A 46,358-nucleotide genomic window follows, 5' to 3' on the forward strand; every position below is an offset into this window, starting at 1 on the left:
CGGTCAGCCTCGCGGTCCTCGCGCTGCTCCCCGTGCTGGGGCTCGTCGCGCTGCGGCCCGAGCTGCGGCACGCGTCGGCGCGTACCCCCGCCTGACCCGAGATGACGCTCGCGGACAGCCGAGATGACGCTTGCGGCGCGTCGAGGTGACGCTCGCGGCGGGCCGAAGGTCCGGATTCGTGACGCGATCGTGACGACCCGTCCGGGGTCAGGTGGTCCGGGCGCGGGGTAGGACGGGGGTCCACCTACGAAGGAGAACGCGTTGTCCCGACGCACATCCCGGAGCGGACCTCGGGTCCGGCTCCGCACGGCAGCCCTCGGGGGCCTGGCCGTGACCCTGCTGGTCGGCACCGCCCAGCTCACCGCGACGCCGGCCGACGCCGCTCTCCCTGCAGCGCCCGCCCCGGCCGCGGACCCGTCCGGCCTCTGGACCGCGGTGGCCGCCGGCGCCGCCGACCGCGCCACCGCCCGGATGGCCGCCGCCGCGGACGCCGAGCCACGCGTCGAGCCCCGCCGCTCCCGCGCCTACACCGTCGACGCCGCCGCGCTCGACGCCGCCCTCGACCGTGCGCCCGACGAGGACTCCCGCGCCGCGACCACCGGGGCGGCCCGGATCTCGGTGCCGGCGCCGAACGGTGAGCTCGTCGACTTCGCGGTCGTCGAGTCGCCGGTCATGGAGGCCGGCCTGGCCGCCGCGCACCCCGAGCTGCGCACCTTCGCCGGTCGCGGCGTCGACGACCCCACCGCGAGCATCCGCCTCGACGTGACACCGATGGGCTTCCACGCCTCCGTGCTCGGCCCCGGCGGCGAGACCGCCGCGTGGTACGTCGACCCGGCCGTCAACGGTGACGACAGCCTCTACCTGTCCTACCGGGGCACCGACCTGCCCGCCGACCAGCGGGGCCTGGTCGAGCCGCCCGAGGCCGCCGAGCTGCACGACGAGGCGGCGGCGTCGGCAGGGGCCCGTACGGCCGCCGCCGCGCGCGCCGGCGAGGCGCCCGGCGAGGCCGTGCAGCGCCGGACGTACCGCCTGGCGCTGGTGACCGACCCGTCGTACTCGACCTACTTCGGGCCCGAGAACGTGCTGGCCGAGAAGGTCACGCTGATGAACCGGGTCAACCAGATCTACAACGACGACCTCGCCGTGCGGCTGCTCCTGGTCGACGGCACCGAGGACCTGGCCTTCGACACCCTCGCCGAGGCCACCGAGCCGGGCGGGCCGTGCGGCGTCAACGCCTGCTACACCAAGGCCGAGATCACCCAGGGCTGCGGCGTCGAGCTGCTGTTCGCCAACCGGGTCGCGCTCGGGCAGATCCTCGGCGCGAGCGCCTACGACCTCGGGCACGTCGCGCTGGGCATCAACGGCGGCGGCATCGCCGGGCTCGGCGTCGTCGGGGGCAAGCGCAAGGCGCTGGGCTGCACCGGGCTGCCGCAGCCCGAGGGCGACTTCATGGCGATCGACTACGTCGCCCACGAGATGGGCCACCAGATGGGTGGTCCGCACACCTTCAACGGCACCCAGGTCAACTGCTCGGGCGGCAACCGCTCGGGCGGGTCGTCGGTCGAGCCCGGGTCGGGCTCCTCGGTGATGGCCTACGCCGGCATCTGCGGCCAGGACGACCTCCAGCCGCACACCGACCCGTACTTCAGCCAGCGCAGCATCTCCGACATCACCGGCACCGTGCTGGCCGAGCGCAGCCCGGCCGACGAGGTGCAGCAGGTCTCGCTGGCCGGCTTCGGGACCCGCGGGGAGTCGTTCCGCCTCCGCTACGACGGCGGGACCAGCCGCAAGGTCGTGCGCGGCACGAACTACAGCAAGGCGGGCCTGAAGGCCGTGCTCGACGACCTGCTCGCGCCGTCTCAGGTGCGCGTCCAGGGTTATGGCGGTGACAAGAAGCTGGGACGCACCGGCTTCCAGGTCGCCGTCGTCAAGGGCCCGCTCTCGGGCACCGACGTGGACCTGCTCGAGGTGGTCGACCCGTCGAGCACCGTCAGCGGCTCGGCGGCCGAGACCGACCGTGGCGGGCCGCTGGCCAACGGCGGCGACGTCGTCGAGACGCCCGGCAACCGGGCCCCCGCGGTCGAGGTCCCGGCCTCCGCCACCATCCCGACCGGGACGCCGTTCACCCTCACCGGCGGCGGCAGCGACGTCGACGGCGACGCGCTGGTCTACACCTGGGAGCAGGACGACCGCGGCGGCGAGAGCGGCACCGGCCTGGTCGACCAGACCAAGACCGACGGGCCGTTGTTCCGGATGTTCGACAGCTACGCGCCGGTGACGCCGGCGGGCACCCTGCAGTACGAGTCGCCGGGGGAGAACCAGGCCACCGGCGACCCGAGCCGTACCTTCCCCGACCTCGACCAGGTGCTGGCCGGCAACACCAACGCCGCCACCGGGACGTGCCCGAGGCCGCCGGCGGTGCCGACCGAGGGTGGCAGCAACGTGCCGATCGAGCTGCGCGAGTGCTTCGCGGAGTTCCTGCCGACGGCGGACTACACCGGCGACCGGCTGACCGGCAACGCCCAGCCGTCGCTCACCTTCCGGCTCACCGCGCGTGACCTCGACCCGCAGGCCGGCGGGACGGCGTACGGCGACGTGCGGCTGCGGATCGACCCGACCACCGGGCCGTTCCTGGTCACGGGGAAGAACGCGGAGGGGGCCGCCAGCGTCGCGGGGCGTACCGAGAGCCTGACCTGGGACGTCGCCGGCACCAGGTCGCTGGCGCGGCAGGTGCGGATCACGCTGTCGACCGACGGCGGGCAGACCTACCCGACGGTGCTCGCCGGGCGGGTCCGCAACGACGGCGTCCAGACGGTCACCTGGCCGGACACCCCGACCGAGGAGGGACGGATCAGGATCGAGGCGGTGGGCAACTACTTCTTCGACGTCAACGACGCCGACCTGACCATCCTGGCGGCGCCGGGGCGCTGAGCCTGCGGTCGTACGACGAGAGGCCCGCCGCTGACACCCCAGGGTGTCGGCGACGGGCCTCTCGGCTGTCCGGAACCGTCATCTCGCGGCGCCGCAACCGTCATCTCGGCTGTCCGCGAGCGTCATCTCGGCTAGTAGCCGGCCCCCGGGTTGAGCAGGCCGGCCGGGTCGAGGGCGTTCTTGATGATGTGGTTCAGCGCCAGCACGTCGTCGCCGAGGTAGGCGTTGAGCCACTCCTTCTTCAACCGGCCGACGCCGTGCTCGCCGGTGATGGTGCCGCCGAGGGCGATGGCGAGGTCCATCACCTCGCCGTAGGAGGTGCGGGCGCGGGCCTCGGCCTCGGGGTCGGTGGGGTCGAAGACGACCAGCGGGTGGGTGTTGCCGTCGCCGGCGTGGGCGATGACCGCGATCATGGTCTCGTTGCGGCTCGAGATGTCGGCGATGCCGCGGACTAGGTCGCCGAGGGCCGGCAGCGGGACGCCGACGTCCTCGAGCAGCAGGGTGCCCTTCTCCTCGACGGCCGGGATGGCCATCCGGCGGGCGACGACGAACTGCTCGCCCTCCTCCTTGTCGGTGGTGGAGAAGACCTCGCTGGCGCCGTGCTCCTCGCAGATGCCGGTGATCTTCTCGATCTCGGCGGCGGCGTAGTCGACCGGCTCGTCGGACTGGATGATCAGCATCGCCTCGGTGTCACGGTCCAGGCCCATCTTGGTGATGTCCTCGACGGCGTTGATCGAGGCCTTGTCCATGAACTCCAGCATCGAGGGCCGCATGGTCCGGGTGATGGCCAGGACGGTGGCGGTGGCGTCGTCGAGGCTCTTGAAGGTCGCGATCAGGGTCGCCGGCGGGCGCTGCAGCGGCACCAGGCGGAGCACGATCTCGGTGACGACGCCGAGGGTGCCCTCGCTGCCGACGAAGAGCTGGGTGAGCGACAGCCCGGCGCTGTCCTTGAGGCGGGGGCCGCCGACGGTGATCACCTTGCCGTCGGCCAGCACGACGGTCAGCCCGAGCACGTAGTCGCGGGTGACGCCGTACTTCACGCAGCACAGGCCGCCGGCGTTGGTGGCGATGTTGCCGCCGATGGAGCAGATCTCGTACGACGACGGGTCCGGCGGGTACCAGAGGTCGTGCTCGGCGCAGGCCTTCTTCACCTCGGCGTTGAGCAGGCCGGGCTGCACCACGCAGGTGCGGGTGACGGGGTCGACGCGGATGTCGCGCATCCGCTCGGTCGACAGCACCATGCAGCCCTCGAGCGCGGAGGCGCCGCCCGACAGGCCGGTGCCGGCGCCGCGGGGGACCACGGAGAGGCCGTGCTCGGCGGCGAAGGTGATCGCGGTGGCGACGTCCTCGGTGCAGGTCGCACGGACCACCACCAGCGGGGTGCCGGCGTTGGGGTCCTTGGCCCAGTCCATCCGGTAGCCGGCCATCGAGTCGACCTCGGTGATCACCGCCCCGTCGGGCAGGGCGCTGATCAGCGGGGCGAGGTCGGGGCCGTCAGCGGCGGACCTGGTGGTCGGGTCGGCGGTCGTGGTGGACACGGGGCACTCCCAAGGGGTGTCGTCTGAGCGGTTCCACGATGCGGATTCCGTCAGGCGGAGCAAGTGGTCACCGCCACCTTCCGCCGTCCGCACGCCCGTGTCAATCCCGCGCAGGGGTGGGCATCAGGCGCCGTCGCGGCCGGCGACCAGGCGTACGGCGGCCGCCTGGAGCGCGGGGACGGCCCGTTCGACCACGTCGTCGGTGACCCGGGTCAGCGGCCCGGAGACCGAGACGGCCATCCCCACGCCGGCGCCGCCGACCGGGACCGCCACGCAGCGCACGCCGAGCTCCTGCTCCTCCTGGTCCTCGGCGTAACCGCGCCGGCGCACGAGCGTGAGCGCGTCGCGCAGGGCCGGCAGCGTGGTCAGGGTGTGCTCGGTGTGGCCGGGCAGGCCCTCGCGGGCCGCGACGGCGGCGACGGCGGCGTCGTCGAGCTGGGCGAGCAGGGCCTTGCCGACACCGGTGCAGTGCAGGGCGACCCGATGACCGACCTGGGTGAACATCCGCATCGCGTAGCGGCCGGGGACCTGGGCGACGTACTCCGCGCGGGGGCCGGCGAGCACCGCCAGGTTGGCGGTCTCGCCGAGCTCCTCGACCAGGTCGGCCAGCACGCCCTCGGCGACCTCGCCCAGCAGGGCGGTGGCGGTGGTGCCCAGCGGCACCAGGCGGAACCCGAGCGCGTAGCGGCGGTCCGGGCGCTGCCGGACGTAGCCCCGCTCGACCAGGGTGCGCAGCAGCCGGTGCGCCGTGGCGGCGGGGATGCCGGCCGTCTCGGCGAGCTCGGCCAGCGGCAGGTGGCCGCCGTGGGCGCCCGCCGCCTCGAGGGCGGCGACCAGGTCGAGGGAGCGGTGCAGCGACTGCACCCCGCCCCCGGATGTGGTTGACACCTCGGGCACCTCCTGGAAACCTTCCGACTGATGCGATGACTCTTCCACATCGTGGAACGAGCCGCCAGAGATCTCGAGGAGCCCGCAGTGAGCCAGGCACAGGACCAGACCCAGCAGGACGCGTACGACCGCCACGTCGAGGTCGCGGGGATCCGCGTCCACCCGGTGCTCCACGCCTTCGTCCGCGACGAGGCGCTGCCGGGCTCCGGGGTCGAGGAGGACGCGTTCTGGTCCGGCCTCGCCGGTGCGCTGGGCGACCTCGCCCCGCGCCAGCGGGCGCTGCTGGCGAAGCGGGACGAGCTCCAGCAGACGATCGACGCCTGGCACCGCGAGCACCCCGGCGCCGTCACCGAGGAGGGCTACGCCGCGTACGAGGCGTTCCTGCGCGAGATCGGCTACCTGGTCGAGGCGCCGGAGCAGGTCGAGGTGACCACCGAGGGCGTCGACGTCGAGGTCGGCTCGACCGCCGGCCCCCAGCTGGTCGTCCCGCTGCTCAACGCCCGCTTCGCCACCAACGCCGTCAACGCCCGCTGGGGCTCGCTCTACGACGCGCTCTACGGCTCCGACGTGATCGGCACCGAGGACGGCAAGGAGCCCGGCTCGTCCTACAACCCGACCCGCGGCGCCGCGGTCGTCGCCCGGGCCAAGGCGTTCCTCGACGAGAGCTTCGCGCTGGAGGCGGGCAGCCACGCCGACGCCACGGCGTACGCCGTCGACGACCAGGGCCTGGCCGTGACCGTGGACGGCGAGACCCGCCGCCTGGCCGACCCCGACCAGCTCGTCGGGCACCGGGGGAGCAACGACGCGCCCGAGGCCGTCGTGCTGCGCCACCACCACCTGCACGTCGAGGTCCAGGTCGACCGCGACGCCCCGATCGGCTCGGACGACGCCGCCGGCGTCAAGGACCTCCTCGTCGAGGCCGCGGTCACCACGATCATGGACCTCGAGGACTCCGTGGCCGCCGTCGACGCCGACGACAAGACCCTGGGCTACCGCAACTGGCTGCACCTGATGAAGGGCACGCTGGCCGAGGAGGTCACCAAGGGCGGGAAGACCTTCACCCGCGCGATGAACCCCGACCGCGTGCTCACCGGCCGCGACGGCGCCGAGACCACGCTGCCCGGCCGGTCGGTGCTCTTCATCCGCCAGGTCGGCCACCTGATGACCACCGACGCGGTGCTCGACGCCGAGGGGAACCCGGCGCCCGAGGGCATCCTCGACGCGTTCGTCACCGGCCTCGGCAGCACCCACGACGTGCGGGGCGGCGAGACCGGCCCCGACGGCAAGCCGCGCCTGGTCAACTCCCGCGCCGGCGCGATGTACGCCGTCAAGCCGAAGATGCACGGCCCCGACGAGGTGCAGCTGACCTGCGACCTGTTCGACCGCGTCGAGGACACCCTCGGGCTGCCCCGCCACACGGTCAAGGTCGGCATCATGGACGAGGAGCGCCGTACGTCGGCCAACCTCACCGCCTGCCTGCAGGTCGCCCGCGAGCGGGTCGCCTTCATCAACACCGGCTTCCTGGACCGCACCGGCGACGAGATCCACACCGACATGGAGGCCGGGCCGGTCGTCCGCAAGGGCGCGATGAAGTCCGAGTCCTGGATCAAGGCCTACGAGGACGCCAACGTGGACGCCGGCCTCGCCGCGGGCTTTCGCGGCCGCGCCCAGATCGGCAAGGGCATGTGGGCCGCGCCGGACGAGCTCGCCGCGATGCTCGAGCAGAAGGTGGGCCACCCGCAGGCCGGCGCCAACACCGCCTGGGTGCCCTCGCCGACCGCGGCGACGCTGCACGCGCTGCACTACCACCAGGTCGACGTGGCCGCGCGCCAGGAGGAGCTCGCCGCGGGCGGACGTCGTGGGACGCTCCAGCAGCTGCTCACCATCCCGGTCGGCGACCCGGCCGGCTGGAGCGCCGAGGACCTGCAGTCCGAGCTGGACAACAACTGCCAGGGCGTCCTGGGCTACGTCGTGCGCTGGGTCGACGCCGGGGTCGGCTGCTCCAAGGTCCCCGACATCACCGGCACCGCGCTGATGGAGGACCGGGCCACCTGCCGGATCTCCTCCCAGCACGTCGCCAACTGGCTGCGCCACGGCGTGGTCACCACCGAGCAGGTCGAGGAGACGCTGCGCCGGATGGCCGCGGTGGTCGACGAGCAGAACGCCGGGGACGACACGTACGTCGCGATGGCCCCGGCCTTCGACGGCCAGGCGTTCGCCGCCGCCCGCGAGCTCTGCCTCGAGGGCACCGCCCAGCCGTCGGGCTACACCGAGCCGATCCTGCACCGCCGCCGCGCGGCCCGGAAGGCCGAGCTCGCCGGCACCAGCACCTCCTGACCCTCACCCCCGACGCAAAGGACCACCGCATGAGCACCCAGCACCTCGACCTCGAGACCGCCCGCACGATCGTCGCCGGCGCCCGCGCCTCGGGGCGCGAGCAGGGCCTGAAGCCGCTGACCGTGGTCGTCCTCGACCCCGGCGGGCACATCGTCGTCGCCGAGCGCGAGGACGGGGCCTCGATCGGCCGCGTCGACATCGCCCGCGGGAAGGCCCACGGCGCGCTCGCGCTCGGGATGGGCTCGCGCTCGATCATGAACCGCGCCGAGCAGCAGGCCTACTTCGTCGCCGCGGCCGGTGCCGCGATCGGCGGCTCGCTGGTCCCGGTCCCCGGCGGCGTGCTGATCCGCTCCGGCGAGGGCGACCTGCTGGGCGCCGTCGGCATCACCGGCGACACCTCGGACAACGACGAGACCGCCGCCGTCGCGGGCATCGAGGGCGCGAACCTGGTGGCCCAGCCCGACTGAGCCGAGATGACGCTCGCGGACAGCCGAGATGACGGTTGCGGCGCCTCGAGATGACGGTTGCGGACAGGGCGGGCGGCTAGGCCGACCCGCCCCGCCGTACGTCCATCGCCCGGGCGGCGGTCGCGAGGGCCCGCGCGCGCCGCGCCTCGGGTGAGGTCGGCTCCCAGCCGGCGCTGAGCCCGGTCAGCCGGGCCAGGGCCTCGGCCGCCCGCGGCTCCGCGTGCTGGGCCAGGTCGCGCTCGGCCGCCTCCAGCAGCGGCAGCGCCTCCTGCAGGCTCTCCTGCGAGGCGCCGCTACGACGCCGGTGGGGGAGCCGCCGGTGCTCGGCCTCGAGCGCCTCGCGCAGCACGCGCACCGCGGCGTGCACCTCCGGGTAGGAGCGCGGCAGCCGTCGACCCCTGCTGCGCCACCCCGCGACGAACAGGGCGACCAGGGCGCCGCCCACCCCGGCGAGGCCCGCGGAGGCCACCTGCCAGCCGAGGAGCACGAGCAGCCAGACGAGCAGCCCGAGCAGCAGGAACCCGCCGACCGCGAGCACCATCAGCACCGACCCGGTGGCGGTGAACCAGCGCAGCCGCGCACGGACCGGCCCGTCCGGCCGCACGATCGGGTACGCGGGCTCGCTCACCGTCCCAGCATCACACCCTGCGCTGCGCCCCGGGACGCAGCACGCCGCCGCCGGCAGGAGCCGGCGGCGGCGTGGGGACGTACGAGGTGGTGCGGAGCTGCTACTTGCCGCCCTTGCGCACGCGTGAGGCGGTACGCGCGCGCTCGCCGGCGTCGAGGACGACCTTGCGGATGCGGACCATGTCCGGGGTGACCTCGACGCACTCGTCGTCGCGGCAGAACTCCAGGCACTGCTCCAGCGACAGCTTGCGCGCCGGGATCAGCTTCTCGAAGTTGTCGGAGGTGGCGGAGCGGATGTTGGTCTGCTGCTTCTCCTTGGTGATGTTGACGTCCATGTCGTCGGCGCGCGAGTTCTCGCCGACGATCATGCCCTCGTAGACCTCGGTGGCCGGCTCGAGGAACATCACGCCGCGCTCCTGCAGGTTGGTCATCGCGTACGCAGTGGTCGCGCCCTTGCGGTCGGCGACCAGCGAGCCGTTGGTCCGCGAGCGGATCTCACCGGCCCACGGCTCGTAGCCCTCGGAGATGCTGTGGGCGATGCCGGTGCCGCGGGTGTCGGTGAGGAACTCGGTGCGGAAGCCGATCAGGCCGCGCGCCGGGACGACGAACTCCATGCGCACCCAGCCGGTGCCGTGGTTGGTCATCTGCTCCATGCGGCCCTTGCGGGTGGCCAGCAGCTCGGTGATGGTGCCGAGGTACTCGTCGGGCGCGTCGATGGTCAGGCGCTCGAACGGCTCGTGCAGCTTGCCGTCGACCTCCTTGGTGACCACCTGCGGCTTGCCGACCGTGAGCTCGAAGCCCTCGCGGCGCATCTGCTCGACCAGGATCGCCAGCGCCAGCTCGCCGCGGCCCTGGACCTCCCAGGCGTCGGGACGCTCGGTCGGCAGGATCCGGAGCGAGACGTTGCCGATGAGCTCGGCGTCGAGACGGTCCTTGACCAGGCGCGCGGTGACCTTCCCGCCCTTGGTACGACCGACCAGGGGGGAGGTGTTGGTGCCGATGGTCATCGAGATGGCCGGCTCGTCGACGTGGATGAGCGGCAGCGCGACCGGGTTCTCGGGGTCGGCGAGGGTCTCGCCGATGGTGATGTCGGGGATACCGGCGATGGCCACGATGTCGCCGGGGCCGGCGTGCTCGCCCGGCTTGCGCTCGAGGCCCTCGGTGACCAGCAGCTCGGTGACGCGGACGTTCTTGACCTCGCCGTTGCGGCGCATCCAGGCCACGGTCTGGCCCTTCTTCAGCTCGCCCTCGTGGATGCGGAGCAGCGCGAGGCGCCCCAGGAACGGGGAGGCGTCGAGGTTGGTGACGTGGGCCTGCAGCGGCGCGCCCTCGGTGTAGGTCGGGGCGGGGATGGTGTCCAGGATCGTCTTGAACAGCGGCTCGAGGTTGTCGCCCTCGGGCATGGTCGCGTTCTCGGGGGCCACCAGCGAGGCGATGCCGGCGCGGCCCGAGGCGTACACGACGGGGAAGTCCAGGGCGTCCTGGGAGTGGGTGTCGTCGAGCAGGTCCATGAAGAGCTCGTAGGTCTCGTCGACGACCTCGGCGATGCGGGCGTCACCGCGGTCGGTCTTGTTGACGACCAGGATCACGGGCATGTCGGCGTTGAGCGCCTTGCGGAGCACGAAGCGGGTCTGCGGCAGCGGGCCCTCGGAGGCGTCCACCAGCAGCACGATGCCGTCGACCATCGACAGGCCGCGCTCGACCTCGCCACCGAAGTCGGCGTGGCCGGGGGTGTCGATGATGTTGATGACCATCGGCTGGCCACCGCCGGCGGGACCCTCGTAGTGCACCGCGGTGTTCTTCGCGAGGATCGTGATGCCCTTCTCGCGCTCGAGGTCGCCGGAGTCCATGACGCGCTCGGCGACGCTCTCGGCCTGGTGCGCGGTGAAGGCGCCGGCCTGGCGCAGCATGGCGTCGACCAGCGTGGTCTTGCCGTGGTCGACGTGCGCCACGATGGCGACGTTGCGCAGGTCCGAACGAGTGGTGGAGACAGGCATGACGAGGTGGTGTCGCTTCCGCTGGAGGGTCGATGGGCCGGTGGGCCCCTGGGGAGTCTACGGGCGCGGCTGCGCCTGGCCGATTCGTCGCCGGGCGCCCGTGACGTGGTTCACACGGGGTCAGCCGGCGAGCGAGCCGCCGAAGATCTGCCAGGCCAGCGCCGACTTCGCCACCAGGCTGAGCACCAGGTACGCCTTCTCGCCGAACGCGTAGCTGCGCCACGGCCCGATCCCGCGGTACTGCAGCCACTGGTTGACCGCGAACGAGGAGAAGAAGACCAGCAGGGAGGCGAAGATGCCGAGGACGAACCCCGGCACCTCCTCGGCGGCCACGATGTTCCACCCGACCGCCACCCAGGGCGCGAGGCCGGCGACGGTGCCGAACCAGAACGGCATCATGGTGGTGGTCGCGCGCCCGGGCGGGTTCGCGCGCTCCTGCAGCCAGCCGAACAGGATCATCGCCACGTTGGCCCCGATGATCCCGATCACCGCGGTCACCTCGGTGACGCCGGAGTAGAAGCCGATCAGGACGATCATCACGGTCGCGGAGACCGAGTACTCCAGCCAGCGGAACCGGTTGATGCCGCGACGCAGGTCGCGCTCGTACGCCCCGCGGGCCGCCGTCGCGGTCAGGGCGTGGTCGAGCGCGGCCAGGAGCAGGAAGAACGCGATCGCCCACCCGACCCGCACGTCGAGGACGGCCTCCGGTGCCGCCGGGGTCGAGCCCGGCGGCCCGGTCGGCAGCATGGCGGTGACGGTGATCGCGAAGTCGGTGGCCAGGACCAGGACGGCGACGGCCTGGAGGGCGTGGAGGACGGCGAGACCCAGGTTCCAGCCACGCAGCGAGCGCAGCGAGGAGTCGTCGACCCCGCTCGCGGTCGGCTCGTCGGTCGTGGCTGCGCGGTGCTGCGCCATGGGGTCCTCCTGGTTGCGCCCTGGAGGCGTGGGGTGGGGGCGGATCTGTGCCTAGTCTGTCGCCATGGTCAACTACGCCACCGCCGACCGGGTCTCCCGCGACGAGCTGCTCGAGTTCGTCCGTCCCCGGCACCGGATGACCCTGATCACCCGTCGCAAGGACGGCCGGCCGCAGGCCTCGCCGGTGACCGGCGGCGTGGACGCAGACGGGCGGCTGGTCATCTCGACGTACCCCCAGCGCGCGAAGGCCGCGAACCTGCGCCGCGACCCCGTGACCAGCGTCGTCGTGCACTCCGAGGACTGGGACGGGCCGTACGTCCAGGTCCACGGCACCACCGAGGTCCTCGACATGCCGAGCCAGGAGGCCGAGGACGGTCTGGTCGAGTACTTCCGCTGCATCGCCGGCGAGCACAGCGACTGGGACGAGTACCGCGCGGCGATGCGCAAGCAGGGCAAGTCGCTGCTGCGGATCACGCTCGAGGACTGGGGCCCGGTGGCCACCGGCGGATTCCCGCCCGACCAGGACTGACGCAGCCGAGGTCGCGACGCGCCGGAATCGTCATCTCGAGGCGCCGCGAGCGTCATCTCGGCTGTCCGCGAGCGTCATCTCGGCCGGCGGGGCCGTGCAGCCGGCGGCGGGCGCCGAAACGGCTGCTCGGCCAGGCCGCGCGCGGCCCGAGCACGGTGAGCAGCGCCGGCACGACCAGCAGTCGCACCACCACGATCTCCAGCGCGATCCCCAGCCCCACGGCGAAGGCCAGCTGGGAGAAGGGCGCCAGCGGGACCAGGGAGAGCAGCGCGAAGCTGGTGCCGAGGGCGAGGCCGGCGGTCACCACGGCGCTCACCGAGGACGGCAGCGCGTGGCGTACGGCGGCGCGCAGGGTGCGGCCCTCGGCGTCCTCCCAGACGTGGCCGACGGTGAAGATGTTGTAGTCCGAGGCGAAGGCCAGCAGCAGCACCGCCGCGGCGAACGGGACGTAGAACGTCAGGCCCTGCCCGGGTGCGGCGAGGTCGAAGACCAGGCTGGTGATGCCCAGCGTCGCGCCGAGCGAGAGCAGGCTGGTGGCCAGCAGGGCGATCGAGGCGACGACGGCGCGCAGGAACAGCAGGAGCATCAGCAGGTTCGCGACGAGCGCGGTGAGCGCGATCCGGAGCAGGTCGGCCTCGGTCTGCTCGACGAGGTACGCCGCGGTGGCGCTGTCGCCGGCCAGCGCGACGCTGGTCCCGGCCAGCCCGGCCTCGCGCAGCATGCCGGGCAGGGCGGCCTGCACCAGGTTGGTGGTGGCGACGGCGTCGGCGCCGAGCGGGTCGCTGTCGAGGATCACCAGGAAGCGGGCGGCGTCGCCGTCCTCGGAGAGCAGCAGCAGCCGCTCGACCGGCCCCGGCTGGGAGCCCGGGCCGAGGACGCCGGCGACCCCCGGCAGGCCGGCGATGCTGGTGCCGAGCTCGCGGAGGGCGCCGCGCTGCCCGGCGACGCCGTCGCCCTCCACGACCAGCTCGGTGGGCGACAGGATCCCCTCGGCGAACCCCTCCTGCGCCTGCGCGGCGGTGGCCCGGATCTCGGAGTCGGGCGGCAGGGCACCGATGAACGAGACGCCGAGGTCGAGGCGCAGCACCAGGCTCGCGGACAGGGCGAGACCGGCCAGGCACGGCACCAGCACGAGCAGGCCGGCCCGGCGCGAGGCGGTCGTGCGGTCGATGACCGCCGCCGGCCAGTGAGGCGTGCGGACGGTGGTGACCGAGCGCCAGCGCTCGCCGGCTCGGCCCAGACGGCCGCTCAGCGCCCGCCGGCGCTGCTCGCCCGGTCGGTGCGAGGGCCAGAAGACCAGGCCGCCGAGGATCGCCATCAGGGCCGGGACGAGGGTGATCGCGACGACCAGCCCGACGGTGACGGTGAAGGCCAGCGCCGGCCCGAGCGCGCGGAAGAACGGCGACTCGGCGGCCAGCAGCGTGGCCGTCCCGGCGGCGACCGCCAGCCCGGCCACGGCCACGATCGGCCCGGAGCGACGGACCGAGGCCGTGGTCGCGGCGATCGAGGCCGCGCGCACCTCGGCGCGCGCGCCCTGCCCGCGCAGCAGGGCCGGCTGCTGGTCGCGCAGCGAGGAGCAGAAGAAGATGACGTAGTCGGTGACCACGCCCAGCAGCAGCGCGATCACCACGGGTTCGAGCTCGTCGGGGCTGGCCAGGCCGAGCAGGTCCGAGAAGTACGCGGTCAGCCGCAGCGTCACCACGAAGGACACCCCGGCCACCACCAGCGCGATCAGCGGCGCCACCAGCGAGCGGAACGCGAACCCGACGATCAGCACGATCGCCAGCAGGGTGATCGCCTCCACCCCGGGCAGGGCGTCGCGGATGATCGCGCCCTGCTGGGAGCGGGCCGGCGCCGACCCGGTCACCCCCACGACGTCGTCGCGCTCGGTGAAGAACCGCTCGGCGTAGTCCTCCGCCGAGCTGGTGCGCTGGCCCAGGGACGCGTCGGCGCCGTAGAGCAGGTACGTCAGCGACGTGGTGCCCGTCTCGCGGGAGCCCGGGAACAGCCCGAGGGTGTTGGTGACCGGGATCGCGCCGAGGATCGGGTCGACGTCACCGGCCCGGCCGCGGTCGACGGCCAGGGCGCGGACCACGGTGCGCGCCTGGGCGTACGGCGAGAGCCCCGAGGGGTCGCGCTGCACCACGACGGTGCGCGCGACCAGGGGGAAGCCGAACAGCTCGACCGAGCGCAGCTCGGCCTCGACGGCCGGGGTGTCGCCGGAGAGCAGGCCGGACAGGCCCCCGCCTCCGGAGGCCTGGGCCGGGAGGAACGCCAGGCAGGCACCGACCGCGGCCAGCCAGGCCACGACGACCAGCCAGCGTCCGGCGACCAGGCCGCGGGCGAGGACGCCGCTCAGGCCGCCGCCCGCACCGGGGCTCACCGCCGTGCGGGGGCGGGCCGACGGATGCCGAGCCGGGCGAGCTCGGCGTCGGCGAGCAGGCGGTGGGTCTCGCGCGGGGTGCGCTGCGCGGGCCCGCCGTCGGGCCCGCCGTCGGGGGAGGGGTCGAGGGTCGCGACGGTGTCGTACGGCAGGGAGGCGCGGGCCCGGTCGGCGAGGTAGCGGTCGTAGCGCGGGTCGTCGGCGTGGTCGGCCAGGTGCCTGCGGATCCGGGCGACCTCCCGGCCGCGCCGCAGCCGCAGCGGGACGTACAGCCCGGCGATCGGGGTGACCGGGATGCCGACCACGGCGATGCCGAGCACGACGCCGAGCTGGCGGAGCTGACCCTTGACCTCGCCGCCCCGGGCGCTGATCTCGTCGGCGGTCTCGACCACGTCGGCGCCGATCTCGGCCGGGCGGTCCCCGACCAGCGGCACCGCGGAGAGCGACTGCAGGCCCTCGCCGACCGAGACCAGGGAGCGGCCGGAGGAGGCGACGGTGTCACCGACGTCGGCGGCCCGCCACAGCGTCACGCCGGTCCACGCCCCGATCGCCACCCACAGCACCACCCAGAACAGCACGGCGGCGTCGATGAGGCGGAGCGTCCGGTGGTCCGCGGCTACCCGTATGGTCGACGACACGGGCTCTGTCCTACCAGAGCCGACCGACACCCCGTCGCACCTCCGGGCCGGCCTCGGCCCGGGACCCGCTGCAGGAGGCGCCATGACGAGCCCGACACCCCCGCCGCCGACCGGACCGACGACCGGACCGACGACGATCGAGGTCGAGGAGTCCGGGTGGCAGCGGTGGGCGCTGCGGCTGCTGCCGGCGCTGACGTTCGTGGTCGGCCTCGGCCTCGGGGCCCTCGTGGTGCTGGCCGGCCAGCCCGAGCGGGACGCGCCCGAGCCGTCGGCCGAGCCGTCCGCCCCCGCGTCCTCCGCTGCCGGCGAGGGCACGGCCGACACGGTGGTGACCCTGCCGGGGGCCTGTGAGGACGCTGCGGAGACGCTGACCGAGGCCACCCGCCTGATCGACGACGTGGCGGCCGCCGTGCGCGACTTCCGCCCCGACGAGCTGGTCGGGCTGCTGGACCGGCTCGAGGACCTCGACTCGGCGGCCCGCTCGCAGACCGCGGAGTGCAGCCGGGTCGACATCAGCGAGAGCGCCTCGCCGGAGCCCGCTCCGTCCGAGTGAGGCCTGGTGCGGTGTCGGTGGTCTCGGTGACCATGGGGCGATGACCCTGGCCCGGCAGCACCCCCAGCCCACCGTCCGATGCGGCATCGTCCCGCCGTACCTGCTCCAGCAGCTGGGGTACGGCGACACCCTGCTGCTCGACGACCGGATCCGGTCCCGGCGGGCCGACCGCCGACGAGGAGGCGGAGCGGGTGACGGGGACGGCGGAGCCGCCGCGGTGCGCGGCGCCTGGACGGTGCACGACACCGGGGGGAGCACCGACCTGCCCGGCCGCGCGGTGCGCAGCGCCGGCGAGCCCGCGTCGGGCGACGCGGCCGTCGACGAGGCCGCCGCCGGGATCACCGGCGCGCTGGCGCTGTTCCGCGAGGTCTACGACCGCGACTCCTACGACGGCCGCGGGGCGCCGGTGTCGTTGACCGTCCACTGCGGCCGCGACTACGCCAACGCCTTCTGGGACGGCACCCAGCTGGTCTTCGGCGACGGTGACGGCGAGGTGTTCGCGCGGTTCACCAAGGCCGCCGACGTGCTCGCCCACGAGCTCGCGCACGCCGTCACCGAGCGCACCGCCGGACTGGTCTACCAGGGCCAGTCCGGGGCGCTCAACGAGTCGGTCTCCGACGTCTTCGCCGCCTGCTCCGAGCAGCGGCTGCTGGGCCAGCAGGCCGCCGCGGCGGACTGGCTGATCGGTGCGGAGCTGTTCCTGCCGGGCGTGCAGGCCCGGGCGCTGCGCGACATGGCCGCGCCCGGCACGGCCTACGACGACCCGCGGCTGGGCAAGGACCCCCAGCCGGCCCACCTCGACGACTACGTCGACACCACCGACGACAACGGCGGTGTCCACATCAACTCGGGCATCCCCAACCGGGCCTTCCAGCTGGCCGCGGTGGCGGTCGGCGGCTCGTCGTGGGCCGGCGCCGGCCGGATCTGGTACGACGCGCTCACCGGCGGCGACGTGCGCCCCGACTCCGACTTCGCGGGCTTCGCCGCGGCGACCGTGGCCGCCGCCGGGTCGTCGGCGGCCGCGGTCGAGGAGGCCTGGCGCCAGGTCGGGGTGCGCCCGGTCGCCGGCAGCGCGGCGCCCGCGACGGGGGGCGCCGCCCCCGGGGGCCCGCTGCGCACTGTCCGGGTCCGCCGCTCGGGCGGGTTCGTGGGGCGCACGGTCGAGGCCGAGGTCGACCTCGGCGGCGGCGACGAGCGCGCCGCGGCCCTGGCCGGGCTGGTGGACCGCATCGACGCGCGGGCCGCCCGGCCGGCCAGCAGCCCGATGCCCGACCACTTCACCTACGAGTTCGACCTCGACGGGCAGCAGGTGCGAGTGCCCGAGCAGGACCTGACCGACGACCTGCGCGCGGTCGCCGACCTGGTGCTGCGGCCCGACGGCCCGGCGGACGCCTAGGGGCCGGGTGGCTGCGACGATGCGCCGGTGACGACTCCTGCCGCGGCGCCGCCCACCGCGGGGGCCCCGGCCCCGGTGCTGGCGCGCGGGCTGCTGCTGGTCTGCCTGGCCGGCGTCCTGTGGGGGACGATCGGTCCGTCGGTCCCGCTCGCCGTCGAGGCGTCCGGGCTCGGCCCGCTGACGATCGGCGCGCTGCGCGGTCTCGTCGCGGGCGTCCTGCTCTTAGCCGTGGCGTCGGTCGGGCGGCTGCGCCGCTGCTGGGTGCTGGCCCGGCCGCAGTGGCGCAGGGTGGTCGCCGTCGGGGTGCTCACCGCGACCTTCCAGCAGCTGTTCTTCGTCGCCGTGCTGTGGGCGGGGGTCAGCATCACCACCGTCGTCTGCCTCGGCTTCGCCCCGGCGCTGCTGCTCGTGGTGGCCAGCGTGCGCGAGCGTCGGCCCCCGGCCGCGGGGGCGCTGGTCACCGTGGTGATCGCCGTGGTCGGGCTGCTGCTGGTCAGCGTGGCCGGGAGCGAGGGGCCGGCCGGCTCCCGACCGGTCGTCGGGGTGCTGGCCGCGCTCGCCGCCGGCGCGGCGTACGGGTTCTCGGCCGAGGTCGGCGCCCCGCTGTCGCGACGCCTGGACACCCTCACGATGACCACGGCGACGATGGTCGTGGCGGCCGGTGTCCTGCTGCCCCTCGGCCTGGGGCTGCCGCTGCTGCGCGGGGAGCCGGTGCTGACCACGGACCTCGCGTCGTGGGGCTGGATCGTGTACCTCGGCGTGGTGACGATGGCGGTCGCGTACGCGCTGCTGTTCACCGGGCTGCGCACCACCTCGAGCGGCACCGCGGTGGTGGCGAGCCTGCTCGAGCCGGTCACGGCGGTGCTGCTCGCGGTCGCGTTCCTGGGGGAGCGCCTCAGCCCGGCCGGGGTGCTGGGCTCGGTGCTGATCCTGCTGGCCATCGCCACCCTGGGGCGGCGGACGCAGGAGCCGGCGCCTCAGTAGCGGCCGCCGGGTGGGCCCCGGGCCCCGCGGGGCGCGGTCAGGCCAGGGCGCGGTCAGGCCAGGGCGCGGTCAGGCCAGGGCGCGGTCGAGCGCGGCGGCGACGTGCAGCGAGGTGCACGGGAAGAGCGGGAGCTCGGCGTCGGCCTGGCGCACCAGCTGCTCGAGCTCGGTGCAGCCGAGCACGACCCCGCCGGCGCCGGCGTCCCACAGCTCCTCGAGCAGCCCGACGACGGTACGGCGCGAGGAGTCGAGCACGCGGCCGTGGACCAGCTCGCCGTAGATGATCGCGTCGAGCTCCTCGTGGTGGTGCGCCCCGGGCACGTGCACGGTGAGGCCGTGGCTGCGGAGCCGGTCGAGGAAGAACGAGCGCGACATCGCCAGCGACGTGCCGACGAACCCGACCTGGTCGAGGCCCTGGGCGCGGACGGCGTCGGCCACCACGTCGGCGAGGTGCAGGACCGGTACGTCGACCGCCTCGGCGACCTGGTCGGCCACGCGGTGGAAGGTGGTGGTGCACAGCAGCAGGAAGTCGGCGCCGGCCCGCTCGACGCCCTGCGCGGCGGCCGTCAGGACCGCGGCGACGTCGTCCCACCGCTCGGCGCGCTGGAGCGCGTCGACCTCGGCGAAGTCGACCGAGGTCATCACGGTCCGCGCCGAGCTGAGCCCGCCGCGCCGCTCCTGCACCCCGCGGTTGAGCATCTCGTAGTAGACCGAGCTGCTCTCCCAGCGCATCCCGCCGATCAGTCCGATGGTCTGCACGGGCACGGATCATGCCACCCCCGCCGAGATGACGCTCGCGGACAGCCGAGATGACGCTCGCGGCGCGTCGAGGTGACGTTTCCGGCGCGGGGGAGCGGCGCGTACGACGTCTCAGACGCGGTGGACCTTGTGCTGGGCGGCCTGGGCGCGGGGCTTGATGACGAGGCTGTCCACGTTGACGTGGGCGGGACGGGTGACCATCCACCCGATGGCGTCGGCGACGTCCTCGGCGGTCAGCGGGTCGGGCACCCCGGCGTACACCGCGTCGGCCCTGGCCTGGTCGCCGTCGAAGCGGACCGCGCTGAACTCCTCGGTGCGGACCATGCCCGGGGCGATCTCGAGCACGCGGACCGGCTGGTCGAAGAGCTCCAGGCGCAGCGTCTCGGTGACCACCTGGGTGCCGTGCTTGGCCGCGGTGTAACCCGCACCGCCCTCGTAGGCGATCCGGCCGGCGGTCGAGCCGACGTTGAGGATCGTGCCCGCGCCGGAGGCCAGCAGGGCCGGCAGCAGGGCGCGGGTGACCTGCATCAGGCCGATCACGTTGACCTCGTACATCGCGCGCCACTGCCCGGCGTCGGCCTCGGCGACCGGGCTCATCCCGAAGGCGCCGCCGGCGTTGTTGACCAGCACGTCGAGGCGCGGCCCGACCTGCGCGGCGAGCGCGGCGACCTGGGCCTCGTCGGTGACGTCGCAGGTCACGGCGGTGCCGCCGATCTCGCGGGCCAGCTCCTCGACGCGGTCGGCCCGGCGGGCCGCGCACACGACGTGGTAGCCGGCGGCCGCCAGGGTGCGCGCGGTCGCGGCCCCGATGCCGCTGCTGGCTCCGGTGACGACGGCGAGGGGTGTGGTGGTGTCCATGCGTCCATTGTGGAGGGGGTGGGGGAATGTCGTGCGCCGGGTGAGGGTTGGGCCGGAGGTGCCAGGGCGAGCGACCCCGGCCGGAGGAGGTGCAGGCGACGTGACGACCCCGGCAGTGCGCCGCGTGGCCATGATCAGCCTGCACACCTCCCCGCTGGACCAGCCCGGCACCGGTGACGCCGGCGGGATGAACGTCTACGTCACCGAGCTGTCGCGGCGCCTGGCGCGCCAGGGCGTCGAGGTCGACATCTTCACCCGCGCCACGAGCTCGGCGCTGCCCGAGGCGGTGGCCGTCGACCCGGGCGTGGTGGTGCGCCACATCCACGCCGGTCCCTTCGAGGGGCTGACCAAGAACGAGCTGCCCGGCCAGCTGTGCGTCTTCGCCCGCGAGGTGCTGCGCGCCGAGGCCGCCCAGCCGTCCGGCCACTACGACGTCGTGCACTCCCACTACTGGCTGTCGGGCCAGGTCGGCGCCCTGGCCCGCGACCGCTGGGGGGTGCCGCTGGTGCACACGATGCACACGATGGCCAAGGTCAAGAACGAGGCGATGGCCGCCGGCGACACCCCCGAGCCCGCGGCGCGGGTGATCGGCGAGGAGCAGGTGGTCGACGCCGCCGACGTGCTCGTGGCCAACACCGACCTCGAGGCCAAGCAGCTGATCAACCTCTACGACGCCGACCCCGGCCGGGTCGAGGTGGTCTACCCCGGCGTCGACCTGGACACCTTCACCCCGCGCGACCCCGGCGCCGTACGCCGCGACCTCGGGCTGCCCGCGGACGCGACCGTGCTGCTCTTCGCCGGGCGGATCCAGCCGTTGAAGGCCCCCGACGTCCTGCTGCGCGCCGTCGCGCACGTGCTCGAGCGCCGCCCCGGTCTGCGCCGGGACCTCGTGGTCCCCGTCGTCGGCGGCCCGTCCGGCAGCGGCCTGGACCGCCCCGCCAGCCTGGTCCAGCTCGCCCACGAGCTCGGCATCGCCGACGTGGTCCGGTTCGTGCCGCCGGTCGCGCAGTCCGACCTCGCCCGGTGGTACGCCGCCGCGACGCTGGTCGCCGTCCCGTCCTACAACGAGTCCTTCGGGCTGGTCGCGGCCGAGGCGCAGGCCTGCGGCACGCCCGTGGTCGCCGCCGCGGTCGGCGGGCTGCCCACCGTCGTCCGCGACGGGGTCAGCGGGCTGCTGGTCGAGGGCCACGACCCCGTCCGCTGGGCCGACACCCTGGAACGCCTGCTCGCCGACCCCGCCCGGCTCGAGGCGCTCGGTGCGGGCGCGCTGGCGCAGGCGCGGGAGTTCTCGTGGGAGGCGACCGCCGGCCGCACCCTCGAGGCGTACGACCGGTCGCGCACCGTCATGCGAGGCTCGGGCACGTGAGCGACCCGACCGCCCAGCCCGCCGACCACCCCGACGACCTGCTCGGGGACGCGCCGGCGTCGATGACGCCCGAGCAGCACCGCCGGGCCGCGACGCTGCGCGCGTACCTGCAGGCCAACGGGCTGGAGCACACCGAGAACGCCGTCGGCGGGTTCTCCTTCGCGCTGCCCGGCGAGCGGAAGCTGCAGACGCCGGTACGCCTCGACGTCGGCGTGCACGCGCTCGGGGTGCACGCCTTCGTGTGCCGGCAGCCCGACGAGGCGCACGAGCGGGTCTACCGGTGGCTGCTGGAGCGCAACCTGAAGACCTTCGGGGCGGCCTTCGCGCTGGACCACCACGGCGACATCTACCTCGACGGGCGGCTGCCCCTGGGCGTGCTCGACGCCGGGGGCGGGGCGGACGGGCCTGTCGACCCGACGGACCTCCCGGAGCTGGACCGGCTGCTCGGCGCGGTGCTCTCGACCGCCGACGAGTCGTTCAACGCGATCCTGGAGCTCGGGTTCGCCTCCTCGATCCGCAAGGAGTGGGACTGGCGGCGCCTGCGCGGGGAGTCGACCGCCAACCTCGAGGCGTTCCGCGGGTGGCTCGAGGCCGGGGACGACGCCCGGCCGTAGCGGTCTCCCTCAGGCGGTCGTCCCGGCGTCCGCGCGGACCAGCGGGGCGACGGCCGGCATGAACACCTCGGGCCGCATCGGGCGGCCGAGCAGGTAGCCCTGGCCGAAGACGGCGCCGACGGCCTGCAGGTGGGAGGCCTGGACGGCGTCCTCGATGCCCTCCGCCACGACGGTGACCTGGGTGGTGCCGAGCAGGCCGAGCACGGTGCGGATCAGGGCGAAGTCGGTGGCCGAGGTGGCGATGTCGCGGACCAGGGACCGGTCGATCTTGACCGTGTCCACGGGCAGCCGGTGCAGCTGCGCGATCGAGGAGTAGCCGGTCCCGAAGTCGTCGATGCCCAGGCCGACCCCCAGGGCGCGCAGCCGGTAGAGCGTGGTCAGCACGTGCTGGTCCTCGGTCAGCAGCGCCGTCTCGGTGATCTCCAGCAGCAGCATCTCGGCCGGCGTGCCGGACCGGTCGAGGGCCTCGGCGACGCCCTCGACGTAGCCCGGGCGCTGCAGCTCGAGCGCGGAGACGTTGACGTGGGTGCGGTACGCCGGACCCACGTGGCCGATCCACGCCGCGGTCTGGGCCAGGGCCAGGTCGAGGACGAGCCGGCCGAGGTCGTGGATCAGCCCGGACCGCTCCGCGGCCGCGACCGCCTCGGCCGGCGAGACGTCCCCGCGCTCGGGGTGGTGCCAGCGCAGCAGCGCCTCCGCGCTGGTCAGCGTGCGGCTGCGCAGGTCGAGGACCGGCTGGTAGACCAGCGACAGCTGGGCGGTGTCCTCGTGCAGCGCGGCCGCCAGGTCGGCGACCAGGCCGAGCTCGCGGCGTACGCCGGCGTCGTGCCGGTCCTCCCCGTCGGCGCCGCCCGCGCCCGGGGTGCCGGGCTGGTCGTCGGGGGAGGCGTTCCACCGCACGCAGCCGCGGTAGTGGCGGCCCGAGGCGTAGAGCGCCCCCCGCACCTCGCGCAGCGAGCGCCAGCCCTCGTCGTCGGCCCGGCAGCGGCGCAGCGCCACGGTGACCACCGGCCAGACCCGGGCACCGCCGTGCTCCGGCGGCAGCGTCGCGAACCCGACCAGGCGGGTGGCGACCTCCTCGATGTCGTCGGGCGCGAGGTCGGGGTGGACCACGAGACCGGCCAGCACGCCCCCGACCGGGGAGACCTGGAGCAGGTGGATCTGCAGGGCGGGTGCCCCGTCGTCCGTCGCGGCCCCGGCCCCGGACTGCGCGTCGATGCCGAGTCGCGCCACGACCGCCGAGGTGACCGCGCCGAGCGCCTCGTGGCCGTAGGCGTCGGCGAGCTCGTCGGCGTTGGACACGCTGGCCGCCAGCAGCACCACCTGGCGCCCGGCCCGGCCGGCCTCGACGCACAGCGTCTCGACCCGGTCGCGCAGCGGGCGCGGGTCGGTCAGGCCGAGGGCCAGGGGGTCGAAGTGCGGCACGTCAGCCCTCCGACTCCGGGCGCTCGAGGGCCCAGGGCAGGTTCAGGCCGCGGACGACGTCCAGCAGCGCGCGAGCGGCGACGTGGCCGGAGAGGTAGGTGGCGCCGTGGCGGTGCAGCGCGGCGATCTCCTCGTCCCCGGGGTCGCCCCCGGTCACCACGACCGGCAGCCGGCGCAGACCGGCGTCGGCGCGCAGCACGCGCAGCACCTCCTCGGCGCTGCCCAGCGGCAGCCGCAGCGCCGTCACGAGCACCACCGGCAGCGGGTGGTCGGCGCGCTCGGCGTACGGCGCGCGGCCCAGGACGTAGGCCACCGCCTCGTGCCCGTCCTCGCAGGCCAGGACGGGGTTGGTCAGGCCACCGGAGATGAAGTCGTCCCGGGTGCGTCGGACCCCGGCGGCGTCGTAGCCGACCAGCAGGACCGGAGCACGCATGATTCCTCCGTGGGTCGGTGACGGGTCTGACCCGGACACCCCCGCAACCCGGAAGCAGCAGTGAAACCGATCGCTGCAGGTCGTGGCCGGGGAACCCGTGATCCCGGCGCCCGGTCCAGACCAGCTCCACCACCGTACGCCGGTCCAGCCGCCGGCGGGAGACCTCAGCCCGTGACCGCGACCTCCCCGGACCCGGGCCCGGACCCGGGCGCGGTACGCCGCACCGCCGCACCCACCGCCGCCCAGTGCGAGGCCTGGCGGGCCAGCTCGGCCGGGTCCGCGGGCGCGCTGAGCCACCGGCCCTGGAGGGTGTCGACCCCGAGCTCCTGCAGCAGGGTGACCGCGGAGGCCGTCTCGACGCCCTCGGCGACGACCTGGACCTCGAGGGCGTGCGCCGCGCTGACCATGCCGCGCACCTGCCGCTCGGTGGTGGGGTCGGTGAGCAGCGTCGCGATGATCTCGGGGTCGATCTTGATCTGGCGCACCGCGGGGAAGGTCCACAGCGAGCGCAGCGAGGACGAGTCCCGGCCGAAGCCGTGGATGCTGACCCGCACCCCGGCGTCGTGGACCTCCTCGAAGAGCGAGGCGACGTCGGGCGTCGGCCGGGTGGCCGCCTCGGTGATCTCCAGCACCAGCGACGCCGGGTCGTGCCCGGCGCGACGGACCCGGTCGATCAGGTCGGTGACCAGCCCGCGGGCGGCCATGTGGCGCGCCGAGACGTTGAGCGCGAGACCGGCGCCGGGGGCCATCCGGCGCAGCGCGGGCAGGTCGGCGAGGGCGCGGTCGAGGACCGCGTCGGTGAGCGGGCCGAGCAGCCCGCTGCGCTCGGCCTGGGGCAGGAAGTGGCGCGGCAGCAGCAGCCCGAGCTCGGGGTGCTCCCAGCGCACGAGGGCCTCGAAGCCGGTGACGAGGCCCGTCAGTGCGTCGACCTGCGGCTGGTAGTGGACGGCGAGCTCCCCGGCGTGCACGGCGTCGCGCAGCTCGGCGACCAGGCGCGGGCCGTGCACCGCGGCGAGCACGGGGTCGGTGAGGTCGCCGAGGGGTGCGGGGGCGTCGCCGCCGGCGCGCTTGACGGCGTACATCGCCTGGTCCGCGGCCCGGGTCAGCTCCTCGAGGGTGTTGCCGTCGCGGTCGAGCACGGCCACGCCGACCGAGGCGGTGACCGTGACCTCCAGCTCCTCGACCGGCAGCGGCGTGCCCACGACGGCGACGACCCGGGCGGCGAGGTCGGCGGCGTCGTCGACGCAGGCCAGGGGCGCGGTGAGGACGGCGAACTCGTCGCCGCCGAGGCGGACCAGGAGGTCGTGCGGGCCGACCACGGTGCTGAGCCGGCGGGCCACCTCGACCAGCACGGCGTCGCCCTCGTGGTGACCGAGCAGGTCGTTGATCCGCTTGAACCCGTCGAGGTCGAGCAGGAGCAGCGCCACCGGGCGCCCGGAGGCGCGGGCCAGCGCGAGCGCCAGGGGCCCGCGGTCCCGCAGCACGCCGCGGTCGGGCAGACCGGTCAGCGGGTCCGTGCCGCGGCTGCCCAGTCGCCGTACGACGCCGCGCAGCAGCCCCCGCACCTCGCGCAACCCGGTCACCGGGAGCGCCGGCGGGCGGTGGTCGTGCGCATGTCGGGTCTCCGGGACGGCTCGGCGGGCCCACGGCATCCCGTGGTCGAGGAGGACATCGGGTCGGAGGGGTCGGGACTTGAGTCCCGCCCGGTCCGGTGTCTCGGGTCCGGGACACCCCCGGCCGCCGCCCGGAACCCCCGAGGGGACACGCGGAACCCGGGTGGGTATCCGCCTGACGGACCTCGGTCCCGTCGATCGGGGTACGAGGACCTGCGGCAACCCACGGACGAGGACGCCGTCTCGCTGGCAGGATGAGGCCGGACGCCCGCGGCCCACCCCACCTCGCCGCGGCCCAGCACGAGGAGCACGGTGAACGACCAGACCGCCACGGGACCGGGCACGCTCGACGTCGGCGAGGCCCCACGGCTCGACGACCTCGCCCTGCCCGGGCTGCGCGCCTACCGCCAGCGCCTGCGCGACGAGGAGGACCGGGCGTCGTACTGGCGTCGCGTCGTGCACGCCCGGCTCGACCTGATCGAGGCCGGAGGGACCGGTACGGGCGCCGCCGTCGCGATCGGGCTCGAGGACCTCGTCCGCGTGCTCGGCGACACCGCCACCGGGGCCGGGCGCACCGCGCTGCTGCGCGTCCGCGCCGCCGACCCGCTGCCCGAGCTGCCCGACCTGGCCGAGGTGTGGGCGCCGCCGACCACCCCGGCCGAGACCACGGTCGTCGTGGAGCGGCTGCGGGCCGCCGAGCGGCAGCTGACGGCGTACCGCAGCGCGCTGTTCGCACGCCTCGACGAGAGCACGGCCGCGCTGATCGCGCGCTACCGCAGCGACCCGTCGGCGGCGCTGTCGGTGCTCGAGCAGGGAGCCGCCTGATGTCGCGCGTGACGCCGCCGGAGATCGGGGAGACCTGGCGCGAGTACAAGGCCACCGGCGACGTCGACCTGCGCAACCGGCTGGTGATGCAGTACTCGCCGCTGGTCAAGTACGTCGCCGGCCGGGTGCGCAGCGGGCTGCCGGCCACGGTCGAGTCCGCGGACCTGGTCTCCGAGGGCGTGTTCGGGCTGATGGACGCCATCGAGAAGTTCGAGCCGGACCGCGGCTGGGAGTTCCAGACCTACGCGGTGCCGCGGATCAGGGGCGCGATCCTGGACTCCATCCGCAGCGCCGACTGGGTGCCGCGCTCGGTGCGCACCCGGCTGCGGGCGGTCGAGGAGGCCCGCACCGCCCTGCACCGCGAGCTGGGCCGCGACCCCGAGGACGTCGAGCTGGCCCGGCGTCTCGACGTCGGGGTCGGCGAGCTGCGCGAGCTGGTCGCCAAGCCGACGCAGATGGCCGGCGGCGGCGACGAGGAGATCGCCGAGATGGGCGACGAGGCGCCGGGTCTCGAGGAGGCCTTCGAGGACGAGGGCACCCGCGAGGTGCTGCGCCGCACGGTGCGGGAGCTGCCCGAGCGCGACCAGGTCGTGATCGCCCTCTACTTCTTCGAGGGCCTGACCCTGGCCGAGATCGGTCAGGTGCTGCAGGTCACCGAGTCCCGGGTCAGCCAGCTGCGCAGCCGGGCGACGAAGTCGCTGCGCGAGCGGCTCACGGTGGCGCTGGCGACCTGACCGGGTCCGCGCCCGGCGTCGCGCCCGGCGTGGGCGCCGCGGCCGGACCGCGGCGGGCGACGGCCACGCCGACGAGGGCGAGCAGGCCACCGGCGTAGGCCAGCGCGGGCGGTGCCTCCCCGAGGAGCAGCAGGCCCAGCACGATCGTGATCGGCGGCACCAGGTAGGTGGTCACGCCCAGGCGCGAGGCGTCCATCCGGCCCAGCGCGTAGGCGTAGGTGGTGAAGGCCAGGGCGGTCGGGAAGACGCCGAGGTAGACCACCCACCACACCGAGGACGTGGGCGCCGCGCGGACCTGCTCGACCAGGGCGCCGGCCCAGGGCAGGCAGACCACGGCCCCGACCGTGCAGGCCGCCCAGGTGACCTGGAGCGCGGGCAGCCGGCGTACGAGGGGCTTCTGCAGCACCAGGGAGACCGCGTAGACCACCGCGGCCAGCAGCACCAGCGCGACGCCGAGGCCGTCGCGGTCGCCGTCCCCCGGCCCGGCCACCGCGATCACCGCCACCCCGCCGAACGCCAGGGCGAGGCCGAGCGCGAGGGCCCCGGTGAACCGCTCGCCGAGGAACAGCGCGGCCAGCAGGGCGATCAGCACCGGGGAGACCTGGATGAGCATCGCGGCCGTGCCGGCGTCGACGCGCAGCTCGCCCTCGTTGAGCGCGACGTTGTAGACGCCGAACCAGAGCACCCCGATCGCGACCAGCGTGAGCGCCTCGCGGGCGGTGGGCCGCACGAGCGGACGGCGCGTACGACGCCGGGTCACCGCGACCACCACGGCCAGCGTCAGCGACCCCACCAGCAGCCGCCCCAGGGACAGCGCCCCGGGGGAGAAGTCACGCCCGAGGTGGCGGATCGCGACGAACGCCGAGGCCCACAGCACCAGGGTGCAGCCGATCGCGAGGACCGGCAGCCAGGGGGGGACGGGACGGGACACGGGTGGAGCGTAGTGACCCAAGAATCCCCGCCTGAGCGGGGATTCCCCGGGTTCGCGCGCCGTGCAAGGGACAACAACATCGGGAACCCCCGCCCGAGCGGGGATTCCTGAGGCGGGAGTGACGCGAGGGGCGGGGTCAGCCCAGCGCGGCGGCCGCGGCGGCGAGCGAGGCCACCCGCTCCCAGTCGCCGGCCTCGAGCGCGTCCTTCGGGGTCAGCCAGGACCCGCCGACGCAGCCCACGTTGGGCAGGGCGAGGTACGCCGGGGCGCTCGCGGCGGTGATCCCGCCGGTGGGGCAGAACCGGGCCGCGGGGACGGGGGCGGAGACCGCCTTGAGCCAGGGGGCGCCGCCGGAGGCCTCGGCGGGGAAGAACTTCATCTCCGACACCCCGGCCTCGAGCACGGCGAGCATCTCGGAGACCGACGACGTGCCGGGCAGGAACGGCAGCCCGGTGCCGAGCATCGCGGCCAGCAGGCCCGGCGTCGCGCCGGGGGAGACCAGGAACTGCGCGCCGGCCGCGGCGGCGTGCCCGGCCTGCTCGGGGGTGCAGACGGTGCCGGCGCCCAGCAGGATCTCGGGGACCTCGGCGGCGATCTCGCGGATCGCCGAGAGCGCGGCCGGGGTGCGCAGCGTGACCTCGATGATCGGCAGGCCCCCGGCCACCAGTGCGCGCGCCAGCGGCACGGCGTGGTCGACGTCGTCGATGACGACGACCGGCACCACCGGGGCGACGGACAGCAGCGACACGGGTGTGCCGGCGAGGACGGACTCAGGCGTGCTGGTCAACGCGGACCTCCTGGAGGGTCGGGGTGGCGTCGACGGCGGCGAAGACGCTGGCGCCCTCGTCGGCCGGTCCGACGGTGGCGCGGAAGGCGGCGAAGAGCTCGCGGCCGGTGCCGGCCCACTCCTCGCCCTGGGGCGGGCGGCCGGTGGACTCGCGGGCGTCGAAGTCGTCCTCGGTGGCCACGCTCAACGTGCCGGCATCGGCGTCGAGGGTGACGACGTCGCCGTCGCGGACCCGGGCCAGCGGCCCGCCGAGGGCGGCCTCGGGCGTGACGTGGATGGCGGCCGGGACCTTGCCGGAGGCGCCCGACATGCGGCCGTCGGTGACGATCGCGACCCGCTGCCCGCGGTCCTGGAGGACCCCGAGCGCGGGGGTGAGCTTGTGCAGCTCGGGCATCCCGTTGGCGGCCGGGCCCTGGTAGCGCACGACCGCGACGAGGTCGCGCCCGTCGAGCCGGCCCTCGTCGAACGCCGTCAGCAGGTCGTCCTGGTGGTCGAAGACCATCGCCGGCGCGGTCACCACGCGGTGCTCCTCGGCCACGGCGGAGACCTTGACGACCGCCCGGCCCAGCGGCCCGCGGAGCATCCGCAGCCCGCCGTCGGGGCTGAAGGGCGCCTCGACCGGCCGCAGCACGTCGGTGTCCAGCGAGGCGGTCGCGCCCTCGCGCCAGGACAGGGTGCCGTCGGCGCCCAGCTCCGGCTCGCAGGTGTAGCGGGCCAGCCCGCGCCCGACGACGGTCTCGACGTCCTCGTGCAGCAGCCCCGACCCCAGCAGGGTGCGGACCAGGAAGCCGATGCCACCGGCCGCGTGGAAGTGGTTCACGTCGGCGGAGCCGTTGGGGTACATCCGGCTCAGCAGCGGCACGACCGCCGAGAGGTCCGAGAAGTCGTCCCAGGTCAGCGCGATGCCGGCGGCGCGGGCGATCGCGACCAGGTGCATCGTGTGGTTGGTGGAGCCGCCGCTGGCCAGCAGCGCGACGCAGGCGTTGACGACGGCCTTCTCGTCGACCAGCTCCCCGATCGGGGTGGGCGCGGCGTCCCGCTTGGCCGCGCCCTGCACCGACAGCGCCACGGCGCGGGCGGCGGCGGCGCGGGTCAGCGGCTCGCGCAGCGGCGAGTCGGGGTTCTCGAAGGAGGACCCGGGCAGGTGCAGCCCGAGGACCTCCATCAGCAGCTGGTTGGAGTTCGCGGTGCCGTAGAAGGTGCAGGTCCCGCGGGAGTGGTACGACGCGGACTCGGCCTCGAGCAGCTCCTCGCGCCCGACCAGCCCCTCGGCGTACCGCTGGCGGACCGCGGCCTTCTCCTTGTTCGGCAGCCCCGAGGTCATCGGCCCGGCCGGCACGAACACCGTCGGCAGGTGGCCGAAGGACAGTGCGCCGATCAGCAGGCCGGGGGTGATCTTGTCGCAGACGCCGAGCATCAGCGCGGCGTCGAACATGTCGTGCGACAGGGCGATCGCCGTCGACATCGCGATCACGTCGCGGCTGTAGAGCGAGAGCTGCATGCCGTCGCGGCCCTGGGTGATCCCGTCGCACATCGCGGGCACGCCGCCGGCGACCTGGGCGATCCCCCCGGCGCGGATGACGGCCTCCTTGAGCACCGGCGGGTACGAGCCGTACGGCTGGTGCGCGGAGAGCATGTCGTTGTAGGAGGTCACCACCGCCACGTTCGGCTTGGTGCGCCCACGCAGCCCGGACTTCTCGCGGGGCTCGGCGGCGGCGAAGCCGTGGGCGAGGTTGGCGCAGCCGAGGTCGGCGCGGGCGGCGCCGTTCGCGGCACCGGCGGCGACGCCGGCGCGGACCCGGCGCAGGTACGCGGCCCTGCTCGCCGTGCTGCGCTCGACGAGCCGCTCGGTCACCTCCGCCACGACGGGGTGCATCGCGGGGAGCGGCAGGTCCGGGCGCGGGACGGGGCCGTCGGTGGTCGTCGTCGGGGTGGGGGTCGGGTCGGTCACTCGATCTCCTGCCAGGACCGGCCGTCGCGCTCGATGAGCGCGGTGGCCGCGGTGGGGCCGCTGGTGCCGGCGGCGTAGCGGCGGGGACGGTCGGGGGCCGTGGTCCAGCGGTCCAGGATCGGCTCGGCCCAGCTCCAGGCGGCCTCGATCTCGTCGCGGCGCATGAAGAGGGTGGCGTTGCCCTTCACCACGTCCATGATCAGCCGCTCGTAGGCGTCGGGGGAGCGCTGGTCGAAGGTGTCGGCGTACGACAGGTCCAGGGAGACCGGGCGCAGCCGGTAGCCGCCCGGGCCGGGCTCCTTGGCCGTCATCGTCAGCCGCATGCCCTCGTCGGGCTGGACCTGGATGTGCAGCCGGTTCGGCTCGGCGCTGCCCTCGCTGTGCGGGAACATGTGGTGCGGCGGCGCCTTGAAGACGACCACGATCTCGGAGGTCCGGCGGGGCAGCCGCTTGCCGGTGCGCAGGTAGAACGGGACGCCGGCCCAGCGCCAGTTCTGCACCTCGGTGCGCAGCGCCACGAAGGTCTCGGTCGTGCTGCCGGACTCGGGGGCGGCCTCGCCGAGGTCGTCGGCGTAGGACCGGACGGGCTGTCCCTCGACGAGGCCCTCGCCGTACGCGCCGCGCACGGTGTCGCGGTCGACGTCGGCCGGGGTCATCGGCTTGAGGGCCTGCAGGACCTTGAGCTTCTCGTCGCGCACGGTCTCGCGGCCGATGTAGGTCGGTGGCTCCATCGCGACCAGGCACAGCAGCTGGAGCAGGTGGTTCTGGACCATGTCGCGCAGGGCGCCGGCGCGGTCGTAGTAGGCGCCGCGCTCGCCGACCCCGAGCGACTCGGCCACGGTGATCTGCACGTGGTCGACCCACCGCGAGTTCCACAGCGGCTCGAGGAAGGTGTTGGCGAAGCGGGTGACCAGGAGGTTCTGGACGCTCTCCTTGCCGAGGTAGTGGTCGATGCGGAAGACCTGGGACTCGGCGAAGACCCGGCCGACCGCGTCGTTGACCTGCTGCGAGGAGGCCAGGTCGTGACCGATCGGCTTCTCCATCACCACGCGGGAGCGCTCGGTGACCAGGCCGACCTCGTCGAGCTGGTCGCAGATCAGGCCGAAGGCCGACGGGGCGACCGCGAGGTAGAAGACCGTGACGGCCTCCTCGACGCGGGGGCGGTCCTTGAGCAGGCCGTGCAGCAGGTGCCACTGGGCGAGGTCGTCGAACTCCATCGGCACGTGGTGCAGCCGGGACAGCAGGCGGTCGACGGCGCCGTCGTACAGGTCGCTGCGCTCGACGTGGGAGGCGAGCGCGTCGCGGACGACGGCGCGGTACGCCTCGTCGTCGAGGTCGGCGCGGGAGACGCCGATGATGCGCGTGTCCTCGGGCAGGCCGCCCTCGAGCTCGCGGCGGTAGAGGGCCGGCAGGAGCTTGCGCAGCGACAGGTCGCCGGTGCCCCCGAAGACGACGAAGTCGCAGACCTCGGGGGTCGCGGGCGGGGCGGCGGGGTCGGACATGTTCTCCACGGTAAGGACCTTAGGGTTGGGATGCAACGTGCTTAGGTATTAACCAGGCAAAAGTTGCGTGTCTTCCGGGTGTCGGTGTTTCAATGGTCACGATGAGGCCGTCCCCGAAGTCCGCACTCGAGCACGAGGTGCGCCGCGCCCGCGACGCCGGCTCGACCACCGGCGAGCTGCTGCGCCTGGTGCGCACCGGACGGGCCTCGACCCGCGCCGACCTGGGCCGGCTGACCGGGCTGTCGCGGACCGCCGTCGCCTCGCGCCTGGCCGCCCTGAGCGCCGCCGGCCTGCTGCGGGCCGGGGACGAGCTGGCCTCGACCGGCGGTCGCCCGCCCACCGAGCTGGTCTTCGACACCGGGTTCGGCGTCGTGCTCACCGCCGCCCTCGGCCGCTCGCGCACCCAGCTCGGCGTCTTCGACCTCGCCGCGACCCCGCTCGCGACCAGCTCGCGTGAGCACCCCGCCGGCGTCGGTCCGGAGGAGCTGATGCCCGCGGTCGCCGAGGGCCTGCGCGCGCTGCTGGCCGGGCTGGACCACCCGCCGCGTCGCGTCGTCGGCATCGGGGTCAGCCTGCCGGGCACGGTGGACGGGGTGCGCGGCGCGAGCATCGACTCCCCGGTCATGTCGGGCTGGGACGGCGTCGAGCTGGCGCCGTACCTCGCCGAGGTGGTGCCCGCCGGCCTCACCGACGACGACGGCCCGCCGCCGCTGTTCCTGGCCAACGACGCCGACGCCCTGGCCCGCTCCGAGCGGATGGGGCGCACCGGTGCGCTCGAGGACGTGCTCGTGGTCAAGGCCTCGACCGGCCTGGGGCTCGGCATCGTCGCCGGCGGCCAGGTGCTGACCGGACACCTCGGTGCGGCGGGCGAGATCGGCCACACCGCCGTCGACGCCGGTGGCGAGCGGACCTGCCGCTGCGGCGCGACGGGCTGCCTCGAGACGGTCGCGGGCGGCTGGGCGCTGGTGGCGCGGATGAACGAGCAGGGTCGCGACGTCACGCACATCCGCGAGGTCGTCGACCTGGCGCTGGCCGGTGACGGCGAGGCCCGCCACCTGCTCCGCGAGAGCGGCCGCCACCTCGGCGACCTGCTGGCCGTCGCGATCAACCTGCTCAACCCGCAGGCCGTCGTGCTGGGCGGGGACATGCCGGTCGTCTTCGACACCTACGCCGCCGGCGTCCGCGAGTCGGTCTACGCCCGGGCCGCCGCGCTGGCCACCCGCGACCTGCAGATCCTGCCCGCCACCTTCGGCGACCGTGCCGGCCTGGTGGGCTGCGCGGCCACGGTGCTCGACCACGTGCTGAGCCCGGCCTCGGTCGACGCGTTCCTCGCCCACGCGCCGAGATGACGCTCGCGGACAGCCGAGATGACGCTCGCGGCGCGTCGAGATGACGGTTCCGGCGCGTCGTCCCACCTAGGGTGGCGACGTGGCTGTGGACCTGCTCGCGGACGCGTACGCCGGCACCTCCCGCGCGGTCGCCGCGCTCGCCCCTGAGGACTGGGAGCGGCCGACCCGGGCGGCGGCGTGGCCGGTGCGTGCGCTGCTGCACCACCAGCTGGTGGACGCCCAGCGAGCACTGGTGGCCCTGGCGTGCACGACCGACGCCGCCCCGGACGTCGACCGCACGACCTACTGGGCCGACTTCCTGCCCGACGGTGACGCCGGCGCGGGCCTCAGCGCGCGCGTCGCGGCGGCGTACGACGACCCCGCCGACCTGCGCGCGCAGTGGACGGCGACCGCGACCGCGGTCGTCCGCGCGTCCGGGGCCGCCGACCCGACGACGCGGGTCGAGACGCAGGGGCACGTGATCACGGTCGACGACCTGGTCTCGACGCTGGTCGTCGAGGCGACGGTGCACCACCTCGACCTGGTCCTCGACCTCGACGACCCGGGTCCGTCCGCGGCCTGCCTGGCCCACACGCGTGCGGTGCTCGAGCGGATCCTCGGCGACCCGCTGCCGGCGTCCTGGGACGACGGGACCGCGGTGCTGCGCTCCACCGGCCGCGAGGCCCTAGACGACGCCGACCGCGCGGCGCTGGGCGTACGGGCGGGGCGGCTGCCGCTGCTCGGCTGAGCGCGGCGGCGGGGTGCTTGACGGGCAAGTTTCGAACTTGTCGGGCTTTGCAAAGGCCGACAAGCTCGGAAGTCCCCGGCCGACCGGGGACTTCGCGGTCCGACCGGCACGGCCGGCCGAGCCGCTACAGGTCGAGCTTGTAGCCCAGCCCGCGCACGGTGACCAGGAACTTCGGCTCGCCCGGGTCGGGCTCGAGCTTGGCGCGCAGGCGCTTGACGTGCACGTCGAGGGTCTTGGTGTCGCCGACGTAGTCGGAGCCCCAGACCCGGTCGATGAGCTGTCCGCGCGTGAGCACCCGGCCGGGGTTGCGCAGGAACATCTCGAGCAGCTCGAACTCCTTCAGCGGGAGCCGCTGCTCGTGGCCGTCGACGGTCACGACGTGCCGCTCGACGTCCATCCGCACCGGGCCGGCCTCGAGGGTGTCGGGGGCGACCTCGGTCTCGACCCCGCGCCGCATGACGGCGCGGATGCGGGCGACCAGCTCGCGCGGCGAGTACGGCTTGGTGACGTAGTCGTCGGCGCCCAGCTCCAGCCCGACCACCTTGTCGACCTCGTCGTCCTTGGCGCTGACCATGATCACCGGCACGGAGCTGGTCTGCCGGATCGTGCGGCAGACCTCGGTGCCGGGGATGCCCGGCAGCATGAGGTCGAGCAGCACGACGTCGGCGCCGTTGCGGTCGAACTCCGCCAGCGCGGCGTGGCCGTCGGCGGCCACGGCCACCTCGAAGCCCTCCCGTCGCAGCATGTACGACAGCGCGTCGCTGTAGCTCTCCTCGTCCTCGACCACGAGTACCCGGGTCACGGGCGGTCCTCCTGCATCTCGTCGGCCGCAGGTGCGGCCGTGGTGTCCATCATGGGGGTCAGGTCGGTCGCACCGTGCTCGTCGTCGTGCTCGTCGTCGTGCTCGTCGTCGTCGAAGTCGTCGTCGTCCTCACCGTCGGTCGCGTGCAGCGGGCGCTCCGGGGCCAGGGGGAGGGTGAGGGTGAAGGTCGAGCCGTGGCCCTCCTCGGACCAGACCCGCACCTCGCCGCCGTGCGTCGCGGCCACGTGCTTGACGATCGACAGGCCCAGGCCGGTGCCGCCGGTGGAGCGGTGGCGGGCGGGGTCGACGCGGTAGAACCGCTCGAAGATCCGGTCGATCTCCCCGGCCGGGATGCCGATGCCCTGGTCGACCACGGAGACCTCGAGGTCGTCGCCGACGGCCTTGGTCGAGACCAGCACCGTCGCGCCCGGGTCGGAGTAGCTGACGGCGTTGGCGACCAGGTTGCCCACGGCGGCGGTGATCTGCTCCTCGTTGCCGTGCACCTTGAGCCCGGTCGGGCCGCCGGTCACGACCGAGACGTGGCGCGCGGCGGCGTCGATCGCGGAGGTGTCGACGGCGATGCCGATCACCTCGTCGACCGCGACCGGCACGGGCCGGTCCAGCGGCTCGTCGCCCTGCAGCCGGGACAGCTCGATGACCTGCTGCACCAGGCGGCTGAGCCGCTCGCCCTCGGTGACCATCCGGTTCGAGAAGCGGCGCACCGCCTCCGGGTCGTCCGCGCCGTCGTGGATCGCCTCGGCCAGCAGCCGCATCGCGCCCACCGGCGTCTTCAGCTCGTGGCTGACGTTGGCCACGAAGTCGCGGCGCACCGCCTCGACCCGTCGCTCGCGGGTGCGGTCCTCGACCAGCGCCAGCACCAGGCGGTGCCCCAGGGGCGCGATCCGGGCGGTGACGTGGCGCGGTGACCCGCCGGGACGCTCGATGACCAGCTCGGTCTCGCGGATCTGGCCGTCGCGCCGCACCCGGGTGACCAGGTCGGCCAGCTCGCCGGCGACCAGCCCGGTGCCGCGCACCAGCCCGAGGGCGTACGCCGGGGCGCTGGCCTTGACGACCAGGTCGGCGTCGTCGACGACGACCGCGCTGCTGCGCAGGACCGAGAGCACCGCCGCCACGCCCGGGGGGAGCAGCGGCTCGGGCTGGGGCGTGGTGCCGCGTTGCTGACGGTCGCTGACGTGCCAGGCGAGCACGGCGCCGCCGGCCACGACGGCGCCGATGACCGCCGCCAGGAAGGCCTGCGTCGTCGGGTCCACGTCCCCGAGCCTAGTGGCGCCGTCATCCGGGGTCCGCCGCGCGGACGGCGGACTCCCGACTGTTCACCGGTCGTTCAGCCGATCCCCCCTGCAGGTCACCGGGGGGTGGGCCCCACGGCCTAGGGTTCGGGGCATGCGCGACGTCTTCCACGAGCAGCTCGACGCCATCTTCTCCGACCTCGCGAGCATCTGCCGCAACGTCGAGACGGCGGTGGGTCTGGCGACCCGTGCCCTCACCGAGGGTGACGCCGAGATCGCCCAGCGGGTGATCAGCAGCGACCGCGAGATCGACCTCGCCCGCGAGCGGGTCGAGGACGCCGCCTTCAACCTGCTCTCCCTGCAGCAGCCGGTCGCCGGCGACCTGCGGATGGTCGTGGCCGGCCTGCGGATGGTCAGCGAGCTGGAGCGGATGGGCGACCTGTCGGTGCACGTCGCCAAGATCGCCCGGCTCCGCGTGCCCGAGGTGGCCGTGCCCCGCGAGGTGCAGCCGACCATCAACAAGATGGCGATGACGGCCGAGGACATGGTCTCCCGCGTCGCCAAGATCATCGTCGACCGCGACGTCGAGGCCGCCATCGAGCTGGGCCGCGACGACGAGGTGATGGACCAGCTGCGTCGCCAGAGCTTCACCGAGCTGCTCTCCGACGACTGGTCCCACGGCGTCGAGGCCGCGGTCGACCTCGCCTTGCTGGGCCGCTACTACGAGCGGATCGCCGACCACGCCGTCTCGGTGGCGCACCGGGTCGTCTTCGTCGTCACCGGCGAGTACCCGCGCGCCACGGCCTGACGCCCCGCCGCCGGCGCCCGGGGGACGCCCCCAGTCGGTCGGTCAGCGACCCTGGCTGGCGACCGCGGCGGCAGCCGCCTCGGCGGCCTCCGGGTCGAGGTACTCCCCGCCGGGCACGGTCGGACGCAGGTCGTCGTCGAGGCGGTAGACCAGCGGCTGGCCAGTGGGGATGTTGAGCCCCGCGATGTCGTCGTCGCCGATCCCGTCGAGGTGCTTGACCAGCGCCCGCAGGCTGTTGCCGTGCGCGGCGACGAGCACCACCTTGCCCTCGCGCAGGTCCGGCACGACCGCGGACTCCCAGTAGGGCAGGAACCGGACGATCACGTCGGCCAGGCACTCGGTGCGGGGCATGTCGGCGCCGAGGTCGGCGTACTGCGGCAGCCCGGCCTGCGAGAACTCGTCGGCCGGGTCCTGCTCGGGCGGCGGGGTGTCGAAGGACCGGCGCCAGAGCATGAACTGCTCCTCGCCGTACTCGGCCAGGGTCTGCTTCTTGTCCTTGCCCTGGAGCGCGCCGTAGTGGCGCTCGTTGAGCCGCCAGGACCGGCGTACGGGGATCCAGTGCCGGTCGGCCTCGTCCAGCGCGAGGTGCGCGGTGCTGATCGCGCGGCGCAGCAGCGAGGTGTGCACGACGTCGGGGAGGACGCCGGCCTCGGCCAGCAGCCGCCCGCCGGCCGCGGCCTCGCCCCGGCCCTTGTCGTTCAGCGGCACGTCGACCCAGCCGGTGAAGAGGTTCTTGGCGTTCCACTCGCTCTCGCCGTGGCGGAGTAGGACCAGGGTGTGGGTCATCGGGTGCCTCTCAGTGGTGGAACGGCTCGGGGAACTCGCAGTCGTACGCCGTGCCGGCAGTCTCGGACTCGGCCGTCTCGGACTCGGTCTCGGTCGTCCCGGCTGCGGGGTCGGTGCTCTCGGCGGAGGTGTCGACGCCCTCCCACTGGCGGCACCCGGGCACGACCGGCACGTCCAGCTCGATGGTCGAGCCGTCGGACAGCGTGATCTCCATCGGGGCGACCTCGCCGGGCACGAAGTCGCCCTCGACGGTGATGCCGCCCTCGTCGAGGGTGGTGACGCGATCGAGGGGCGCGACCTCGAAGGGCTCGAGGTCGGGGACGTCGACGACGGGCTCGCCGGTGCCGGCGATCGACTCGACGCCGGCCGCCGACTCCGAGCTCTGGTTGACGAAGGTCGCCGAGAGCGTGCCGGACCCGGGCTGCGCGGAGACCAGGACGACGCCGATCGCGTCGAGGGTCCCGCCGCGCTCACCGACGTCCATCGAGATCGTGTTGACCTGGTTGGTCTGGTAGTCGAAGCCGCACGAGGCCAGCGCCGGGGCGCCGATCACGAGCAGCGCCGCCGCCGGGACGAGGCGGCGGGCGAGGGGAGATCGGCGGGCGAGGGGAGATCGGCGAGTCATGTCAGCTGGCTCTTCTCGGTCTGCGGGAGGTCGTGGACCGACCGTGGTCGGCGGGGCAAGCCTAGCGTCCGGGTGCCGCACCCCGACGGCTGCTCCCGGGGTCAGGCGGCGAAGCCGTCGCCCAGGCCGAGGGCGACGAGCGCGGCGGCCAGGGCCAGGGCGAGCAGGCCGCCGAGGAGCAGCACGCGGCCGGCGCCGACCTTGAGGGCGACACGGACCGGCAGGGTGCGCCAGCCCTCCTCGTGGTCGACCACGAGGCCGGGGGCGGAACGGGCCAGGTGGACCGCGACGCCGAGCAGGGCGGCCAGCACGGTGACCAGCACCGAGGGGGGCGTACCGAGGTGGTCGCCGCCCCAGCCGCCGTAGGTCAGGTAGGCCGGGTAGAGCCCGAAGGACAGGGCCCAGGGGACCCACGACAGGACGCCGCGGCGCAGCACCAGGTTGCCGAGGAGGGTCACCAGCAGCGCCGCGAGGTAGGTGAGCCCAGCCACGACGCCGGTGCCGACCGCCAGCGGCACGACGAGCAGCACGCCGCAGGCGATCGAGAACCACACCGTGCCCGGGTCCAGGTCGGGCCCGGCCAGCGGCTTGCGCCCGGCGTGGTGGCGGCGGTCGCGGTCGCGGTCGACGAGGTCGTGGTGCCACCCGGCGACGACCTGGCCGACCAGGACCGTCGCGGCGACGACGGCGGCCTCCTGGGTGGCGCGGCCGAGGAGGAGCGCGGCGCCGCCGAGGGCGGCGGCGGTGAGCAGGGCCTGGCGCGAGTGCGCGGCGCGCAGCAGGAGCAGCGGCCACCACCGCCGTACGCCCGCGAGGCGGCCCCCGCCCGACGTCGCTGCCGCGGTCCCGGCCGCGGGGCCGGCTGCGGTCCCGGCCGTGGTCGCGGGCGCGGGGCGCTCGGCCAGCGCCGTGATGCCACCGCCGGGGTGACCAGGGGTCTCCGTGGTCGGCCGGGCCGGCGGGCCGGCGGGTCGTACGGGCGCTGCGGGCGCCGTTGCCTGGGCGGCCTCGCGCCGCTGCTTCCTCCGCATGTGCGCAGTATCGCCCGAGGGCGGCCCGGTGTGGGCCACCTCACCCCGATCCGGTGCGTCCCGGGCGCGCCGACCTGCAGCGACGTGGTCGGGGCGGGGGTCGCGAGGGCCCCGGAAGGGGGTGGTGCGGCGGGTCCCAGGACCTGGCCGGCCCACACAATTCTCGTGGTGTCAAGCCCTGCCGAGCCTCTGACCTGCGCAAACGCGGCGATCAAGGGCCGAAGGTCGTGATAAAGTGGGGGTCCCTAGGAAGGGGTACATCACATATGGCATTCACCGTCGGCGAAACGGTCGTCTACCCGAACCACGGCGCAGCGGTCATCGAGGACATCGAGACCCGCACGATCAAGGGCGAGGACCGCGAGTACCTGGTCCTCCGCATCGCCGCCCAGCAGGACCTCGTGGTCCGCGTCCCGTCCTGCAACCTCGACCTCGTCGGCGTGCGCGACGTGGTCGACAAGGAGGGCCTGGACCGGGTCTTCGACGTGCTCCGTGCCGAGCACGTGGAGGAGCCGACCAACTGGTCGCGCCGCTACAAGGCCAACCTCGAGAAGCTGCACAGCGGCGACGTCATGAAGGTCTCCGAGGTCGTCCGCGACCTGTGGCGTCGTGAGCGCGACCGCGGCCTGTCGGCCGGGGAGAAGCGGATGCTGGCCAAGGCCCGCCAGATCCTCGTCTCCGAGCTCGCGCTGGCCGAGTCCACCAACGAGGACAAGGCCGAGTCGATCCTCGACGAGGTCCTCGCCGGCTGATCGGCACCAGCACCACCCGCACCGCGACGACGGCCCCCGCGACCACCACGGTCACGGGGGCCGCGTCGCGTCCGGGGGTCCCGGGCCCCGCGCCCCGTACGCTGCCGGGGGTGAGCACCCCCTACCTGCTGGTCGACGCCGACGACGACGGAGAGGGGCTGCCGGCGTCGCTGGGCGCGGTGGCCGAGCAGGGCCGCGGCTCGCTGCCGTTCGCGCTGCTGCACGGTGAGGCCCTGGTCGCCTGCGCCGCGTGGGCGATGGGCGAGGCCGGGGTGGACCTGGTGGACCTCGGTACGCCGTGGTCCTCGGTGGTCGCGGCCGACGAGCCGTTCGTGCTCCACGACAGCCTCTGCCCGATGACCCCACCGGCGTTCCTGGCGGCCTGCGTGCGCGAGGCGGTGGAGATCGGTGAGGTCGTGGTCGGGGTACGGACGGTGACCGACACCGTCAAGCGGGTCGAGGACGGCGTCGTCGGGGAGACCGTCGACCGGGACGCGGTGTGGGCGGTGACGTCGCCGCTGGTGCTGCCGGCCGACGTGGTCGCCGCGCTCGAGGGCGACGGGGGACCGGCCGCGCTGTCGCCCGGGCTCGACCTGGCCGAGCTGGTGGCCGCCCTCGGCCGCCGGGGGCCGGTACGCCACCTCGAGGCGCCCAGCGAGGGTCGGCGGGTGTCCTCGGGCGAGGACGTCGAGGTGCTTGCCGTGCTGACCCGCCCGCGCTGACCCGCCCGTACCGACCTGCCCGTACCGACAGGCCCGTCCTCCACAGGGTGGCCGGTCGCGTTGACACCGCACGCAGGCCAGGACCGCCCCGCGACCTGCGAGCGGTGTCAACGACGCAGGCGACCCTGTGGACGACCGGCCCTGCGAGGGTCAGTCGGACGCGAGCAGTGCCGCGGCCAGGGCGAGGTCGTCGGCGACGGTCACCTTGAGGTTGCGTGGCGAGCCTGCGACGTGGACGACGCGGAGGTCGGCGTCGGCGTACCTCTCGAGGACGCCCGCGGTGTCGGTGGCCGCGAACCCCTCGGCCCGGGCCCGGTCGAAGCCGGCCAGCAGCGGACCGGCCCGGAAGGCCTGCGGGGTCTGCACGACGACGGTGGTGCCGGTGACCACGCGCCGGTCGTCGCGGGAGACCAGGCAGGTCACGGGGACGCCCGGTACGGCGCCGCCGTGCTGCCGGGCGGCGTCGACCACCGCGGTGAACAGCGCCGGTGGTGCCAGCGGCCGCGCGCCGTCGTGGATGGCCACCACGTCGACGGTGCCGTCCTCGACGTCCGTGCGCAGCACCTCGAGCGCGGCGGCCTCGGAGTCGGGCCGGGTCGCGCCGCCGGTCACCAGGACCACCTCGCGCTCACCCAGCAAGGGCTCGAGCACGGCGGCGACGTCGGCCTCCTCGCCGGGCCGGGCGACGACGACCAGGCGGGCGACGTCCGGCACGGCCAGCGCGGCGCGCAGGGCGTGCACCAGCACGGCGTCGTCCCTCAGCGGGAGCAGGACCTTGTTGACCTCGGCGCCCACCCGGGTGCCGGCGCCGGCGGCGAGGACGACGACGGCGGCGGGCACGCGGTCATCCTAGGAGGAGCCGACCTCTGCAGGGGACGCCCAGGCGCAGTTCAGAGGGAGGGGTCCTGCCTGTCTCCGTCACGCCGGTGCGCTCGTCGACGACAGGGTCGGCAGGTCGGCCTGGCCCCTACACTCCCTGCATGGAGCGCGAGAACGTCGACAACGGATCGATCATCGATGCCGTCGCGCGCCTCCTGGAGTGGCCGTTCTGGGTCCCTGTCGTCGTGGCGCTGCTGGTGTGGGTCGCCGCAGCAGCACTCCACCGGCGGCACGAGCCCAGGACCAAGCAGAGCCAGCGGTCGAGCTGAACGTCGTCGCTCGAGGCCGGCCGTCGAAGCGAGGCGCTCTCGATCACGTGGCACCACCGTTCGCCTACGCCCTGGTGGGGAGCCTGGCGCTCCTCGGGCTCGTGTACGCGCTCTGGGCGGGGTACCTCGCCCTCTGGGCCGACGAGGGCAGCGTCCCACCCCGTTCACGACTCCCGGACATCCCCTCCGGGGCTCACGTCGTGAGCGAGACGGAGCCATGCGCTTCAGGCGGGTGCTGGCGAGAAGTCGTGGTGAGACCGGCGCCAGGACAGTCCCCCCACGAGCTCGCGGCCGAGATGGGCGTTGCCGACGCGGACCGGTATCCATGGCTCCTGCTCGACCCGCACTCGGTGGAGGTCGGCTCCCGGGTGCGGGGCGATGAGCTCAGCATCTACGTCCAGTACTGACCCCTGGCCCCCGACCTGACGTCGCGGTCGAGCCGCGGCGCGGCAGGGAGGTGCCCGGCGACGGATCCCCCGAGGAGCGGAGGAGACCCCGGACGATTTTCACGCCTGTAACAACCGGAAACGCAGCCCGAACAGACCGGACCTAGGTTCACGTCATGTCGGCTCAGCGCATCCGGGAACGTGGAGCAGCAGGTCAGGAGTGGCAGCCCGTCTGCCGCGTGGCCGAGCTGGAGGTCGGGCGCGGCGTGACGGCGCTGGTGCACGGGCAGGCGGTGGCGATCTTCCGGCTGGCCGAGGACGAGGTGCGCGCGCTCGGCAACCACGACCCGTACGCCCACGCCTCGACCCTGGCCAAGGGCATCGTCGGCACCCGCGAGGGCGTGCCGTTCGTCGGCTCGCCCAGCCACCGGCACGCCTTCGACCTGCGCACGGGCCGGTGCCTGGAGGACGCCGCGGTGGGCGTCCCGGTCTACGAGGTACGCGTGCTCGAGGGCGTCGTGCTGGTCGGCTACCGCCGGGCGGGCTGAGCGTCGGGGTCGGCGGCCGGCCCGGGAGCCGGCCCGGGAGCGGGGACGACGAGCGCGGTGGCGATCGCGGCGACGCCCTCGCCGCGACCGGTCAGGCCGAGGCCGTCGGTGGTGGTCGCCGAGACGGTGACCGGTGCCCCGGCAGCGGCGCCGAGCGCGGCCTCGGCCTCGGCGCGGCGGGCCCCGAGCCGGGGTCGGTCGCCGATCACCTGCACGCTGACGTTGCCGACGAGGTAGCCGGCGGCGCGGACGCGCGCGGCGGTCTCGGCCAGCAGCGCGACGCCGGACGCACCGGCCCAGGCCGGGTCGCTGGTGCCGAACTGCGAGCCCAGGTCGCCCAGGCCGGCCGCGGCCAGCAGGGCGTCGCAGGCCGCGTGGGCGGCGACGTCGGCGTCGGAGTGGCCCTCGAGCCCGGCCGGCTCCTCGGGCCAGGACAGCCCGGCCAGGTGCATCGCGACGCCCGGCACGAGGCGGTGGACGTCGACGCCGGTGCCCACCCGGGGCAGGGCCGCGACGGGGGTCGAGGAGGGGGCCGGGAGGACGGCCGGAGCGGGCTCCGGAGCGAGCGGATTCACGTCATGATCATGCCTGAGCCAGAATCGGGAGCATGAGCACGCCCACCCGCGCCTGGTCCCTGGCCGGCCTCGTCGCCGGTGGCGCGGGGCTGTCCGCCAGCTACGTCGTCGCGACCCTCCTCGCCGTCCGTGAGTCACCTGTCGTCGCGGTCGCCGGGGGCGTGGTGTCGCTGACCCCGGGCCCCGTCGCCGAGTTCCTGATCGGGCTGGTGGGACGCGCCGACAAGCCCCTGCTGCTCGGCGGCGTGGTGCTGGTGGTCCTGGCCGTGCTGGCCTGGTCCGGGCGGCTGGCCCGCCGCCGCTGGTGGGCCGCGGTCGCCGTGCTCGTGGCCCTCGCCGTGGTCGGGGGCGCCGCGGTGCTGGCCCGCCGGGGCACGGGCGTGGAGGACCTGGTGCCGGTGGCGGCCGGGCTGCTGGTGTGGGTCGGGACGCTCTCGGTGCTGACCGACCCGTTGCGGCGTACCGACGCGGCGCTGGCCGCAGGCGCGAGCGAGGGGCCGGCGAGCTCGCGGCGCACCTTCCTGGTCGGCACCGGGGCCGTCGTGGGCGTCAGCGCGGTGGCCGCGCTGGCCGGTCGTCTGGCCGGGTCCGGGCGGCGCGCGGTGGAGCAGAGCCGCGCCCTGCTGCGGATCCCCGGCATCAGCGAGCCGTCGCTGCCGGCGGGCGTCGACCTCGGCGTCGAGGGCGTCCCGCCGTGGATGACCCCGGCCGAGGACTTCTACCGGATCGACACGTCCCTGGCCCCGCCGGCGATCGAGCCCGGCGAGTGGCGGCTGCGCGTGCACGGGCTGGTCGACCGCGAGCTCGACCTGGGCTTCGACGACCTCCTGGCCCGGGAGCGTACGGAGTCCTGGATCACGCTGAACTGCGTCAGCAACACCGTCGGCGGCACGCTGGTCGGCAACGCCTGGTGGTCGGGGGTGCGCCTGGCCGACCTGCTCGAGGAGGCCGGTGTCCAGGACGGGGCGGACGCGCTGCTGCAGACCTCCGAGGACGGCTGGACGTGCGGCACCCCGCTGTCGGTGGTCACCGACGGGCGCGAGGCGATGCTCGCGGTGGCGATGAACGGCCGGCCGCTGCCGATCGAGCACGGCTTCCCGGTGCGCACCGTCGTGCCCGGGCTGTACGGCTACGTCTCCGCCACCAAGTGGGTCGTGGACATCGAGGTCACCCGCTTCGCCGACTTCACGGCGTACTGGACCGAGCGCGGCTGGGGCGAGCAGGGGCCGGTCAAGACCGCCTCGCGCATCGACGTGCCCCGCAGCGGCTCGACCGTGCCCGCCGGGCGGGTGCGGATGGGCGGCACCGCCTGGGCGCAGGGGACCGGGATCGAGGCCGTCGAGGTCGCCGTCGACGGCGGCGCCTGGCAGGCCGCCGAGCTCGCGACGGTGCCGAACGAGGACTGCTGGGTGTCGTGGCTGGCCGAGGTGGACCTGCCCGCCGGGCGGCACCAGCTGCGGGTGCGCGCCACCGACGCCGACGGCGAGGTGCAGACCGGGGTCGTCCGTGACGTGCTGCCCGACGGTGCGACGGGGTGGCACACCATCGACGTCAGCGCCGACTGAGCCTCACCAGGCGGTGGAGGAGCCCCGGGGCGGCAGCGGGTGGGCGGCGTCGCGGAGGACGTAGACCAGGCCGCCGGAGCGGGTCAGCCAGGCGCGCTCGAGCTGGGCGCGGTCGTAGGTGCGGCGCACGCCCGAGGCATCGGAGGCGGCCGGGTCGTTGACGACCACGTCGCCGGCGGCGTCGAAGCCGACGATCACGAGCAGGTGGCCGGCCGTCGAGCCGATCGGGGCGCCGTCGAGCTCGCCGGGACCGAAGGTGACGGAGGCGACCAGCGGGATCCCGGCCGCGACGAAGCGCTCGGCCTGGCGCGCGCCGGTCAGTCGGGTCACGAAGGCCTCGCCGCCGCCCCCGAGCCGGGAGGCCGCCCAGGCGGTGTTGAAGGCCCAGTTGCCGGTGCCGTCGTAGCCGTGGTCGTAGGTGGCCCGCGCGGCCACGTCGACCCAGGGGTCGCGGTGGCCGTCGGGGACCCAGGACGAGGCGCGGGCGCCGGGCAGCGCGTCGTAGTAGGAGAGCACCATCGAGGTCGCGGTGGGGGAGCACCACGCCTCCCCGCCGCCGCCCCACTGCGGGAAGTGCCCCTGGTGGATCATCTGGGAGTAGCGCGGCACGTCGAGCACCCGCCCGCGCACGTCGCCGGGGCGGGTCGGGTCGGGGGTGCCGGCGGGCAGGCGGGAGGCCATCGCGCCGACGGTGTCCAGGCGCGGGGAGGCCTGCTGGCCCTCGCGGCGCAGCAGGCGCACGCGCAGCTGGTAGGCGGTGACGCCGCCGGCCGCGGTGACGGTCCAGGTGTCGGTGTCCACGCGGGCGAGGTCGTCGTCCTGCCCGGCCACGGTCGTACGCCGCACGTGCTGGTCGCCCGCGGCCCAGCGGGCCATCAGGTCCCAGCTGGAGGTGCGGCCGTCGGCGGTGCGGCCGCGGACCTCCACCTCGACCAGGCTGTCGCGCGGGGTGGCGGCCGACCAGGAGGGGATCAGCGAGGTGAGGGCGAAGCCGGGCTCGTGCCAGCCGGACTGCCACGTCCCCTCGTCGTAGCGACGCCCGTCGAGGGTGCGGCTGCCGACCCCGTCGGCGCCGGCGGCGGCCAGGCGCAGCCGGCCGTTGGTCACGACGGTGCCACGGCGGCTGCTAGCGGACAGCGCCTCGCCGGTGTCCCAGCGGCGGTAGTCGACCAGGCGCTTGCCGGGACCGGCGGCCGCGGCGGAGGCGGCGGAGGCGGCGGAGGCCGCCGACGAGGAAGCGGCGTCGGCGCGGGTCATGGGGAGCATCATCGCCCCGGTCGCGGCGGCCTCCGCCGCGGCCAGG

General features: G+C 74.7%; 45 protein-coding genes (1 of these 45 running past the window's edge). 21 read left to right on the plus strand and 24 right to left on the minus strand.

All coding sequences use genetic code 11. The features are described from left to right. Together GV155_RS03025 and GV155_RS03030 are read left to right on the plus strand one after the other, a co-directional pair. Positions 1-95: the 3' end of an MFS transporter gene (locus GV155_RS03025; RefSeq protein WP_160005118.1), read on the plus strand. 1,246 nt of this gene lie to the left of the window's left edge; only the last 95 of its 1,341 coding nucleotides appear in the window; the start codon falls outside the window, past its left edge; its stop codon occupies positions 93-95. 235 nt (positions 96-330) lie between these two features. After that, positions 331-2,931 (plus strand): M12 family metallo-peptidase, encoded by a 2,601-nt coding sequence (locus GV155_RS03030; protein WP_160005120.1) that lies wholly within the window; start codon positions 331-333, stop codon positions 2,929-2,931. Positions 2,932-3,062: 131 nt separating this feature from the next. Here the strand turns inward: GV155_RS03030 and GV155_RS03035 are convergent, their stop codons facing one another. Next, positions 3,063-4,469, minus strand: a complete 1,407-nt coding sequence (locus tag GV155_RS03035) for an FAD-binding oxidoreductase (RefSeq protein ID WP_236553911.1) — start codon at positions 4,467-4,469, stop codon at positions 3,063-3,065. Between the two features lie 123 nt (positions 4,470-4,592). Further along, complete coding sequence (locus GV155_RS03040) at positions 4,593-5,357, minus strand: IclR family transcriptional regulator (protein WP_236553913.1); 765 nt, start codon at positions 5,355-5,357, stop codon at positions 4,593-4,595. 87 nt (positions 5,358-5,444) lie between these two features. Here GV155_RS03040 and GV155_RS03045 point away from each other — a divergent pair, with 87 nt between their 5' ends. After that, a complete protein-coding gene (locus GV155_RS03045; protein ID WP_160005122.1) occupies positions 5,445-7,694 on the plus strand; it encodes a malate synthase G in 2,250 nt (749 codons plus the stop codon). 29 nt (positions 7,695-7,723) lie between these two features. Further along, on the plus strand, positions 7,724-8,161 hold the full coding sequence (locus GV155_RS03050) for a GlcG/HbpS family heme-binding protein (RefSeq protein ID WP_160005124.1): 438 nt from the start codon (positions 7,724-7,726) through the stop codon (positions 8,159-8,161). A gap of 76 nt (positions 8,162-8,237) precedes the next feature. On the opposite strand, the gene GV155_RS03055 is transcribed toward GV155_RS03050, so the two are convergent. The 3 genes from GV155_RS03055 to heR form a co-directional block, all read right to left on the minus strand. After that, positions 8,238-8,789 (minus strand): hypothetical protein, encoded by a 552-nt coding sequence (locus tag GV155_RS03055; protein ID WP_160005126.1) that lies wholly within the window; start codon positions 8,787-8,789, stop codon positions 8,238-8,240. 100 nt (positions 8,790-8,889) lie between these two features. Beyond that, positions 8,890-10,785 carry a translational GTPase TypA gene (gene typA / locus GV155_RS03060; protein WP_160005128.1) on the minus strand — a complete coding sequence of 632 codons (1,896 nt, stop codon included), beginning with the start codon at positions 10,783-10,785 and terminating at the stop codon, positions 8,890-8,892. Between the two features lie 120 nt (positions 10,786-10,905). Beyond that, on the minus strand, positions 10,906-11,700 hold the full coding sequence (gene heR / locus GV155_RS03065; RefSeq protein ID WP_160005130.1) for a heliorhodopsin HeR: 795 nt from the start codon (positions 11,698-11,700) through the stop codon (positions 10,906-10,908). A 64-nt stretch (positions 11,701-11,764) separates the two neighbouring features. On the opposite strand from heR, the gene GV155_RS03070 reads away from it, so the two are divergent. Continuing rightward, on the plus strand, positions 11,765-12,229 hold the full coding sequence (locus GV155_RS03070) for a PPOX class F420-dependent oxidoreductase (protein WP_160005132.1): 465 nt from the start codon (positions 11,765-11,767) through the stop codon (positions 12,227-12,229). 52 nt (positions 12,230-12,281) lie between these two features. On the opposite strand, the gene GV155_RS03075 is transcribed toward GV155_RS03070, so the two are convergent. Both GV155_RS03075 and GV155_RS03080 read right to left on the minus strand, forming a co-directional pair. Beyond that, positions 12,282-14,612, minus strand: coding sequence for an MMPL family transporter (locus tag GV155_RS03075; protein WP_160005134.1), 2,331 nt, complete (start codon positions 14,610-14,612; stop codon positions 12,282-12,284). Next, on the minus strand, positions 14,609-15,250 hold the full coding sequence (locus tag GV155_RS03080; protein ID WP_160005136.1) for a hypothetical protein: 642 nt from the start codon (positions 15,248-15,250) through the stop codon (positions 14,609-14,611). Before GV155_RS03080 ends, GV155_RS03075 begins: the two co-directional genes overlap by 4 nt. An 82-nt stretch (positions 15,251-15,332) precedes the next feature. Here GV155_RS03080 and GV155_RS03085 point away from each other — a divergent pair, with 82 nt between their 5' ends. Genes GV155_RS03085 through GV155_RS03095 form a run of 3 tightly spaced genes read left to right on the plus strand, consistent with a single transcriptional unit; the run spans position 15,333 to position 18,183 of the window. Continuing rightward, positions 15,333-15,803, plus strand: a complete 471-nt coding sequence (locus GV155_RS03085) for a hypothetical protein (protein WP_160005138.1) — start codon at positions 15,333-15,335, stop codon at positions 15,801-15,803. A gap of 40 nt (positions 15,804-15,843) precedes the next feature. Continuing rightward, complete coding sequence (locus GV155_RS03090) at positions 15,844-17,199, plus strand: protealysin inhibitor emfourin (protein ID WP_160005140.1); 1,356 nt, start codon at positions 15,844-15,846, stop codon at positions 17,197-17,199. A gap of 27 nt (positions 17,200-17,226) precedes the next feature. Further along, positions 17,227-18,183 carry a DMT family transporter gene (locus tag GV155_RS03095; RefSeq protein WP_201300038.1) on the plus strand — a complete coding sequence of 319 codons (957 nt, stop codon included), beginning with the start codon at positions 17,227-17,229 and terminating at the stop codon, positions 18,181-18,183. Positions 18,184-18,252: 69 nt separating this feature from the next. Here the strand turns inward: GV155_RS03095 and GV155_RS03100 are convergent, their stop codons facing one another. Then, a complete protein-coding gene (locus GV155_RS03100) occupies positions 18,253-18,942 on the minus strand; it encodes an aspartate/glutamate racemase family protein (RefSeq protein ID WP_160005142.1) in 690 nt (229 codons plus the stop codon). A 111-nt stretch (positions 18,943-19,053) separates the two neighbouring features. Continuing rightward, positions 19,054-19,800 carry an SDR family NAD(P)-dependent oxidoreductase gene (locus GV155_RS03105; RefSeq protein WP_160005144.1) on the minus strand — a complete coding sequence of 249 codons (747 nt, stop codon included), beginning with the start codon at positions 19,798-19,800 and terminating at the stop codon, positions 19,054-19,056. 100 nt (positions 19,801-19,900) lie between these two features. Between GV155_RS03105 and mshA the strand changes: the two genes are divergently transcribed. Both mshA and GV155_RS03115 read left to right on the plus strand, forming a co-directional pair. Next, entirely contained in the window at positions 19,901-21,166 is a 1,266-nt protein-coding gene (mshA, locus tag GV155_RS03110; RefSeq protein WP_442938805.1) for a D-inositol-3-phosphate glycosyltransferase, read from the plus strand. A gap of 62 nt (positions 21,167-21,228) precedes the next feature. Beyond that, positions 21,229-21,780 carry a YbjN domain-containing protein gene (locus tag GV155_RS03115; protein WP_160010767.1) on the plus strand — a complete coding sequence of 184 codons (552 nt, stop codon included), beginning with the start codon at positions 21,229-21,231 and terminating at the stop codon, positions 21,778-21,780. A 9-nt stretch (positions 21,781-21,789) separates the two neighbouring features. On the opposite strand, the gene GV155_RS03120 is transcribed toward GV155_RS03115, so the two are convergent. The 3 genes from GV155_RS03120 to GV155_RS03130 form a co-directional block, all read right to left on the minus strand. Next, positions 21,790-23,205 (minus strand): EAL domain-containing protein, encoded by a 1,416-nt coding sequence (locus GV155_RS03120; RefSeq protein ID WP_160005148.1) that lies wholly within the window; start codon positions 23,203-23,205, stop codon positions 21,790-21,792. A gap of 1 nt (position 23,206) precedes the next feature. Beyond that, positions 23,207-23,638 carry a response regulator gene (locus tag GV155_RS03125; protein WP_160005150.1) on the minus strand — a complete coding sequence of 144 codons (432 nt, stop codon included), beginning with the start codon at positions 23,636-23,638 and terminating at the stop codon, positions 23,207-23,209. Between the two features lie 164 nt (positions 23,639-23,802). Next, entirely contained in the window at positions 23,803-25,221 is a 1,419-nt protein-coding gene (locus tag GV155_RS03130; protein ID WP_160005152.1) for a putative bifunctional diguanylate cyclase/phosphodiesterase, read from the minus strand. Positions 25,222-25,563: 342 nt separating this feature from the next. On the opposite strand from GV155_RS03130, the gene GV155_RS03135 reads away from it, so the two are divergent. Both GV155_RS03135 and GV155_RS03140 read left to right on the plus strand, forming a co-directional pair. Then, complete coding sequence (locus GV155_RS03135) at positions 25,564-26,076, plus strand: RsiG family protein (protein ID WP_160005154.1); 513 nt, start codon at positions 25,564-25,566, stop codon at positions 26,074-26,076. Further along, the gene (locus GV155_RS03140; RefSeq protein ID WP_160005156.1) at positions 26,076-26,810 is read left to right on the plus strand and encodes a FliA/WhiG family RNA polymerase sigma factor; all 735 of its coding nucleotides are present in this window, start codon (positions 26,076-26,078) and stop codon (positions 26,808-26,810) included. Before GV155_RS03135 ends, GV155_RS03140 begins: the two co-directional genes overlap by 1 nt. Here the strand turns inward: GV155_RS03140 and GV155_RS03145 are convergent. The 4 genes from GV155_RS03145 to zwf form a co-directional block, all read right to left on the minus strand. Continuing rightward, entirely contained in the window at positions 26,788-27,741 is a 954-nt protein-coding gene (locus GV155_RS03145) for a DMT family transporter (protein ID WP_201300039.1), read from the minus strand. The genes GV155_RS03140 and GV155_RS03145 overlap by 23 nt on opposite strands. Before the next feature lie 136 nt (positions 27,742-27,877). Then, positions 27,878-28,528, minus strand: a complete 651-nt coding sequence (gene eda, locus GV155_RS03150) for a bifunctional 4-hydroxy-2-oxoglutarate aldolase/2-dehydro-3-deoxy-phosphogluconate aldolase (protein WP_160005158.1) — start codon at positions 28,526-28,528, stop codon at positions 27,878-27,880. After that, complete coding sequence (gene edd / locus GV155_RS03155) at positions 28,512-30,479, minus strand: phosphogluconate dehydratase (RefSeq protein WP_236553915.1); 1,968 nt, start codon at positions 30,477-30,479, stop codon at positions 28,512-28,514. Before edd ends, eda begins: the two co-directional genes overlap by 17 nt. Then, positions 30,476-31,981 (minus strand): glucose-6-phosphate dehydrogenase, encoded by a 1,506-nt coding sequence (gene zwf / locus GV155_RS03160; protein WP_160005160.1) that lies wholly within the window; start codon positions 31,979-31,981, stop codon positions 30,476-30,478. Before zwf ends, edd begins: the two co-directional genes overlap by 4 nt. Before the next feature lie 101 nt (positions 31,982-32,082). On the opposite strand from zwf, the gene GV155_RS03165 reads away from it, so the two are divergent. Continuing rightward, entirely contained in the window at positions 32,083-33,330 is a 1,248-nt protein-coding gene (locus tag GV155_RS03165; RefSeq protein ID WP_160005162.1) for an ROK family protein, read from the plus strand. A 79-nt stretch (positions 33,331-33,409) separates the two neighbouring features. Next, positions 33,410-34,057, plus strand: coding sequence for a maleylpyruvate isomerase N-terminal domain-containing protein (locus GV155_RS03170; RefSeq protein ID WP_160005164.1), 648 nt, complete (start codon positions 33,410-33,412; stop codon positions 34,055-34,057). 124 nt (positions 34,058-34,181) lie between these two features. Here the strand turns inward: GV155_RS03170 and GV155_RS03175 are convergent, their stop codons facing one another. Beyond that, positions 34,182-34,859, minus strand: coding sequence for a response regulator transcription factor (locus tag GV155_RS03175; protein ID WP_160005166.1), 678 nt, complete (start codon positions 34,857-34,859; stop codon positions 34,182-34,184). Beyond that, entirely contained in the window at positions 34,856-36,130 is a 1,275-nt protein-coding gene (locus GV155_RS03180; protein ID WP_160005168.1) for a sensor histidine kinase, read from the minus strand. Before GV155_RS03180 ends, GV155_RS03175 begins: the two co-directional genes overlap by 4 nt. Before the next feature lie 133 nt (positions 36,131-36,263). On the opposite strand from GV155_RS03180, the gene phoU reads away from it, so the two are divergent. Continuing rightward, positions 36,264-36,917 (plus strand): phosphate signaling complex protein PhoU, encoded by a 654-nt coding sequence (gene phoU / locus GV155_RS03185; protein WP_160005169.1) that lies wholly within the window; start codon positions 36,264-36,266, stop codon positions 36,915-36,917. 42 nt (positions 36,918-36,959) lie between these two features. On the opposite strand, the gene GV155_RS03190 is transcribed toward phoU, so the two are convergent. The 3 genes from GV155_RS03190 to GV155_RS03200 all read right to left on the minus strand — a co-directional run bounded on the left by GV155_RS03190 (position 36,960) and on the right by GV155_RS03200 (position 39,359). After that, positions 36,960-37,703 carry a phosphoglyceromutase gene (locus GV155_RS03190; RefSeq protein WP_160005171.1) on the minus strand — a complete coding sequence of 248 codons (744 nt, stop codon included), beginning with the start codon at positions 37,701-37,703 and terminating at the stop codon, positions 36,960-36,962. 10 nt (positions 37,704-37,713) lie between these two features. Continuing rightward, on the minus strand, positions 37,714-38,328 hold the full coding sequence (locus tag GV155_RS03195) for a hypothetical protein (RefSeq protein ID WP_160005173.1): 615 nt from the start codon (positions 38,326-38,328) through the stop codon (positions 37,714-37,716). 101 nt (positions 38,329-38,429) lie between these two features. Further along, positions 38,430-39,359 (minus strand): hypothetical protein, encoded by a 930-nt coding sequence (locus GV155_RS03200; protein ID WP_160005175.1) that lies wholly within the window; start codon positions 39,357-39,359, stop codon positions 38,430-38,432. 266 nt (positions 39,360-39,625) lie between these two features. Here GV155_RS03200 and GV155_RS03205 point away from each other — a divergent pair, with 266 nt between their 5' ends. Then, positions 39,626-40,111 (plus strand): CarD family transcriptional regulator, encoded by a 486-nt coding sequence (locus tag GV155_RS03205; protein WP_160005177.1) that lies wholly within the window; start codon positions 39,626-39,628, stop codon positions 40,109-40,111. A 110-nt stretch (positions 40,112-40,221) separates the two neighbouring features. Next, positions 40,222-40,833 (plus strand): 2-C-methyl-D-erythritol 4-phosphate cytidylyltransferase, encoded by a 612-nt coding sequence (locus GV155_RS03210; RefSeq protein WP_236553917.1) that lies wholly within the window; start codon positions 40,222-40,224, stop codon positions 40,831-40,833. Between the two features lie 150 nt (positions 40,834-40,983). Here the strand turns inward: GV155_RS03210 and GV155_RS03215 are convergent, their stop codons facing one another. Then, positions 40,984-41,673: an IspD/TarI family cytidylyltransferase gene (locus GV155_RS03215; RefSeq protein WP_160005179.1), complete on the minus strand. Its 690-nt coding sequence runs from the start codon at positions 41,671-41,673 to the stop codon at positions 40,984-40,986. Between the two features lie 140 nt (positions 41,674-41,813). Here GV155_RS03215 and GV155_RS03220 point away from each other — a divergent pair, with 140 nt between their 5' ends. The 3 genes from GV155_RS03220 to nirD all read left to right on the plus strand — a co-directional run bounded on the left by GV155_RS03220 (position 41,814) and on the right by nirD (position 42,915). Then, positions 41,814-41,981 (plus strand): hypothetical protein, encoded by a 168-nt coding sequence (locus tag GV155_RS03220; RefSeq protein WP_160005181.1) that lies wholly within the window; start codon positions 41,814-41,816, stop codon positions 41,979-41,981. Positions 41,982-42,232: 251 nt separating this feature from the next. Then, the gene (locus tag GV155_RS03225) at positions 42,233-42,388 is read left to right on the plus strand and encodes a hypothetical protein (RefSeq protein WP_160005183.1); all 156 of its coding nucleotides are present in this window, start codon (positions 42,233-42,235) and stop codon (positions 42,386-42,388) included. A gap of 155 nt (positions 42,389-42,543) precedes the next feature. Continuing rightward, the gene (gene nirD, locus GV155_RS03230) at positions 42,544-42,915 is read left to right on the plus strand and encodes a nitrite reductase small subunit NirD (protein ID WP_160005185.1); all 372 of its coding nucleotides are present in this window, start codon (positions 42,544-42,546) and stop codon (positions 42,913-42,915) included. Here the strand turns inward: nirD and ispF are convergent. Continuing rightward, positions 42,897-43,421 carry a 2-C-methyl-D-erythritol 2,4-cyclodiphosphate synthase gene (ispF, locus tag GV155_RS03235; RefSeq protein ID WP_160010775.1) on the minus strand — a complete coding sequence of 175 codons (525 nt, stop codon included), beginning with the start codon at positions 43,419-43,421 and terminating at the stop codon, positions 42,897-42,899. The two genes, nirD and ispF, sit on opposite strands and share 19 nt — an antisense overlap. A 101-nt stretch (positions 43,422-43,522) precedes the next feature. Here ispF and GV155_RS03240 point away from each other — a divergent pair, with 101 nt between their 5' ends. Then, positions 43,523-45,055 (plus strand): molybdopterin-dependent oxidoreductase, encoded by a 1,533-nt coding sequence (locus GV155_RS03240; protein ID WP_160005187.1) that lies wholly within the window; start codon positions 43,523-43,525, stop codon positions 45,053-45,055. A gap of 3 nt (positions 45,056-45,058) precedes the next feature. Here GV155_RS03240 and GV155_RS03245 read toward each other — a convergent pair. Next, the coding region (locus GV155_RS03245; RefSeq protein ID WP_160005189.1) for a peptidase C39 family protein at positions 45,059-46,358 on the minus strand (1,300 nt) is incomplete at its 5' end.

The sequence above is a fragment of the Nocardioides sp. AX2bis genome (assembly GCF_902506435.1).
Classification (GTDB): Bacteria; Actinomycetota; Actinomycetes; order Propionibacteriales; family Nocardioidaceae; genus Nocardioides.

What these genes read in the sequence shown, in the direction of transcription:
- GV155_RS03050 (WP_160005124.1), top strand. Translation starts at nt 7,724, where the DNA reads ATGAGCACCCAGCACCTCGACCTCGAGACCGCCCGCACGATCGTCGCC.
- typA (WP_160005128.1), bottom strand. Translation starts at nt 10,785, where the DNA reads ATGCCTGTCTCCACCACTCGTTCGGACCTGCGCAACGTCGCCATCGTG.
- heR (WP_160005130.1), bottom strand. Translation starts at nt 11,700, where the DNA reads ATGGCGCAGCACCGCGCAGCCACGACCGACGAGCCGACCGCGAGCGGG.
- GV155_RS03070 (WP_160005132.1), top strand. Translation starts at nt 11,765, where the DNA reads ATGGTCAACTACGCCACCGCCGACCGGGTCTCCCGCGACGAGCTGCTC.
- GV155_RS03085 (WP_160005138.1), top strand. Translation starts at nt 15,333, where the DNA reads ATGACGAGCCCGACACCCCCGCCGCCGACCGGACCGACGACCGGACCG.
- GV155_RS03090 (WP_160005140.1), top strand. Translation starts at nt 15,844, where the DNA reads ATGACCCTGGCCCGGCAGCACCCCCAGCCCACCGTCCGATGCGGCATC.
- GV155_RS03105 (WP_160005144.1), bottom strand. Translation starts at nt 19,800, where the DNA reads ATGGACACCACCACACCCCTCGCCGTCGTCACCGGAGCCAGCAGCGGC.
- GV155_RS03115 (WP_160010767.1), top strand. Translation starts at nt 21,229, where the DNA reads ATGACGCCCGAGCAGCACCGCCGGGCCGCGACGCTGCGCGCGTACCTG.
- GV155_RS03125 (WP_160005150.1), bottom strand. Translation starts at nt 23,638, where the DNA reads ATGCGTGCTCCGGTCCTGCTGGTCGGCTACGACGCCGCCGGGGTCCGA.
- GV155_RS03140 (WP_160005156.1), top strand. Translation starts at nt 26,076, where the DNA reads ATGTCGCGCGTGACGCCGCCGGAGATCGGGGAGACCTGGCGCGAGTAC.
- zwf (WP_160005160.1), bottom strand. Translation starts at nt 31,981, where the DNA reads ATGTCCGACCCCGCCGCCCCGCCCGCGACCCCCGAGGTCTGCGACTTC.
- GV155_RS03165 (WP_160005162.1), top strand. Translation starts at nt 32,083, where the DNA reads ATGAGGCCGTCCCCGAAGTCCGCACTCGAGCACGAGGTGCGCCGCGCC.
- phoU (WP_160005169.1), top strand. Translation starts at nt 36,264, where the DNA reads ATGCGCGACGTCTTCCACGAGCAGCTCGACGCCATCTTCTCCGACCTC.
- GV155_RS03190 (WP_160005171.1), bottom strand. Translation starts at nt 37,703, where the DNA reads ATGACCCACACCCTGGTCCTACTCCGCCACGGCGAGAGCGAGTGGAAC.
- GV155_RS03195 (WP_160005173.1), bottom strand. Translation starts at nt 38,328, where the DNA reads ATGACTCGCCGATCTCCCCTCGCCCGCCGATCTCCCCTCGCCCGCCGC.
- GV155_RS03200 (WP_160005175.1), bottom strand. Translation starts at nt 39,359, where the DNA reads ATGCGGAGGAAGCAGCGGCGCGAGGCCGCCCAGGCAACGGCGCCCGCA.
- GV155_RS03205 (WP_160005177.1), top strand. Translation starts at nt 39,626, where the DNA reads ATGGCATTCACCGTCGGCGAAACGGTCGTCTACCCGAACCACGGCGCA.
- GV155_RS03220 (WP_160005181.1), top strand. Translation starts at nt 41,814, where the DNA reads ATGGAGCGCGAGAACGTCGACAACGGATCGATCATCGATGCCGTCGCG.
- nirD (WP_160005185.1), top strand. Translation starts at nt 42,544, where the DNA reads ATGTCGGCTCAGCGCATCCGGGAACGTGGAGCAGCAGGTCAGGAGTGG.
- GV155_RS03240 (WP_160005187.1), top strand. Translation starts at nt 43,523, where the DNA reads ATGAGCACGCCCACCCGCGCCTGGTCCCTGGCCGGCCTCGTCGCCGGT.